Consider the following 51,221-nt stretch of genomic DNA (forward strand, 5'->3'; position numbering starts at 1 on the left):
TACCCGCTGCACGGAAGATAATCAGCCAGAATCAGGCGACTGAGCGTCACAGAGAGGCAGTGTTTAGTTTTGGATGCGATTTTTTCGGAAAGTGAAAGGGGCTGAGCGCCCCTTTTATCCCTTAAAACCGCGCACTCAGCCCGGCGTTGTAGGAGGTTTGTTCGCCGGAATCCAGTCCGGTGGTTTGTGAAATAGCCGCAAATGCTGAAATGCTGTGGGTGATTTGCACGTTTAAGCCTGCGGTCATATCCACCCAGTCGTCGTCCTGTTCGCCGGTGGTGCGGCTGAACCGCGTGCGGGTGGATTTGATCGCGCCGGTGGTGGTGTAGGTTTTATCGCCAAACTGGCGGTCATAGGTGACCTGCGCATACGGATTGACGATGCCGAGTTCGGCATTCACCCGCCAGCCGAGCGCACCGATTTGTGAATGAGAAGTCTGATCGCCAAAACGCATCGAGGTACTGTTGTTGCCCTTCTCGCTGTAACCTTCAACACTGCTGTAATCCCAGCTGTATTGCGCCACCGGCCCGGTTTTCAGCACCGGCAGAACCGGGAAGTCCCAGCCTGCGGTGACGCGTCCGCCGATCTGTTTGCCGTCCGTTTCACCGCGCTCCGTCCGGGTGGTAGGCCCGAGCGTAATGCGGCGTTTGATATCGTCATAATTGAGCGAGCCGTAGTGCACATCGCCGTTGATCCAGCCATTTTCGGCGATTTTAATGCCGGTGAAGGCGGTCGCCATCCAGCCGCGCGTACGGTAGCTGTAATGATCTGTCGGATCGTCTTTATCATCGGAGCCGGAAAGCATAAGCCCCATCATCCAGCGATCGGTCATCTGATAATCCATGCCGATATTCAGCGAGTTAGCCGTCAGGTCGCCATCACCCAGCCCCATCGACGGGCTGAATTTGCTGTCCGCACTTTGCCCGGCATAACCGCCAAACATGCCGAAGGTTCCCGCATCGTTATCCTGCGTACGCAACTGCTGATAACGGCTGTCGAGCAAGCCTTGTGTATTTCGCGCCAGCGCCAGTGAACCCTGACTCAGCGCAGAAGCTTCCAGCGGGCCGTCGAGCACCGACTGCATATATTGCGCAATCAGCGCGTGCGCCTGAGGCGTCGGGTGGAAATGGTCAGAAAACAGGAAAGCTTTGCTGCTGTCGAAACCCGGCAGATTCGAAGTACATTCCGAGGCGGATGTCCCGACCGGACAGGCCGTACCGGCAGTATTGGCAAAACCGTACCGCGCCGGATCGGCAACCACTTCGTTGAACAGCCCGTTGATATCCACGCGTGCAATATTGCCGCCGGTTTTCGCCAGCGCGATATCTTCGGTGGTGTTGTAGGTGTCGGTCAGGCCGCCCGCCACGTCTTTCAGCGCGTCATACGCGGCCGCCAGCCCTTTGGCGATCACGTCCTGTACCAGCGGAATGCCCGAGCCTTTCGCCGCAGCGGCCGCCAGCGCATTGTGAATGGCCTCGGTGCGGGCATCGGCATCCGGCGTATTTTGTGCATTCAAATACTGATACGCCGCTGCCAGCGCCTGTTGCTGCACCGGCAGCAATCCGACCTGGATCACGCCTTCCATCAGCACCGGTGTCAGACCGATATTCGGCACCGTCGGCACCACAACCGTGCCAGCACCGGCTTTCAGTAAATCGTTCACCTGTGAGGCCGCCTGCGTCGCGCTGTTGGTGGCAATTTCGACCGCCGTAACCGGATTCAGGCTCAGCGCCGCAGCGGCCAGATCGTTGCCGCCAATCCAGTGAACATACAGCCCGTTCGGATCGGCTTTGCCGCCGGTCGACGTCAGATAGCTTTTAACCTGATCCTGGGTGGTGTAATCAGAATCCAGCCCCGGCACCGCCACACCGCCACCTTCGGCATAGTTCAGGCCGCCTTTTGAAGAAGGAGCTAAGGTTGTGCCGATGTTGTTCGCCAGGATCTCGTCATAAAGCGGATGCGTGCTGCTGTCGAAGGTCCAGCGACCAATGTTACCGGTGTCGCTCAGGCTGTCGCCGAACACATAAAGCTGGTCAAAAGCCTTCGCGGGAGCCTGTAAACCGAGGCACAGTGCCACGGCAAATGCTCCCTGAGAGAGTCGTAAAATCGACGAATTCTTGCCTGCCATAACGGTGATTTCCCTCAATAATGACGCTCAACGCAAGGATTAAACGTAAGGATTACGTAATGATTGGCTTTAAATATTGTTCAGATCCGACCAGCGTCAAGGTGGGGATTTAGAAATTGCGACGTTGCAGAGTTATCCGAGAAGCCACACACTGACACCACGCATTTAAGCCTCTTATAAGGACGACAGAATGGCGACTACCCGATGCAACTGGGTTTCGAAAGAACCGATTTACCTCGAGTATCACGATAAAGAATGGGGCGTGCCGGTTAAAGATGGCCGCGAATTGTTTGAAATGTTGTGTCTGGAAGGCCAGCAGGCCGGTCTGTCGTGGATCACCGTGCTGAGAAAACGCGAAAACTATCGCCAGAATTTTCATCACTTCGACCCGGTGCGCATTGCGAAAATGACCGATGACGACGTGGAGCGGCTGGTGCTCGACGCCGGGATCATCCGCCATCGTGGCAAAATCAAAGCCATTATCGGCAACGCACAGGCGTATCTGGCGATGCAGGCCGGTGGCGAAGACTTCTCTGAATTCATCTGGAATTTTGTTGGCGGCCAACCGGTCATCAATAATCCGCTTGGCCCGGAAGGGGTTCCGGCGACCACCGCCGTATCCGATGCCATGTCCAAGGCGCTGAAAAAGAAAGGCTTTAAGTTTACCGGCTCGACAATTTGTTATGCCTTTATGCAGGCGGCCGGGCTGGTGAACGATCATCAGTCATATTGCTTCTGCCATCCGGCGAATCAGCCGTCATGATCCGTGCAGCGCGGCCCGCCGACACCGAAGCCATTCTGATGCTCTGGCTGCGCAGTTCTTTGCTTTCACATGCGTTCATCGCCGAATCCTACTGGATTGAAAGCCTGCAAATGGTCAGAGAAGATTTTCTGCCCAAAGCCAGAACCTGGGTCGATTGCGACGAAGATGATCAGGTTTGCGGATTTATCAGCGTGATGAATCAGCAGTTTATCGGTGCGCTGTTTGTAGAAGCCTCACACTACGGCGATGGCACCGCGCAGCGTCTGATGGCGGCGGCAAAGGAGGAATATCCGGTGCTGCTGCTGGAGGTTTACCAACAAAATGATCGCGCCGTCTCGTTCTATCGCAAGGAAAATTTTGAGATAACCGCGAACACCCGCCATCCCGGCACGGATATGCCAACGTACATTCTGCGCTGGCATCATCCCCTTTCTGAATAAGTTCCAAAAATCCGTAAAAATACAAAAACGGATATCCGGAATTCTCCTACTGCTTAACGTGCCGAAATTGCGCATAAAGAGCGCCAGAACGCCGCAGGACTGATGTCCTCCCGTTGCATTTGTTTATGTTTTGACACCTTTTTCTGTGCAACTTCTCAGAAAGCGCGAAGTCATAATGCAGCGGTTAAGTTCTGAATAATAAACATCCTGAAGGAAATAAGATGAGCAAAAGATTAGTTGTGGTTGCGGGCGTACTTTGCGCCACCCTGGGCCTGTCGGCCTGTACCACTAACCCTTACACCGGCGAATCAGAAGCAGGGAAATCCGGCATTGGCGCAGGTCTTGGGGCCGCGCTCGGCGCAGGCGTCGGTATGCTGTCTTCTTCTAAACACGACCGCGGCAAAGGCGCGCTGATCGGTGCCGCAGCCGGTGCTGCACTGGGCGGCGGTGCAGGTTATTACATGGATGTGCAGGAAGCTAAACTGCGCGATAAAATGAAAGGTACCGGCGTCAGCGTGACCCGTCAGGGCGATAACATCGTGCTGAATATGCCGAACAACGTCACCTTCGACACCAACAGCAGCACGCTGAAACCGGCAGGCGCTAACACGCTGACCGGCGTGGCGATGGTACTGAAAGAGTATCCGAAAACTGCCGTTAACGTGATCGGTTACACCGACAGCACCGGCACCCGCGCGCTCAACATGAAACTGTCGCAGCAACGTGCTGACGGCGTGGGCAGTGCGCTGATTACACAAGGTGTTGAAGGCAGCCGCGTACACACCACCGGCGCCGGCCCGGATAATCCGATTGCCAGCAACAGCACCGAAGCCGGGAAAGCGCAAAACCGTCGTGTAGAAATCACGCTAAGTCCGTTGCAGTAAACTCTGAATATCCTTATTCATCACGGGGCCTTATGGCCCCGTTTTGTCTGGCATGTGATATTCTCCCGCAATGTGTCTCCTCAACGGCGTTACGGGTGTCAGTATGTCTCTGAAAGCTATCGCGAAAGATCTCGGTATTTCCGTGACCACCGTCAGCCGCGCGCTGAACGGTTACGATGACGTTTCAGCAGAGACCAAAGCCCGTGTTCAGGCGGCGGCAAATGTGCGCGGTTACCGCCCCAACACCCTCGCCCGCCGGTTGAAAATGGGCAAGATCGACGCCGTTGGCCTCATTTTTCCCTTCACTTCCCACCCTTTAAGTAATTCTGCTTTTATCGAAATGGTCGGTTGTATCACCCGTGAACTGGCCAAACATGAAATCGACCTGTTACTGGTGCCGGATGAACTGGGCACCTTTTCGTGGCGGCGTCTGATTGAAAGCAAACGCGTCGATGCCATGCTGGTGGCGCATACGCTTGATAACGACCCTCGCCTGCTGGATTTGCAGCAACGCAATTTCCCGTTCCTGGCACTGGGCCGCAGCGGTTGCCTGACGCAGGACTACGCCTGGTTTGATTTCGATAACCGCGCCGGTATGCAGATGGCGGTCGATCATCTCGCCGCACTCGGCCATCAGCGCATCGCGTTTCTTGGCGAAAATAATCAGCAATCGTTTATCGGACAGCGTTATCAGGGGTATCTCGACGGGTTGCAGGTCAACGCCCTGCCGGAAAACCCGGACTACATGCATAAAATCAGCCCAAGCCGTCGCGCCGGTTATCAGACCACGCAGGCATTGCTGGCGCTACCGGTACCGCCAACGGCGATTGTCTGCGACTGCAATATGCACGGCGAAGGCGCAGCACTGGCGTTACATGAAGCCGGTTTACTGCTCAGTGGCGGTATATCACTCATCATTTTTGACGGATTACCCCGTGACAGCGTGCCGGATGTGGCGGTGACCGCAGTCCGCCAGGGCACCCGCGAAGCGGTCGGTTTGCAAATCGCCACCATGACAATGTCGCTGATCCGCAACGAGCCACTGAAAGATTTACAGGTTCTCTGGCAGCCTGAACTGCAGGCGGGCGTTACCGCACATCCACCACGCTGATACTTCCCCTTTCGGTTATTTTTCCACCCTATATCACAAATCTGACGATTTACATTTCCCATCCGAAACGTTTCGGATCAATAGTTACTCCACCTGATCGCGTCTTATCAGCGCAAATCTTTGTTTGGAGCAGCGACTATATGGAAAACCAGATTGTTCATTTAACCGGCGGGAATACCAGCCTGATCGTGCGTTGCATGCCTTACGCCGAAATTCTTTACTGGGGAAACCGCCTCAGCCAGTTTTCAGCGAATGACATTATTTCGCTGAGCCGCGCGGTGCCCAATGGCCGGATTGATGTCGAAGCGCCGGTGAATGTCAGTGCCGACTCAGGGCGCGGTTCATTCGGCACACCGGGCATGGAAGGCCATCGCGACGGGCTGGACTGGTCGCCGGTATTCAATACCACGCAGGTAAAGCATGATGAAAACCAGCTCACCATTACCACCGAAGACCCGATCGCCGGACTGCAATTTCGCAGCGAGTTACGCCTCGATGACATCGGCGTTTTACAGGCACGTAACAGCCTGACCAACCTCAAACCCGGCACGTATCAGGTGACGCGACTGGCCGTGACGCTGCCGCTGCCGGAACGTGCCGCCGAAGTGATGGCCTTTCATGGCCGCTGGATCAAAGAATTCCAGCCGCACCGCACACGGCTGGATCACGGCGGCATCATTCAGGAAAACCGTCGCGGCAAAACCTCTTCCGAATATTTTCCGGCGATGATGATCGGTCATCCGGGTTTCAGCGAAGAACAGGGCGAAGTCTGGGGAATGCATCTGGGGTGGAGCGGCAACCACAGGCTGCGCGCCGACATCAAAATCGACGGCCGCCGTCTGATGCAAGCCGAAGCGTTGTATCTCCCCGGTGAGCAACGACTCGGGCAAGGCGAAACTCTGGAAACGCCCTGGCTGTATGCTAGTTATTCCGCCAGCGGCCTGAACCGCATGAGTCAGCAATTCCACCAGTTTGTGCGTGAACAGATTTTGCGCTTCCCGGCTGAGAAACCGCGTCCGGTACATCTCAATACCTGGGAAGGGATTTATTTCGATCACGATCCTGACTACATCATGCAGATGGCGACCGAATCCGCCGCGTTAGGCGTGGAACGCTTCATTATCGACGACGGCTGGTTCCGTGGCCGCGACCATGACCGCGCCGCACTCGGTGACTGGTATCTCGACGAGAAGAAATACCCGAACGGCCTGAAACCGGTGATCGACCATGTAAAAAAACTCGGTATGGAATTTGGCATCTGGGTCGAGCCGGAAATGATTAACCCGGATTCCGATTTATACCGCGCCCACCCTGACTGGCTGCTGGCGTTGCCGGGCTATCAGCAACCGAGCGGACGTCACCAGTTCGTGCTCGATCTGAACAATCCGCAGGTCTTTGATTATCTGCTGGAACGCATGAGCTGGCTGCTTGGCGAGCACGACGTCGATTATGTGAAATGGGACATGAACCGTGAAATTGTCCAGCCCGGCCATGAAGGTCGCGCGGCACTGACGTCACAAACGCAGCAGTTTTACCGCCTGCTCGACGCGCTGGGCGAACGGTTCCCGCAGATTGAGTTTGAATCCTGCGCGTCCGGCGGGGGTCGCATTGACTTCGAGGTGCTCAAACGCAGCCACCGTTTCTGGACATCCGACAATAACGACGCGCTGGAGCGGCAGAAAATTCAGCGCGGCATGAGCTATTTCTTCCCGCCGGAAGTGATGGGGTCGCACATCGGCAACAAGCTGTGCCATGCCACCTCACGCCAGCACAGCATTGAATTTCGCGGCCTGACGGCGCTGTTCGGTCACATGGGGATTGAGCTGGATCCGGTGAAAGAAGGCGATACCGAACGCGCCGGTTTTGCGAAATACACCCGCCTTCATCAACAACTTCGCCCGTTATTACACAGCGGCGACGTTTACCGCGTGGATACACACGACGAGACGGTGCTGATCAATGGCGTGGTCAGTGAAAGCGCCGATCGCGCGGTATTCCTGGTCAGCCAACTGGCGATGCCCACCTGGTCGTTACCCGGTGTGTTGCGGGTGCCGGGGCTAAGATCTGATGCGCGTTATCGCGTGACGGTGCTGGATGAACCGCCATTGCTGGCGGGTGGCGGCAGCGGTCACACCATGCGCGTACAACCGGCGTGGCTGCATGAATCTCCGGTATTGAGCGGCGAATGGCTGGCAAATGCCGGGCTGGCACTGCCGGTGTTGGATCCGGAAAGTGCCCTGCTGCTGGGCTTCGAAGAAATCAGATAACAACAAAAAACGCCGGTACGACAGTGCCGGTTTTCATGGTTTCGGCAAGGAAATCACTATGAACTCTACACAAACCTCCGATCGTTGCTTCTACAAAAACAATACTAATTTCTGGATATTTGGCAGCTATTTCTTCCTGTATTTCTTCATCATGGCGACCTGTTATCCGTTTTTACCGATCTGGCTTTCTGACGTGATCGGCCTGAGTAAGACGGAAACCGGTATCGTGTTCTCCAGCATGTCGTTGTTTGCCATTCTGTTTCAGCCGATTTTCGGCATCATTTCAGACAAGCTCGGCCTGAAGAAGCATCTTCTGTGGGTCATCGCCGTACTGCTGTTCCTGTTTGCGCCGTTCTTCATTTACGTCTTCGCGCCGTTGTTAAAACTGAATATTGTGCTCGGTGCCATTCTCGGCGGCGCCTATATCGGTTTCGTGTTCGCGGGCGGTTCGGGCGCGACTGAGGCGTATATCGAAAGAGTGAGCCGCAACAGTTCGTTTGAATACGGTAAGGCGCGGATGTTCGGCTGTTTCGGCTGGGGGATTTGCGCCTCGACGGCGGGTGTGCTGTTTAATATCAACCCGGATATCGTGTTCTGGATGGGTTCCGGGGCCGCAATCATTTTGATGATTTTGCTGCTGATTGCCCGTCCACAGGAAAACAAAAACGCACAGGTTTTGGATAAACTCGGTGCCAATCAGCCGCAATTCTCGCTGAAAACGGCGGCTTTATTACTGAAAGAGCGCAAACTGTGGATGCTGATTTTGTATGTCATCGGCGTGGCCTGTGTGTATGACGTGTTCGATCAGCAGTTCGCGACGTTCTTCAAAACTTTCTTCGCGTCGCCACAGCAGGGCACGGAAATGTTCGGCTACGTCACCACCGCCGGTGAGTTGTGTAACGCACTGATTATGTTCTGTTCTCCGTGGATCATTAACCGCATCGGCGCGAAAAACACCTTGCTGCTGGCAGGCACGATTATGTCGATCCGCATTGTCGGTTCGTCATTTGCCACCACGGCGGTTGAAGTGATTTTGCTGAAGATGCTGCACGCGCTGGAAGTACCGTTCCTGCTGGTTGGCGTGTTCAAATACATCACGCAGATTTTTGATGTCCGGTTCTCGGCGACCATTTATCTGATCGGGTTTAACTTTGCCAAACAACTGGCGGCGATTTTCCTTTCGGCCTTCGCGGGCAGTTTGTATGACCGTATCGGATTCAGTGATACTTATCTGATCCTCGGCGGTATTGCCTTTGGCGTGACGATCATTTCCGCGTTTACCCTGAGCAGCAGGCCGAAGCCTGAAGCGGTTTCCGGGGTGCAAACGGCAGAAGGTTTGCGCTGACTTGCGGATGCAGTCTTTCAGCACTCTGTGCTAGTCTCCGTGGGATGAGCAAGAAGGGAGAAAGGCTGTGAGCAAAAAACAGGAACCGGGCGCTGCGGTTCGCGCCACGATACGTGACGTCGCCAGTGCCGCCAAAACCGGTAAAACCAGCGTTTCACGTTATCTCAACGGTGAACAACACCTGCTGTCCGATTCGCTGAAAGAGCGCATCGGACGGGCTATCTCCCTGCTCGATTATCAGCCCAGCCAGATGGCACGTAGCCTGAAAAGCGGGCAAACGCGGCTAATCGGGCTGATCCTCGCTGATATCACCAACCCGTATTCTGTCGATGTGATGCGTGGCGTTGAAGCCGCCTGCCGTCAGGAAGGGTTGACGCTGCTGGTGTGTAACACCAATAACGAGCTGGATCAGGAAAAGCATTACCTGCAATTACTCAGCAGTTATCGCGTCGATGGCATTGTGGTGAATGCCGTGGGTATGCGCGAGGCGGCGATTTCTACGCTGCAACAGGCCAATTTACCCATGGTGCTGATTGACCGTAAAGTGGCGAATTTCGCCTGCGACGTGATCGGACTTAACAACGTGGAAGCCACTCAGATGATGACCGGTCATCTTCTGGAGCAGGGGTTCGAAGCCCTGCTTTTCATCAGCGAACCCGCCAATATAAATACCCGCTTTGACCGCTTACACGCCTTTCTGAAATGCATGCAGCAATCTCCGCAGTATATTGCCGAACAGGGTGAAATTGAGCTGAGTAATACCGAAGGGCTGGATAATCTGCTGAAGGACTTTGTGGCACGGCACGCGGATAAACACAAAGCGGTGATGTGTGTGAACGGTGCACTGACGCTACAGGTTGCACGCGCTATGCAGCGGCTGAATCTGCGCTGGGGGCCGGACATCGGTTTATCCGGCTTTGACGAACTGGTGTGGGCAGAACTGGCGGGCGTCGGCATTACGACGCTGAAGCAGCCGACTTACGACATGGGCGTGGCGGCGCTCAGACAACTGGTGACCCGCATTCAGGGCAATACTGAGCCGGTTAAAGACCTGGAGTTTTCCGGCGAACTCATTGCGCGCGGTTCTACAGCAGCGCGCTGATCCCTCTTCTTCCCCCTGAACCTGCCCGTTCTTCGTGAGCGGGATCATATTTTTGCGCTTTTGTCCTGTCGATTGGAACCGGTTCCAATTAGGTTGTATAAAACGAAACAAAACGTTAACAACGGCTCGACCTGTCATTTGTTCCACTAAAATAAGGTTTCGGAAATGATTGCCTGCGCCAGATTACAGGGCGCTTTCACAGGATAAGTATTCATGAAAAGAGAAATCGTCATTGTTACCGCAGCCTACGGCAACAGCGTGGTAAAAGCCCGCGGCGGCCAGGCGGAGCTGCTTTCAGTGATTGCTGATGCTAAGGCCGACGGTGTGGAAATTCGTCGCGAATTGTTCACTGCCGGAGAACTGGATTCGTTGCCAGCGCTGGCAGAAAAAATTAAAAGTCATGGATTGTTTGCGGTGTATTCCGTGCCGTTTCCGCTGTTTTCAGCCGGTGGCAAGCTTAATTCTGATGCATCACAATATTTTGAAGAGGCGCGCATTCTCAATGCCCGCACCATTAAGTTTTCTCTCGGCGAATTTATGCCGGGCCAGGATCTGACCCCGCTGAAGGTTGTGCTGGCGTCAAGCCCGGTGAAGCTGGTGGTTGAGAATGACCAGTCGCCGGATTGCGGCATTCTTTCACGCATTAACGCTTTTATGTTTGCTGCTGAGTCGCTGCATCTGCCGTTAAGCATGACGTTCGACATGGCCAACTGGCTGTGGGTCGGACAGGATCCGGCCGTGGCCGCTGAGCGTCTGGCGCGTCATGTGGGTTATGTGCATGTCAAAGCTGCACAAAAACGTAGCGGAAAATGGCATGCCGTCGCGCTCGATGACAGCGATGGCAGTTGGGAACCTTTATTGAAAAGCCTGCCTCAGGATGTGCCACGCGGTATCGAATTCCCGCTTGAGGGTGATGATCTGACCGCGGTGACGCGCCATTACGTAGAACTGTTACGTCAGTAAGCGCCGTCGGGACCGTGCTGATGCACTATCAGGAGAAACAGTTATGAACCAGTCCAGGATCGCCACCCGCCGCTGGTGGTACATCATGCCGATCGTGTTCATCACTTACAGTCTGGCGTATGTCGACCGCTCGAACTTCAGTTTTGCCTCAGCGGCCGGTATCAACAACGATTTGGGCATTACCAAAGGGATGTCGTCCCTGTTGGGTGCACTGTTTTTTTTGGGCTATTTCTTCTTCCAGATCCCCGGCACGATTTACGCCGAACGCCGCAGTGTTAAGAAACTGATTTTCTGGTGTTTATTGCTTTGGGGGGGATTCGCCTCTTTAACCGGCGTGGTAACCAACATTCCGATGCTGGCAGTGATCCGCTTCGCCCTCGGCGTGGTGGAAGCTGCCGTGATGCCCGCCATGCTGGTGTATATCAGCAACTGGTTCACCAAATCCGAGCGTTCCCGTGCTAACACCTTTCTGATCCTCGGCAATCCGGTGACAGTGTTGTGGATGTCGGTGCTTTCCGGCTATCTGATCAAATCCTTTGGCTGGCGCGAGATGTTTATCTTCGAAGGCATTCCGGCGGTGATCTGGGCGGTTATCTGGTGGTTTACCGTCAAAGATAAACCTGAACAAGTCAGCTGGCTGAGCGACCAGGAGAAACAGGCGCTGGCCGCACAACTGGAAAAAGAGCAGAAAGACATTCAGGCGGTGGGCGGTTACCGGGAAGCCTTCCGCTCGCGCAATGTGGTGCTGCTTTGCCTGCAATATTTCTTCTGGAGCATTGGCGTGTATGGCTTTGTGCTCTGGCTGCCGTCGATTTTGCGCGACGGCAAATCAATGGGCATGGTCGAAGCGGGCTGGTTATCTTCCGCCCCTTATCTGGCCGCCACTATCGCCATGATCCTGGTGTCCTGGGCATCGGACAAAATGCAAAACCGTAAGTTGTTTGTCTGGCCGTTATTGCTGGTGGCCGCGCTGGCGTTCTTTGGTTCATGGGCCGCTGGCACAAACAATTTCTGGCTTTCGTACAGTTTACTGGTGGTTGCGGCTGCGGCAATGTATGCCCCGTACGGGGCGTTCTTCGCCATTATTCCTGAAATGCTGCCCAAAAATGTGTCCGGTGGCGCGATGGCTTTGATTAACAGCCTCGGCGCACTGGGCTCATTCTTTGGCTCCTGGTTTGTCGGCTATCTCAACGGCAATACGGGCAGTCCGGCAGCCTCATTTATTTTCATGGCCGTGTCGTTACTGGTTTCCGCAGGTTTAACCCTGCTGGTGAGACCGCGAAAGGCCAACATTCAGCCGAAAGAAGTTTCCTTAACCCAAGGGAGTAAGTCATGAAGCCGTCTATCGTTTTATATAAAAAATTACCCGCCGACCTGCATCAGCGTCTTGAAGAGCATTTCACCATCACTGAATTTGATGGCATTACGGATAAGAACCGTGCTCAGGTGTTTGATGCGCTGCAAAACGCCGAAGGGTTACTGGGTTCCGGCGGGAAAATTGATAAAGAACTTTTCGACCATGCACCGCGCCTGCGTGCGGTTTCTACCATTTCCGTCGGTTATGATAATTTCGATGTGGCAGAACTGACCCGCCGCGAAATCCCGATGATGCATACTCCGACGGCGCTGACCGATACCGTCGCTGACACGGTGATGGCACTGGTGCTCTCTACCGCCCGCCGCGTGGTAAATGTGGCCGAGCGCGTAAAAGCCGGTGAATGGAATGAAAACATTGGCGAAGACTGGTTCGGCATTGATGTTCACCATAAAACCATGGGCATCGTCGGCATGGGCCGTATCGGTCTGGCGCTGGCGCAACGTGCGCATTTCGGTTTCGACATGCCGATTTTGTACAATGCACGCAGCCAGCATAAAGAAGCGGAAGAGAAGTTTGGCGCGCGTAAATGCGAGCTGGATGAGCTGCTGAAAGAGTCTGATTTCGTCTGTATCTTGCTGCCAATGACCGAACAAACCTTCCATCTGATCGGTAAGGAAGAGCTGGCGAAGATGAAATCCAGCGCGATTTTGATCAGCGCAGGTCGTGGCCCGGTTATCGATGAACCAGCCCTGATCGAAGCGCTGAAAGYCGGTACGATTTATGGTGCTGGTATGGACGTGTTCGAGACTGAGCCGCTGCCAAAAGATTCTCCGCTGCTGAGCCTGCCAAACGTGGTGGCGCTGCCACATATCGGTTCCGCAACGCATGAAACCCGCTACGATATGGCGGCCTGCGCAGTGGATAACCTGATCGCCGCACTCAAGGGTGACGTGAAACAGTTCTGCGTGAACCCGGAAGTTCTGAAGAAGTAAGATAAAGAATGGGCGAGACCGGTCCGGGCGCAATCCTGCGGCCGGTCTCCCGATTATTTTCGAAGGGTCAGAGGTATTTCATTAATATCTCTCTGATTTTCCCGTCAGCTTTTCTTGCATATATTTCCTTGTTAAACGCATGAAGACTGCTTTTCAGCGCCAGCGTCGGGGCATCGTCGGGTGCCAGAAGCTTAAAGGAAAGGCTGCCAGTAAAGGCTTTTCTTCCGGCGACCATCGACTTAAATTTGTTGAGCAATTCTTCGCCCCCCAGTTCACGGGCACGGGTCTTCAATCCTTTAATAAGAGGGTCTTTCCAGGTTTGCTTGTCGTAATAAGGTAACCGCTTTTTCAGTGACAAATAATCGGAAAGGCTTTGATCGCCCGACATCATGCCAGTCTTGCTGATACTGGTCAGATTTTTAAACGTCGTGCCGGGAATGGTTTGGGTAATAACGATATGTACTTTTTTCTTTCCCGTACCGCGGGAGAAGCCGTGGCACTGGAATATATTTTCGTCTTGCATGGTTGAATAGTGACATTCAGAAAACAAATCATTATAAATTGACCCTGATAAGGAACCTTTGAGGTTTTTCAGTAATCGTTCAATACTCCCTTTTTCCCTGCACACCAGGACATAAGCTGAATTATTCAGCAAGCCACTGTCTTCTATCAATGAATTAATAATAAAAATCTGAGCACAGGTTGTCACGGTATCAGAACTTAAATAGGCAAGATATAAGCTACAATTTTCCGGCATCGATAAGTTATAACCGTCCAGTAATTTAATGATTTCCTGTTTTGCTGATTTTTGTATATTGATAACTTCCTGCTCAGGCATGGGTAAATAACCCATCGATTTCTTAGCGAATCCAAGGCTCTGGACAATGATGTTTTCGAAGCACAGACTCAACAGGGCAGCTTTATAATCACGATCAGATGAAGCCGCACCTCGGGTGACATCCATTTCATCAATGAGAATAACGGTGTTGCATGTGATTATGTCCAGCTGATAGAAAAAATCAGCCAGCACTGTCGATAATACATCGGGAGACAGGAGACTGTAGGGCGTCACAATAATTACCGGGTCATCATAATCCAATTTTTTACCCGGACTGAACACTTCCTTTCCCTGCATATTAATATGTCTTGTTTTGGCATTCACCGTAATTAATGCCCCCTCAGCCTGGGTGCTCCGCGCGATGTCTTTTATTTTCTTTCCCAGCGCATGGTCTCCTCCGCCTGCCGTGAAAATATTCAGTATAAGTATGCTTCTTTTCATTTTATCAACCTGATATATATATTCTTAAACATAATTATGCCAAGAAAGAAAAAATATCATAAGCCGTTTTTTATTACTCTGTCATTAAGCATAAAGGGTTCCGTTCAGGGATATTCGAAAAATACATTGAATGATTTTCCGTATTCATCTTTTTTAATACTTCTCCACGCCAAAACCCGCTGGTCCGATTGCACTGCCTTGCTGCAGGCGTTATGGTGGGTATCACATTTCGATAACATACAAAGCTTTCTATGACGTTTTCTGCTTTCGGTGACAAATTTACCCGTTTTTCAGGCATCACACGCCTGATGGGCGACATGAATGACGGTTTACGCACGCCTGGCGCGGTGATGCTCGGCGGCGGTAATCCGGCGCAAATTCCTGAGATGCAGGATTATTTCCAGACGCTGCTGACGGAAATGCTCGCCGCAGGCAAGCTGACCGAAGCGCTGTGCAATTACGACGGGCCGCAGGGCAAAGATGTGTTACGTCATGCGCTGGCAGACATGTTACAGAAAGAACTCGGCTGGCAACTTGACGCGCAAAACATCGCACTGACCAACGGCAGCCAGAGCGCCTTCTTCTATTTGTTCAACCTGTTCGCCGGACGCCGTGCCGACGGTAGTATGTCAAAAGTATTATTCCCGCTGGCACCGGAATATCTCGGTTATGCCGATGCCGGTCTGGACGAAAATCTGTTTGTTTCAGCCAAGCCGAACATCGAATTACTGCCGGAAGGCCAGTTCAAATATCACGTCGATTTCGATCATCTGAATATCACCGATGATATCGGCCTGATCTGCGTGTCACGCCCGACCAACCCGACCGGCAACGTCATTACTGACGAAGAACTGATCCGACTCGATGCGCTGGCACAGCAGAAAGATATTCCGTTATTAATCGATAACGCCTATGGCGTGCCGTTCCCGGGCATCGTATTCACTGACGCCACACCGCTGTGGAATCCGAATATTATCCTGTGCATGAGCTTGTCGAAACTCGGCCTGCCGGGTTCCCGCTGTGGCATCGTGATTGCTGATGAAAAAATCATCAAAGCGATCAGTAATATGAACGGTATTATCAGTCTGTCGCCGGGCAGTGTCGGCCCTGCGATTGCCCATGAAATGATTGTCCGTGGCGATTTGCTGCGCCTTTCCGAAGAAGTGATCAAACCGTTCTATTTCCAGCGCGTGCAGGAAACTATCGCCACGCTGCGCCGTTATCTGCCGGAAGAACGTTGCCTGATCCACAAACCGGAAGGGGCGATTTTCCTGTGGCTGTGGTTCAAGGATTTACCGATCACCACCGAAGTGCTGTATCAGCGCCTGAAACAACGTGGGGTACTTATGGTGCCGGGCGATTACTTCTTCCCGGGTCTCGAGCATCCGTGGCCACATACGCATCAGTGCATGCGGATGAATTACGTGCCTGATGCGGAACAGATCGAGCGCGGCGTGAAAATTCTGGCAGAAGAAGTAGAAAAAGCCCACGCTGAAGGCTGATTTTTCACCATAAAGTGACCAGAAGGAATGATATTCTTTCGGGTCACTTTATCAATCTAAGGACCCTTACTCATGAGTAGAAAACAATCTTATTCTCAATGACATCATAAAGTTATTTATATCTCCCTCAACGCATCCAGATACACATTCATTCAAAAAAATCAATTCATTTTATATATAGATATACATCACTTTATATTTTTTACAGTTAAACAAAAAAAATAACATTATTTATCAAAGAAATAAAAACCCAGTCAAGAGTTTGAGTATTTTACATAATCAATTAAATGGGAATTTTATTATCACTGGCGTATTTTTATGCAATATGTATTTTTTGATTTAAAAAATAGGTGAGAAAATGATTAACAGATTACGTCAATATATTAATAAAACAAACGGTACATACAGTTTTTTTAATCAGGTGACGTACATACAGCAAAACAAATGGGTAGCTAACAACCCCCGAAATCTTGGTGGAGCATGGTTAGGAAGTCATATAGATTCAGAAAGTAAACAAATTCAGTACGGATTACGTGGAGCCTGTTATGGCCTCTCTGCGGCATATTTAATTACTGGTAGAGATTGGAGTAGTTTCAAATGTTTCATCAATACCTCTGCATCGCATCGATTGATATTAGGAATAATGAATATTCAGGAACAGAACTCTGCGTTGGCATATAAACAAGCTAAATTAAAAGCACAAAAAAGTTTATTTGATAATTTTCACCGCAAAGGGCATTCCCCCAACGTAAACTACATGCGTACTCAAGACGCATACCATCTGATAATGAAGAATGAGGGGAGGTTGATCTGCTTAAAAACGTCAACTCTGCCGCAGGCCAGTACTACCGCTGCAAGAATCGAAGGGCTGGTAAAATCGTTAAGGCAAGACAGCTTATATGAAATAGGTATTTATAAGGGTTGCAAGGGAGGCCATTCCATCGCTATCAGAACAGATGGGAACATGATTAAACTCTTTGATGCAAATATAGGTGAAATATCTTACGACTACAACACAAAACAGATCATGCATTTTGTGGAAGCACTTTGTATAGTATTTGATGGGTGTTACAAGAACTACAACCGAATCACAGTAGACGAATATTATCGTTAAGTTACATCACTCTAAATACATGCTTACCTCATCACTAAGAGCTTCAATTACGGAAAACGCTTTGAAAGACTTGAACAAAATAAATACACCTCGTTTTACTTACTGATTAAGATAATATATACCTCATCACATCCTGCTTTATGTTCCCCCGCATCGGGGGAACATAAACAGATCACGTTTATTCGGACTGATTTTCCAGCGCCGGTTTTTCAGTACCAATCGCAATTTTTTGCGGTTGCAATGCTTCCGGTACATCACGAACCAGATTGATATGCAGCAAGCCATGCGTAAATTCAGCCGCCGAGACGTGCATATGCTCTGCCAGCGTGAAGCTCAGGGTGAAAGGCTTAATCACCAGCCCCTGATGCAAATATTCCACTTTAGTTTCCGGCTGAGCCGGTGTGCCGCTAACCGTTAATCGCGGCCCTTCGACTTCAATATTCAGTTCGCTTTGCTGGAAACCGGCCAGCGCCAGTGAAATGCGGTAATGGTTGTCATCAGACTTTTCAATATTGTAAGGAGGAAAAGCCTGATCGGCGCCTTGCATTGAACTGGCTAATTTATCGAAACCAATCCACTGACGCAGTAATGGGGAAATATCATAATTACGCATAATGTAACTCCTTCTTTGAAGCGAGATGATTAATGTCGTCATCCTTTTTGGATGTGACAGTACAGCTCCCTGACGGCGAGCCTAAACTTTTTCATTTCGTGGCGGTCAACAACGATGATGGTCGCTGAATTAACGGATCTCGATACGCCGTGGTTTGGACGACTCAGGAACGACGCGTCCCAGATCGATATACAGCAAACCGTTCGACAAATTGGCCGCTTTTATCTGAATATGTTCAGCCAGCTGGAATTTGCGCTCGAAATTACGTTCCGCGATGCCCTGATATAAATAGGTTCGCTCAGTATCGCCAGGTGCATGCGCGCCTTTGACCAGCAGCATGTTGTCATGCGCAGTGATGTCCAGCTCAGATTCGGCAAAACCTGCGACCGCGATAGCAATCCGGTAATGATTTTCGTCAACCAACTCGACATTATAAGGGGGGTAGCCGCCGCCCTGATTCTGACCCGATTCGATAAGATTAAATAAACGGTCAAAACCAATGGCAGAACGGTAGAGCGGGGATAAATCAAAATTACGCATTGCTACTTCTCCTGATATTCAGCGAGTTTTTTAAATAGCCTTCCAGGCGGACAGACCAGCGTCACAGTGATGACAGAAGAACCCTTCCGGCGTTTCTCCTCCTGCGTCGTACAGTTAAAATGGAGACAAAAGGGCATATTTCAAGCCTGAAAAAACAAAAAATTTGGCTGTTGTTTATATGATGACAGCCAAAATACATGGCGGGACAGGGCTAAAATCCAGGGAGAGCAGGCGAATTCCTGCAAGATTTCAAATAGTAATTACACTTAATGGGATCGCAGCCACAGAGCTACAGCTTGCTTTGTTAATTTTTTGGGCTGAGTGGTATAAGTCACATTGACGTATAAGCTCAGCCTGACAGCATAAGATGAGTTCTAACATGACGAAATTTGCATTAACGCCGCTGATGACAGGATGTGTTTTTTTAGCGACGAGCGGTTGCTCCAGCGTAATGAGCCATACAGGTGGTGACACCGGATATTATTCAGGCGCACGTGCTGATGTGAATATGATAAAAAGCAATGACACCAGTTGGGCGATGACGCCGCTGCTGTTGATTGATTTGCCGTTCAGCGCCGTGCTGGATACGGTATTGCTGCCTTATGATTATTTTCGCAGCGGAAAAGTGACGACGCGCGATCGCGTCAAAGCCAGTGAAGAACACAATATTGCGCTGAGTAACGGTGTGGATATCGATCACATCCCGCCCATGACGACCACGCCGCGTCAGCAAAAATCGTCGACACATAAGAAGTAGTCACAATAAAACCGGCCTGTTCCGACCGGTTTACATCGTTCGCTAATCGCTATCGGCCACGCAAATCTGCGCATAGCCGTTACACTGGCGCATAAACGCCACTTTGCTGCCATCGGGAGAATACACTACGGCATCGGCACAGGGTGCGTTTTCTGATCGTTGCGTTAACCGCTGCATCTTTCCGCTTTCCATGTCCAGCCGCATCACGCTGTTATCGCATACCAGCGCCAGTGATTTTCCGTCCTGGCTCCAGCTGAAGGCTGATTGAATTCCGCTTTCAGAATGGCTGATTTGCGCCGGCGCGCCGCCGTTAGGTGACACCGTCCAGACCTGAACCACTCCGGTTTCATCTTGCATCAGAAACGCAATCTTTGCGCCATCCGGCGATACGCGCAACCAGTGACGCGGTTGCAGGGCAATACCATTTTCAGTAAAAGTAATCCGTCTCTGTTTCACGCCCGCGGGTGACGCAGGCAGCATTTCCGGCGTGCCCTGCAAAGGTTTATCACCCGCCTGACGGTAATCCTCATCATTGCGCGGCAAATCCACCACAAAGATTTCCGGGTGCTTTTCACCACGAGCGGAAAGCGTGTCGCCGATAAAAGCCAACGCCCACCGCTGACGGCTGCCATCCGGTTTCAGATAGCCTTCACGGCCAATCCAGCCTTCTTCGTAAGCCCGGTTGATTTCATCGCTGCCGGGGTGAGGACAGGGCGTGGTTTCGCTGACCAGCATGCTGAAATGGCTTCCATCGTATTCACGGGGATGATGCTTTGGCGGAATAACGGGATATCCTGAAATCGCCACGCCGACGTTGCGCAGATCGAGCGCCGGATCGCGTTCATGAAACACATGGTCGTTATAGGTAAAGCTCAGACGCGAACCATCCGGGCTGAAGACGTGAACATGTGTGCCACCGCGCAGGGCTCCGGCGGTAAAGGGGGCGGTAATGTCCATCGCATCCAGCGTGACGGCCTTTTCGCGCGCGGGCTCAGTGACAATAACTCCGCGACGGTGATGAAAATCATACTGCCAGCTGGCATCAGGATTTTCAGGGCCATGAATAAACGCATAACGGACAGGAAGATCCGGGCTGACGGTCACCACTCCCACATGCGCGCCGTCTTTTGCCTGATAAAGGACTTCCGTCTCACCGGTTTCGACATTCACGCGCTCAATGGTTGAACCGCTAAAAGAACCGCCATGCGGACGGACGTCATACACCAGCCACTGGCTGTCCGGCGTCCAGACATTAATGTTGGTGAGCTGATGCCCGCGGGCATCAGAAGTTAATTGTTTTTCCATGGCTGCAAGGTTCCTTCGGTACAAGCTCAGACGTTCAGAACAAATTTCTCGACCGCAAACGCCACGCCGTCTTCCGTGTTTGTTTTGGTAACGAACTGGCTGACGGCTTTTACGCTGTCCAGCGCATTCCCCATCGCGACACCAATTCCGGCGTATTCCAGCATCGCAATGTCGTTCTCCTGATCACCGAGCGTCATCACGCTCTCCCGCGCGATACCCAGTTTTTCCGCCAGTACTTTCACGCCTTCACCTTTATTCACGCGCTTATCGAGGATCTCGAGGAAATACGGTGAGCTTTTCATTATGGTGTAGCGTTCTTTTGCTTCAGCAGGAAGCTGACTGATGGCGCGATCCAGCAAGTCCGGATCGTCAATCATCATGACTTTCGGGAAGGTCAGTGCCGGATCCATTTCCTCTGCCGGGCAGAACTGCAACGGAATGCCGGTGGTGAAGGATTCATGTACGCTGTATTTGCTGATATGGCGGTTGGCGGTAAACAGGTCGGTTTGGGTCAGTGCATGGAAATGCACACCAAGGTCACGCGCCAGCTGTTCAAAGTAGTGATAATCTTCAATTTTGAGGGCTACTTCGGCAATTACGCTGCCATCTTTCGCATTGTGCACAAGCGCGCCATTGTTGGTGATGCAGTAACAACCGTCCTGCTGTAAATCCAGTTCCATCAGATAACGCTGCACACCGACGAACGGACGGCCGGTCGCCAGAACGATTTGCACACCTTTCGCCCGTGCTTCTGACAACGCTTTTTTAACGGCAGGGGTCACTTCATGCTGCGGATTGAGCAATGTCCCGTCCATATCAATTGCAATTAATTCAATAGCCATAGCATCCTCAGAGTTTAAGAAATCTTGCGCAATGCTAACGCGATTACCCGCTGTAAAGCCAGCCGGAATGCGGGTCGCGTCAGACGAAAAAAAAAGTCCGAAGCGGTTTCCCGTTTCGGACTCTTTATCAGCTCACGCCATTATCAGATATCGATATTGGCCGCTTTCAGGGCATTCTCTTCGATGAAGGCGCGACGCGGTTCAACCGCATCGCCCATCAGCGTAGTGAACAACTGGTCAGCAGCGATGGCATCTTTCACGGTCACACGTAACATGCGACGTTGTTCAGGATCCATGGTGGTTTCCCACAGCTGATCAGGGTTCATTTCGCCCAGACCTTTGTATCGCTGAATCGACAGACCACGACGGGACTCTTTCACCAGCCATTCCAGCGCCTGCTCGAAGCTGGTCACTGGCTGACGGCGTTCGCCACGTTCGATGAAGGCATCTTCTTCGATCAGGCCGCGCAGCTGTTCGCCCAGCGCACAGATTTTGCGGTATTCGCCACCCTGAATGAAGTCTGCATCGAGATCGTAATCCGTATCAACACCGTGTGTACGGATACGCAGAACCGGTTCGAAAAGCTGATGTTCACGGTTTTCACGCACGATCGCGCTGTAAGAACTGCCGTGCTGCTCTTTCTCATTGAGACGCGCAACCAGCGATTCTATCCAGGTCTGAACTTTCGCCTGATCGGTCAGATCTGACCCCGGCAGGGTCGGCTGATAGATCAGGTTATTCAGCAGCGCACGCGGATAACGACGCTCCATGCGGCCAATCATTTTCTGCACGCTGTGATGTTCAGCCACCAGTTTCTCCAGCGGTTCACCCGCCAGGGCTGGTGCATGGGCGTTGGCGTGTAACGTTGCCCCGTCCATCGCAATGGAAATCTGATACTGATCCATCGCTTCATCATCTTTAATGTACTGTTCCTGCTTACCTTTTTTGACTTTGTACAATGGAGGCTGTGCGATAAACACGTGGCCACGCTCGACAATTTCAGGCATCTGACGGTAGAAGAACGTCAGCAACAGGGTACGGATGTGTGAACCATCGACGTCGGCATCGGTCATGATGATGATGCTGTGATAGCGCAGTTTGTCCGGGTTGTACTCGTCACGGCCAATGCCGCAACCGAGCGCAGTAATCAGTGTTGCCACTTCCTGAGAAGAGAGCATTTTGTCGAAGCGCGCTTTTTCTACGTTGAGGATTTTACCTTTCAACGGCAGAATCGCCTGGTTCTTACGGTTACGGCCTTGTTTTGCTGAGCCGCCCGCTGAGTCCCCTTCCACTAAGTACAGTTCGGAATGAGCCGGGTCACGTTCCTGACAGTCCGCCAGTTTGCCTGGCAAGCCAGCCAGGTCCAGCGCACCTTTACGGCGGGTCATTTCACGGGCTTTACGGGCTGCTTCACGGGCGCGCGCAGCGTCGATGATTTTCCCCACAACGATTTTGGCGTCTGACGGATTTTCCATCAGGTAATCCACCAGCTTCTCGTTCATCAGCGTTTCAACGGCCGTTTTCACTTCAGAAGAAACCAGTTTGTCTTTGGTTTGTGAAGAGAACTTAGGATCCGGTACCTTCACAGACACCACAGCAATCAAACCTTCACGGGCATCGTCACCGGTGGCGCTGATTTTGGATTTCTTGCTGTAACCTTCTTTATCCATGTAAGCGTTCAGGGTACGGGTCATCGCCGAACGGAAACCGGCTAAGTGAGTCCCGCCATCGCGCTGTGGAATATTGTTGGTGAAGCAGTAAATGTTTTCCTGGAAACCATCATTCCACTGCAACGCAACCTCAACACCAATATCGTCCTTCATCGTAGAGAAATAGAATACGGTCGGATGGATTGGGGTTTTGTTTTTGTTCAGGTATTCCACGAAGGCTTTGATACCGCCTTCATAATGGAAGTGATCATTCTTACCATCACGTTTATCCAGCAGACGGATTGCCACGCCGGAGTTCAGGAATGACAGTTCACGCAGGCGTTTCGCCAGAATCTCATACTCGAATTCTGTGTGATTGGTGAAGGTGTTGAAGCTCGGCCAGAAACGTACCGTGGTACCGGTTACGTCAGTATCGCCAATCACTTTCAGCGGATCCTGCGGCTCGCCGTGCACGTAAGTCTGAGTGTGCACTTTGCCTTCACGGCGGATAACCAGTTCCAGTTTTTCCGACAAGGCATTTACGACGGAAACACCTACGCCATGCAGACCGCCGGAGACTTTATACGAGTTATCGTCGAATTTACCACCAGCATGAAGAACGGTCATAATGACCTGAGCAGCAGAAACGCCCTCTTCTTCATGAATGCCGGTCGGAATACCACGGCCATCATCCTGTACGGAAACAGAGTTATCCGCATGGATCGTGACCTGAATCTCTTTACAGTGGCCCGCGAGGGCTTCGTCGATAGCGTTGTCCACAACCTCGAATACCATGTGGTGCAGACCAGTGCCGTCATCGGTATCGCCGATATACATGCCGGGGCGCTTACGCACCGCGTCCAGCCCTTTTAATACCTTGATACTTGAGGAGTCATAAGAATTCGACATCAACGTTTCTCGCTCATTTTTAGTCCTGTGATAGAACGGCTATTTTACCTTGTTCCACGCGGAACATCTTGCCCTTTTCACCCATCATATCGGTCACTTGCTCAGCGCTTATTGCACTGACAAAAACCTGTGCCTGGGTGGCTTTCAGGCGATCAGCCAGCAACCGACGTCGGTCGGCGTCCAGCTCAGAGGCAAAATCGTCAAGAAGATACAGGCAACGCCGCCCGCTCTGTCGGGTGAGAAACTCACCCTGCGCCAGTCTCAGCGCACACATCAGTAACTTCAACTGCCCACGGGACAGTAAATCTTCCACCGGCGTGCCGTCGGCACGAATGCGGAAATCCGCTTTATGCGGGCCTGATGCGGTATAGGTTAAGGCTCTGTCGCGTTCAAAATTATGCTCCAGCAACTCGCCGTACTCCGTCTCCTTATCCCATCCACGCTGGAAAGAAAAACTGAGGGCGAATTCGGGCAGGAATTGCGCGCAGGTCGCGCTGATATCAGCCGCGATCGCGTCGCTGTAAGCTGCCCGCCATTCGCTAATGCGCCCGGCTAACGGGATCAGTTCCTGATCCCAGGCACGAATTTGCGCATAACGACTCACCTGTCGCAGCGCGGCGTTGCGCTGCTTGAGTAACCGTCGCAGGTTGCTCCAGGCGATAAAAAAACCGGGGTCGTGATGAAAACAACCCCAGTCAATAAATGCCCGCCGGTACTTCGGCCCGCCGTTGAGCAGGGTGAAGCCTTCGGGTGTGATCAGTTGCATCGGCAGCATCTGTGCCAGTTCAGACACTTTGTGGCCATCACTGCCATCAATGCGTACTTTACTGTCGCCCTGACGGCTTTTGCTCAGACCAATCGACAATTCACGATCACCGCCGTCATCCACACGCGCATGGAGAACAAACTCCGGCTGATCGTGACGAATCACGCGTCCGGCCTGCAAACTGCGAAAAGCGCGGCCATGCCCCAGCGTATAGACCGCTTCGAGCACACTGGTTTTACCGCTACCATTGGGACCGACCAGAAAGTTAAAACCGGGCGACGGATCTAAATCTGCCGCCTCGATGTTGCGGAAATCTTTTATCAGTAAGCGCGTTAAGGCCATCTACTATCCATTCCAGGGCATCATCGTCGCAGTCAGTTTGCGTGCAGCTACAGTAAGCGGAGCATACTCAGGTGCGTGGGCATTGCGAACACTGCCCGATCGCAAAATGACAAGTCAGATAGCCCGATTACAGCCGCATTGGCATAACGACATACGCTGCCGACTGACTGGCTGCGTCTTCAATCTGCACGCTGGAAACAGAGTCCGTCAGCAACAGATTAACGTCTTCGCACTTGAGTGCATTGAGCACATCCAGTACGTAACTGACGTTGAAACCGATTTCCATTTCAGTGCCTTCGTAACCGACATCCAGAATTTCTTCTGCCTCTTCCTGTTCCGGGTTATTCGCGGTGATTTTCAGCTGGTTATGGCTGACATACAAACGTACGCCACGGAATTTTTCGTTGGACAGGATCGCGGCACGGGCAAACGCCTGCTTGAGCAAATCGCAGCCTGCCTGCAGCGTTTTGTCCGGATTTTTCGGCAATACGCGGCGATAGTCAGGGAAACGACCGTCAACCAGTTTAGAGGTAAAGATGAAGTCGCCGACGTGAGCACGGATATTGTTGCTGCCGATTTGCAGCTGCAATGTGGTGTCACCGCCATCAAGCAGACGCACCAGTTCCATCACGCCTTTACGCGGCACGATCACCGAATGCGACGGCAGAGACTGGCCGATTGGCATAGAACATACGGCCAGACGGTGACCGTCGGTCGCGACAGTACGCAGTTCTTCACCTTCGGTTTCGAACAGCATACCGTTTAAATAATAACGAACGTCCTGATGGGCCATAGAAAACTGCGTGGCTTCGATCAGACGTTTCAACGTGGCCTGCGGCAGGGTGAATTCTACTTCGCTTTGCCAGTCGTCGAGATTAGGGAAATCTGTCGCCGGTAAGGTCGACAGCGAGAAACGGCTGCGGCCTGATTTTACCAGCATGCGGTCGCCGTCGAGCGCGACGGAAATTTCCGCGCCTTCCGGCAATCCACGGCAGATATCAAAGAATTTACGCGCCGGCACCGTGGTGGCACCCGCTTCATGTGGCTGAGACAGCGCGACTTTCGCCACCATCTCCATTTCCAAATCCGTCCCGGTCAGCGACAGCGCGCCATCCGTCACCTGTAATAACAGGTTACCCAGAATAGGCAACGTTGGTCGTCCACCCAGCGGACTACTGACCTGTTGCAGTGGTTTCAGCAAATGCTCACGTTCAACAATAAATTTCATAGCGCTAGGAAGATAATGTTCTGATTAAGTTGGAGAAATCTTCTTTGATGTCGTGACTTTCTTCACGCAACTGCTCGATTTTACGGCAGGCGTGCAACACCGTGGTATGGTCCCGACCACCGAACGCATCGCCGATTTCTGGCAGGCTGTGGTTGGTCAGCTCTTTCGCCAGCGCCATCGCCATCTGGCGTGGGCGGGCTACCGAACGGGAGCGCCGTTTGGAAAGCAGGTCAGCGACCTTGATTTTATAATATTCGGCCACTGTTTTCTGAATATTATCAATAGTGACCAGCTTCTCCTGAAGCGCTAACAAATCGCGCAACGCTTCACGAACGAAGTCGATGGTGATCGCACGGCCGGTAAAGTTGGCATTGGCGATCACGCGGTTCAGTGCGCCTTCAAGCTCACGCACATTGGAACGCAGACGTTTAGCAATAAAGAAGGCCACTTCGCCGGGCAGACGGATATCGTTCTCGTCGGCCTTTTTCATCAGGATCGCTACGCGGGTTTCTAATTCAGGCGGCTCGATCGCCACCGTTAAACCCCAGCCGAAACGCGATTTCAGACGATCTTCAACACCGTTGATCTCTTTTGGATAACGATCCGAGGTCAGGATGATCTGCTGATTGCCTTCCAGCAGGGCATTAAAGGTGTGGAAGAACTCTTCCTGCGAACGTTCTTTATTGGCAAAGAACTGGATGTCATCGATGAGCAACGCATCGACAGAACGGTAATAGCGTTTGAACTCTTCAATGGCGTTGTTTTGCAGGGCTTTGACCATGTCCTGAACAAAACGCTCGGAGTGCATGTACACCACTTTGGCATTGGCTTTACGCGCCATGATGCCGTTACCGACGGCGTGCAATAAGTGGGTTTTACCCAGACCGGTGCCACCATAAAGGAAAAGCGGGTTGTACGCGCCACCCGGATTATCCGCCACCTGACGCGCCGCCGCGCGAGCCAGTTGGTTAGATTTACCTTCTACGAAGTTATCAAAGGTATGTTTCGGGTTGACGTTAGAGCGATAAGACAGCTCAGGCTGAGCCGGTGAGCTGTCCCAGCTTGGACGGGAAGGCGCCAGACGCGGAATGGCAGGCGCAGCCTGTGAACTGACGCTGGCCGCAACAGGCTGGCTGACGCGTTGGATCACCGGCTTGCTGCCGACTTCAAAACGCAGCAACGGTGCATCCGTGCCACAGAAATCGTTAAGCAAGCCGTTAATATTATTTAGGTATTTGTCACGAACCCAATCCAGAACAAAACGATTCGGGGCATACAGCGCCAGCGTATTGTCGTTGAGTTCCGCCTGCAGGGGGCGTATCCACATACTGAATTCTGTGGCAGGTAGTTCATCCTGCAAACGGGCAAGACATTGCTGCCAAAGCGAAAGTGACACGGCGGACTCCACTCGAACAAGTATCAAAAAAGAAAAGGATCAGGATATTTTTTAAATCATGATTTTTGGCACACGTTCCGCCCGCTAATGGGGGAAAATTTCTCTCACCACCCTGTCAGTGGCGTAAAGTCACGTGCGAACCGCTTTTTGCGGTTTTTGTCGATAGCATCCCAGCCGGGATCGCGATCGGAATGGCGGATCATAACGCAATCCGGCCCAGAGATCCTCCCCTTCCTGACAGATTAGATCCTTTTTATCCACAGGCAGCAATCGGCAAGTGGGTAAGCTTAGCCGATCCTTTTAAAATTAGGCGATGTAATCATCACTCTGGTGAAAAAATAGGAGTCCGCTGAGTTAAATTTCATCATACTGCGAGAAAGATCGCACGCCTGTGGATAAGGATCAGGCGAGGATCCTTGCGATTTGCGGCAGAGTCCGTATAATCTTCAGCCCTACGTGTGAAGCCTGTGTTCCTGATGGTCATAACCAGATGGATATTGCGGTGTGACCACGGGCAATTCTGGTAAACACTTGAACCATTTCTGGCAATGTAAATTGACTCAGGACTGTACAGTTATTACAATCCCGCTTCTTTATATGTTGCGACAAAGGCACCGGTCGTTTTTTCGCCGAAATGTCTTCGCGTTTACTGATCAGTAATAATTTAAGTTTAGGTAGAAATCGCCATGAAACGCACTTTCCAACCGTCCGTATTGAAGCGCAACCGTAGCCACGGCTTCCGTGCTCGTATGGCCACCAAAAATGGTCGTCAGGTTCTGGCTCGCCGTCGTGCGAAAGGCCGTACCCGTCTGTCAGCTTCTAAGTAATAAAAGCTAACCTATTTAGTGGTTAAGCTCGCTTTTCCCAGGGAGTTACGTTTGTTAACTCCCCGTCATTTCACTTTCGTCTTCCAGCAGCCACAACGGGCTGGCACGCCGCAAATCACTATACTCGGCCGCCTGAACGAGCTGGGGCATCCCCGCATCGGTCTCACCGTCGCAAAAAAACACGTCAAACGCGCACATGAACGCAATCGGATCAAACGCCTTACCCGCGAAAGTTTCCGGTTGAATCAGCATACGCTGCCGTCGATGGATTTTGTGGTAGTAGCCAAAAAGGGTGTCGCCGATTTAGATAATCGCGCGCTGACGGAAGCGTTGGAGAAATTATGGCGTCGACATTGCCGACAGGCTCCCGCATCCTGATAAAGCTGATACGTGGTTATCAGCTATTCATCAGTCCGTTGCTCGGGCCGCATTGCCGCTTTCGACCAACCTGCTCTCAATACAGTATTGAAGCAATTGGTCGTTTTGGCATGTTAAAAGGCAGTTGGTTGACTTTGAAACGCGTATTAAAATGCCATCCTTTGAACCCAGGTGGTGATGACCCCGTACCGCCGAAAACCGACAATAACAGAGAACACTAACGATGGATTCGCAACGCAATCTTTTCCTCATCGCTCTGCTGTTCGTGTCTTTCATGATCTGGCAGGCATGGCAAACGGACCACGCTCCGCAACCGGCCAACCAGACCACGCAACAGACTGCGAACACTGCAAACGGTGATGCTACTAATCAGGCTGTTCCTGATAGCGGACAGGGCAAATTAATTACAGTTAACAGTGATGTGCTGTCATTAACGATCAACACCCGTGGTGGCGACATTGAGCAGGCTCTGCTGAAGGCTTACCCAACGACTTTGGGCTCTGACCAGCCTTTCCAGTTACTGGAAACTACTCCTAATTTCCTCTATCAGGCACAAAGTGGTCTGACAGGTAAAAACGGTCCAGACAATCCGGCTAACGGTGAACGCCCTCTGTTCAAGGCGAGCTCCGATACCTTCACAATGGCTGAAGGCCAGTCTGAACTGCGCATTCCGATGACTTACACGGCGGCGAACGGTGCGATTTACACCAAAACCTTCGTGATCAAACGTGGTTCTTACGCGGTAAACGTTGAATACAACATCAACAACACCACGGCTGCCCCGCTTGAACTGACCATGTTCGGTCAGCTGAAACAAACCACCGAATTACCTAAGCACCGTGATACCGGCAGCAATAACTTTGCTCTGCACACGTTCCGCGGCGCGGCATATTCCTCAAGTGATGACAAATATCAGAAGTATGCGTTCGATAAGAGCGAAGCACTGAATGTCACGACTCAGGGTGGTTGGGTTGCGATGTTGCAGCAGTACTTTGCAACGGCGTGGATCCCATCAGCGAAAGACACCAATACCTTCTTCACCACCACCAATAACGGTATTTCAACGATTGGCTTTAAAGGCACACCGTTTACCGTTGCACCAGGTGCACAGCAACAAGTTGCTTCTATCCTGTGGGTTGGTCCGGAAATTCAGGACAAGATGGCCGCTATCGCGCCACACCTTGACCTGACGGTTGACTACGGTTGGTTATGGTTCATCTCTCAGCCACTGTTCAAACTGTTGAAATTCATTCAAGGGTTTGTCGGTAACTGGGGCTTCTCGATCATCGTTATCACCTTTATTGTTCGCGGTATCATGTATCCACTGACCCGCGCACAGTACACGTCGATGGCGAAAATGCGTATGTTGCAGCCGAAACTGGCCGCCATGCGTGAACGTATCGGTGATGACAAACAGCGCATGAGTCAGGAAATGATGGCGCTGTATAAGTCTGAGAAAGTGAACCCGCTGGGTGGCTGTCTGCCGCTGGTTATTCAGATGCCAATCTTCCTGGCACTGTATTACATGCTGTCTGGTTCCATTGAACTGCGCCACGCGCCATTCATCCTGTGGATCCATGACTTGTCAGCACAAGACCCGTACTACATTCTGCCGGTTCTGATGGGTATCACGATGTTCTTCATCCAGAAGATGTCGCCGACCACCGTCACTGACCCGATGCAGCAGAAGATCATGACCTTCATGCCGGTCATCTTCACCGTGTTCTTCCTGTGGTTCCCGTCTGGCCTGGTGGTGTACTACATCGTCAGTAACCTGGTCACCATTCTCCAGCAGCAGCTGATTTATCGCGGGCTGGAAAAACGTGGCCTGCACAGCCGCGACAAGAAAAAGTCATAAGTGAATGTCAGGACGGCTTTCGTCCTGACCGCTAAACTTGATGATAAAAAAGAAAGGCGATCATTTGATCGCCTTTTGCATATCCGTAAAAAGACCAACAGAGATCATTGCTATGAGCACCTCAGATACCATTATTGCCCAGGCAACCCCACCCGGCCGCGGTGGTGTGGGCATTTTGCGCATTTCCGGCCGTGCGGCGCGTGATGTGGCACAGGCTGTCTTAGGTAAACTGCCCAAGCCGCGTTATGCCGATTATCTGCCGTTTCAGGATGCTGATGGCAGCACGCTGGATCAGGGCATCGCGTTGTGGTTCCCCGGCCCGAACTCCTTTACCGGCGAAGACGTGCTTGAGCTGCAAGGCCACGGCGGGCCGGTGATCCTGGATTTGCTGCTTAAACGCATTATCGCGCTGGAAAACGTGCGAATTGCGCGTCCTGGCGAATTCTCTGAACGGGCTTTCCTCAACGATAAACTCGACCTGGCGCAGGCTGAAGCGATTGCTGATCTTATCGACGCCAGCTCCGAGCAGGCCGCACGTTCAGCGGTTAACTCCTTACAGGGCGCTTTCTCGAACCGTATTCATCATCTGGTGGAAGCACTCACTCACCTGCGGATCTTTGTCGAAGCGGCTATCGACTTCCCCGATGAGGAAATCGACTTCCTGTCCGACGGTAAAATCGAAGCCAAACTCAATACGGTGATGGGTGATCTCGATGCCGTGCGGGCCGAAGCACGTCAGGGCAGCCTGCTGCGTGAAGGGATGAAAGTGGTGATTGCCGGGCGTCCGAACGCCGGTAAATCCAGCCTGCTGAACGCGCTGGCTGGTCGTGAAGCGGCGATCGTTACCGATATCGCGGGCACTACGCGTGACGTTTTACGCGAACATATCCACCTTGATGGCATGCCGTTGCACATCATTGACACCGCCGGGTTACGTGAAGCCAGCGATGAAGTTGAGCGAATTGGTATCGAACGTGCATGGAATGAGATCGAACAGGCTGACTTAGTGCTGTTTATGGTCGACGGTACAACAACGGCAGCAACCGAGCCTGCGGACATCTGGCCCGAATTTATGGCCCGCCTGCCCGCGAGTTTACCTATTGTCGTTGTACGCAACAAAGCGGATATCACCGGCGAAGCGCTGGGACAAACGGAAGTGAATGGTCACTCACTTATTCGCCTTTCTGCCCGCACCGGCGATGGCGTTGATCTGCTGCGCGATCATCTGAAACAGGTGATGGGCTTCAATCACAATATGGAAGGCGGATTCCTTGCGCGTCGCCGTCACCTGCAGGCGCTGGAACAGGCCGCACAGCATCTGGTTCAGGGTAAAGATCAACTGCTTGGCGCATGGGCGGGTGAACTGCTGGCGGAAGAACTGCGTCTGGCCCAGCAATCGCTGAGCGAAATCACCGGTGAATTTACCTCGGATGATTTACTGGGGCGTATCTTCTCGAGTTTCTGTATCGGTAAATAAGCCGCTCTTCGCAGCAAACAAAACCCACATTGGAAAATGTGGGTTTTTTATTTTATTCAAAGAATTACGCCTTACCAGACTTTATAAATGCGTCCGGTCTGCGCCCCTTCCACGCTGCGACGATACGCTTTCGCCACGCGCGCTGCCGGTGCAGCCTCAAAGCCCGGGAAGAACGGGCCGTAAGCTTTCAGCGACTCTTCTACTACGGTCGGGCTGACCACATTGATGCGAATACCCCGTGACAGTTCAATCGCCGCGCCCCGGACAAAGCCTTCGACGGCGGCATTTACCGTGGTGGCGTTTGCCCCCTGACGAATAGGTTCATCAGCAATGATCCCGCTGGTCAGCGTGATGGAACCGCCATCGTTAAGGAATGACTGACCGATCAGCGCAAGGCGCACCTGGCCAAGCAGTTTATTCTGCAAACCAATATTGAACTGTGCTGCGGTCATCTCCACCAGCGGGCCAAAGTGCAGGCTGCCGGTAGTAGCAATAATCGCATCAACTTTTCCCGTACTCTGGAAAAGCGCTTTTACGCTGTTTTCATCGGTAATATCGACCTGAAAATCGCCGCGGGTTTTGCCTGCGGTGACAATTTCATGGTCTGCGCTAAGCTCCTGAATCACGGCTTTACCCAATGTACCTGTCCCGCCAATCACTAAAATTTTCATCAGATATTCCTCAACGTTGTTTGCAGGACCATCTTTCACCAAACTACGGGTTAGATATAGAATCGTATTATTCATTCTGTTCTAACTCAGGGTTTGTAATGTGGATAAGTTGCGGAATATCGAGGTCTTTATCAGCGTGGTAGAAACCGGGAATTTCAGTACAGCAGCGGAAAAGCTGGGGATTTCAGCAGTGATGGTCGGCAAGCATATTCAGCAGCTGGAAAAGTATTTGAATGCCCGCCTGTTGCAACGCACCACACGCAAGCAAAGCCTGACGGATGCCGGTGAAGTGTTTTACGAGAACGGAAAACGGGTGCTGGAGCAGATGAAATTCACCGAAAGCGCGATGGAAAGCCTGCAAAGCGTGCCGACCGGACTGCTGCGGATCAGCGCACCCGTATCACTCGGCTCCAGCGTGGTGGCGCCGATGCTGGCCCGTTATCTGCAAAAACACCCGAAAGTAAACGTGGAACTGATACTGAGCAACGCCAGGGTAGATTTGATCGGCGAAGGATTTGACGCGGCGATCCGTATTGGCGAAATTGGCGATGACCGGCTGGTCGCCAAGCCGCTGAACCCTTATGAAATGGTGATCTGCGCTTCTGCAGATTATTTACAGCGTTTCGGCACGCCCGCGACGCCGGAAGATCTGAAAACGCACCCGTGCCTGGTGCATACCGTCTGGAATCAGAGTGAAGGCTGGCATCTGGCGAATGCAGAGCGCACCACGTCAGCGTGGCCGGTTAACAGCCGCTATGTATCCAACGACGGTCATGCGCTGCGCGCTGCCGCACTGGAAGGCGCCGGTTTGTTGCTGCAACCCAAAGTGTTACTGGCCGAAGATATCGCCAGCGGAAAACTGATCCCGGTACTTGAGTCTTTTATCCCGAAACCCCGGGCAGTGCATCTGGTTTATCTGCCCGATTTCAGGCCGCGCGCCAAACTGACCAGCCTGATTAACTTCATGACTGAACACGCCTTTTACTGAGCCTTACGCAAAATACAAAACGGTAAGTGATCGCTCACTTACCGCTCAGTTTTGAACACTTTTAATCAGACGAAATCAGAGCTTAAAGCCTGCTACCACGGTTTCCAGCTGAACGGTCTGATCCTGCATCGCCTGCGCAGCGGCAGAAACCTGTTCCACCAGCGCGGCGTTCTGCTGCGTGGCGTTATCCAGCTGCGTGATAGCCACATTTACCTGCTCGATGCCCAGACTTTGCTCCTGACTGGAAGACATGATTTCGTTCATCAGCGTCGCCACGTTGTTCACGCCACCCATGACTTCATCCATCGTCGTTCCGGCGGTCGCCACCAGTTCGCTGCCGGTGGCGATATCCGCCACAGAATCCTCGATCAGCTTTTTGATTTCACGCGCGGAAGTGGCTGAGCGCTGTGCCAGACTGCGCACTTCGGATGCCACAACGGCGAAACCGCGTCCCTGTTCACCGGCACGCGCCGCTTCAACCGCCGCATTCAGCGCCAGAATGTTGGTCTGGAAAGCGATGCCGTCGATCACGCTGATGATATCGACGATTTTATGTGAAGAGCGGGTGATCGAGCCCATGGTCTCAACCACCTGTTTCACCACGTCCGAGCCCCTCCCGGCAACAGCCGAGGCATCACGGGCCAACTGGTTAGCCCCTTCCGCATTGGCAGCGTTCTGTTTTACGGTGCTGGTCAGCTGTTCCATTGAGGCTGCCGTTTCGACAATCGAGCTGGCCTGTTCTTCGGTTCGTGCTGACAGGTCCAGGTTACCGCTGGCAATCTGGCGCGAAGCCGAGGTGATAGCCAGACTGCTGTCGCCAACCTGACGCAGAATGGATTGCAGGAAAGACAGGAAACCGTTGAAGTTCTGGTTGATCTGATTGAACTCAGGGCTGCGGCTTTCCGGTAAGCGCCGGGTTAAGTCGGCACCGCCCGCAGAAAGCTGGGCGATATTTTTATTCAGTGCCGCCAGCTGGCGCATGAAAATTTTAATCGCGGCGATCAGAACGATCAGCAACAGCAAGACCATCGGGATTTGAACCAGTCCGAGACTCGTCAGAATGCTGTGGCTGCGCGCCAGTAACTGACTGGTCGGCATGTCGGTGGCGATAAACCACGGCCCCTGAATGTTGCTCATAAACATGGTATGCGACGTGCCGTCATTATCGTAGTCAGCCACCAGACTCGCCTGCCCGTTGATCTGATCCAGACTTTTGCGGATCTGCATCGCCAGCGGAGAAGTTTCGCCCAGTGAGGCCAGTTTCGGCAGTTTTTCATCCGTGGAATGACTGGTACCGACGATGGTGCCGTCTTTTTCCACGATATAAATCCTGGCGTGAACCTTTTTCTCCATCTCTGTCACCAGCTGGTTAAAGAACCCCAGTGTGACGTCAATGGTGGCGACGCCCCATTGCTTATCATCTTTGTAAATCGGCATCGCACAGTTAGTCCGCGGCTGGGTGCTGGCGTCATCGAAATAAGCAGGCGCCCAGACACACTGACCCTTTTCACCTTTTGATGCCGCCAGATACCACGACTGATCGAAATAGTTTGGGGATTCGGCGCTGTTCCAGAAAGTATTGACCGTCAGTTGATTATTATTATTACGGGCAAAGAAGGTGCTGAATTTGATTTTGGCCGGATCGCGTTGGTTCGGCAGAGGCCAGATCCCGCCACCAAACACGGCAGAGTCACCGTACTGATCAACCAGTGCCGGAAGTAAACGATCGATACTGTCGCTGTCCATTTGTGCAACAGTCTGGGTAATGGTGCGAACCTGTGACTCAACTTTATTCAGGCGGTCATTAATTGCCACCGCGACATCATCCACCTGATTAGCAACCAGATTACTTTCTGTCTGTTTCAGCTGGGGAGCGATATACACCTGGATCACGATAAGCGTAACGATGATCAGCACAATAAAAAACAAGCTGATCAATGCGATAAAGCGGGATTGCGTCGTTTTTAACATTTTTGGGTACTCGCAGGCAAAGCAGCGAGATCGCTGCTTAATTAGTAACGGCATTTTCTGGCGTTTCTTTATGTGGCTGTAGTAGATATATCTGGTGTAAGAATCTTATGAGTAAAAATCCAGAACATCATTCCAGTGAGATTCTTTCCCAATAAGAGATTAAGACTGTGATTACTTTCACTTTATGTTTATGAAAAACTGTATGAAAAGGGAAGAATGTGTGTGGCACTGCGGGGTTTAAGCGGTTTTTAATGATTTCTCTTAATGTTATTCTTTAGAACAATTGAGAAACTGCGGTCGAACCATTAATCATGGAGTGAACAATGGCGTGCCATTTTGCAAGATGGGCAATGACGGATGCAGAACCGGATACACACCGGTTGCCGCAAGAGATCGTATTATTTGCAAAACACCTTTCCGAAAAACAGCGCAAGCGTTTCTTAAACGGCCGCGTTCTGCTGGCAGAAATGATTTTCTATCTCTATGGAATCGCGGAACTTCCCAGCGTCATCACGTTACCCAGCGGTCGTCCGAGTTTTGAATCCCCTGATTTGCCTGATTTCAGTCTGGCGTATGCAGGAAGTACCGTCGGTGTTTTAATCAGCAGCGAAGGGAAAGTCGGCCTCGATCTCGAAATCATTCATGCCCGCAGTGCGCTGGTGAATCAGCAACAGCAATTACAGCTTTCTGCGGTGGAGAAAACCTGGATTGCTATGCAATCCGATCCGGTGGAATCCTCTCTGCAACTGTGGTGTATCCGCCAGAGCATGCTGAAAATGTCCGGCCTGAACGATCAGAGTCCGCTTACGCTCAGCCTGAATCCCGCTTCTGGTCGTTTACGGTCTACCGTAACGCCCGAGGCGCAGGTGATGAGCGACATTGAAGGTTCCATTATCTGGTCATGTGCGCAGTCACCCTCGATTATCCGTTTGCAGTGCTGGCGTTACGAACCTGAAAACGGCTTCACCCGCACACAAACCCTGGCCACAGACCAGCAATCTGAATCACCACACTTCATGAAATTCATCAGCCTGCCACCCGCTAAATAAAACTTCACTTTTGTTTACGCCCGTCGTGCCGTTTTTCGTTTATGGTTACAGGCAGTTCCTTTCGCAAAGTCATCCATAACAGGAGTTACCCATGTCAGCTCAACCACTGAAGTTTGTCACACTGTTAGGCAGTCTTCGTAAAGCGTCTTACAACGGAATGGTCGCCCGCACATTGCCAAAAGTGGCACCAGAGGGCATCAGCATTGAGGCGTTGCCTTCCATCGGTACACTGCCGCTCTATGATGCAGATATTCAGCAGGAAGAAGGCTTTCCGGCGGATGTTGAAGCGATTGCGGAACAAATCCGTCAGGCGGATGGCGTCATTATCGTCACGCCGGAGTATAACTACTCCGTTCCGGGCGGCCTGAAAAATGCGATCGACTGGATTTCCCGCCTGCCGAATCAGCCACTGGCCGGTAAGCCCGTGCTGATCCAGACCAGTTCAATGGGTCCGGTCGGCGGGGCACGTTGTCAGTATCATCTGCGTCAGATTCTGGTGTTCCTGGATGCGATGGTGATGAATAAACCCGAATTTATGGGTGGTGTGATCCAGAATAAAGTGGATGAGCAAATCGGCGAAGTCATCGACCAGGGGACGCTCGATTTCCTGCGCGGCCAGCTGACGGCATTTGCCGACTATACGCGCCGCGTCAGCCAATAATTCCGGTCATCAGAAATGCAAACAGCCCGCAATGCGGGCTGTTTTTTTACAGGCGTTAAGCAGATGTCAGCGGATTAATGCCCGTCGACAAACGCGATTTTCAGCACAAACAGCAGGGCTACGACCACCACACACGGGCTGATTTCTTTCCAGCGGCCAGTGCCCAGTTTCATCACCACGTAAGAGATGAAGCCCAGCGCGATACCTTCGGTGATCGAGAAGCTGAACGGCATCATTACCGCGGTCACGAACGCCGGAACCGCTTCGGTCAGGTCATCCCAGGAAACACGCGCCAGACTGGAGGTCATCAGCACGCCGACATAAATCAGCGCACCGGCCGCCGCGTATTCCGGCACCATCCCCGCCAGTGGGGAAATGAAGATCACCAGCAGGAACAGTAAACCGGTCACCACCGCCGTCAGGCCGGTACGACCGCCCACGGAAACGCCGGAGGTGCTTTCAATGTACGCGCCCACCGATGAAGTACCGATAAATGCCCCCGCCACGGAAGACACGCTGTCAACGTACAGCGCCTGTTTCATCTGCGGGAACTTGCCCTGCGCATCAGCCAGACCGGCTTTGTCGGTCACACCAATCAGCGTGCCGGAGGAGTCAAACAGGTTCACCAGCATGAAGGAGAAAATGACGCCCGCCAGACCGATATTCAGCGCGCCTTTCAAATCCACCTGACCGACAACCGTGGTGATGCTCGGCGGCATCGACCAGAAACCGGTGTAATGCACATCGCCAATCATCAGGCCAATGACTGTCGTGACAATAATCGACACCAGCACCGAGGCGTGGAAATTGCGCGACGCCAGCACGGCAATAATGAAGAACCCCAGCACACCGAGCAGCACGTTGTGCGAGGTCAGATTACCGATGGTCACGATGGTGTCAGGGTTCGGGACAATAATGCCGGCGTTTTTCAGCCCCATCATGCCGATAAACAGCCCGATACCGGCGGTAATGCCCACACGCAGGCTGACCGGAATATTGGCAATCATCCAGTAACGGATGCGGAAAATAGTCAGCAGCAGCAAACCCACAGCACCCCAGAATATCGCGCCCATCCCGATCTGCCATGAAACCCCCATCGCGCCCACGACCACAAACGCAAAGAACGCATTCAGACCCATCGCCGGTGCCAGAGCGACCGGCAGGTTGGCGATCACGCCCATCAGGATGCTGCCGAACGCGGCAATCAGGCAGGTGGTCACGAACACGGCCTGTTTATCCATCCCCGCAACACCCAGGATCTGCGGGTTCACGAAAACGATATAGACCATGGTCAGGAAGGTAGTTAAACCGGCGATAGTTTCGGTGCGTACGGTGGTGCCGTGCTGCGTCAGTTTAAACAGACGTTCAGCCAGACCTTTACCCGCAGTCGCATTGCTCTGTGGTGTGCTCATTGGTGAGTTCCAAAATGGGGGAAAAACAATCGGGGGGTATCCTAAGGATTTTAGCCCGAAAGCGCCAGCACTGGATGTATGGGATTAAATCTATCGTTCGGGTACAGTGCCATAATGCACGCCAATAGATGAAACGCTCACAGGGAGAAAGTATGTCACAGGTTGAATGTGTCTTTTTTGATTGCGACGGTACGCTGGTGGACAGTGAATTGTTGTGCTGCGAAGCCTATGTCGAAATGTTCGCGCATTTTGGTGTGACGGTTTCATTCGACGAAATGTATAAGAAATACAAAGGCGTCAAACTTTACGAAATCGTCGCGATCGTCAATAAAGAGCACGGTATCGACGTGCCGAAAGAAGAAATGGAAGTCGTGTTTCGCCAGCATGTTGCCCGTCTTTTCGACAGCAAACTTGAACCTATTGACGGCGCACGCGAGTTACTGGAACAAATCACCGTGCCGATGTGTGTCGTCTCAAACGGCCCGGTCACCAAAATGCAGCACTCTCTCGGCCTGACCGGATTGCTGCCTTTTATGGGGGATAAGTTATTCAGCGGCTATGATTTACAGCGCTGGAAACCCGATCCTGCCGTCTTGTACAAAGCAGCCGACGTCATGAACGTGCCGGTGGAAAACTGCATTCTGGTTGAAGATTCCGTGGCAGGCGCACAGGCCGGGATCACCGCAGGCATCCCGGTGTTTTACTACTGCGCCGATCCGCATAACCCTGCGCTCGATCACCCGCTGGTGACCACTTTCCACGACATGCGCGAACTGCCGGGGATCTGGCGGGAGATGGGGTATCAGGTCACTCGCTGAGTGATTTTTCGTAAGCCTGCATGCGCTTTTCCAGCTCCGTCAGAGATCGCAGGCCATCAGCCAGCGGCAGGGTTTTATCATTGAAGATTTCCAGTGACCAGGGGCCGGTGAAACCTTTACGGTTCAGCGTGCTGACAAAATCCACCAGCGGTAAATCGCCCTGCCCCGGATAACAGCGGTAACTACGGCTCCACTGCTGCACGTTCATGTCTTTGAACGGTACATCGGCCAGTTGCAGGAAACTGATTTTTTCCAGCGGCACTTCATCCAGACGGTCAAGATTGTCGCCCACGGCGAGAATATGAAAGCTGTCGAGCACAATGCCCAGCGCCGGACTGTTCACCTCGCGTACGCGATCCCACGCCTGGCGGTAACGGTTGACGTGTTTACCCCATGCCAGCGCTTCATAGCCGATACGGATGTCATACAGCTCCGCCATTTCCGCCAGCGCAGCGAGATCGGCAATCTGCACCTCCCGCTCCGGTGAACTTTCCGGATCGGTGTTGCTGCACACCAGTAAATGATCGCAGCCCAGCTCGCTCATCAGGTCGAACTGGCGGCGTGCGCTGGCGAGTTTTTCAACCCGCTTCTCTGCCGGAACCCCTTCGAAATCACGGAAAGGTTGCAGCAGGAAAATGCGCAGGCCGAGAGAATCGGCGAGGTTACGGATAGCCGCCGGTTTGACAGGACTTTTAAGCAAATCGTCTTCGAATATTTCCACACCATCAAATCCTGCAGCCGCAATGGCGGTAAGTTTTTCAGGCAAGGTTCCTGGTACTGAAACTGTCGCAATAGAATGTAACCGGGTGGTTGCAGGCAAAATAGTGTCCTTTTAGTCAGGCTTCGATACTTACAGTAGTGGACCCTCACGCCACATTCGTCAAGTGCGGCGAAGTTGTATGAACGCACAGATTGTAACTGGGCTAAGCAATGGTTAATCTCTGTGGCGAGAATGTGGTTAATGAAGAGGATAAGACGCTGAGCAGCCAAAGTTCCCCGGCGCCGGGACGTAAAAATGATCCGATAGGACTCAGGCAGCGCATTTTCGACAGCGCTCTGGCTGAATTCGCTGAATCCGGTCTGATGGGCGCGCGCATGGAAAATATCGCCTCCAATGCCAGCACCACGAAACGTATGGTGGTCTACCACTATAAGACCAAAGAAGCCCTGTACATGTTGGTTCTGGAACACGTTTATCGCGGTATTCGCCAGCACGAGCTGGAGCTGGACTTATCTTCGTTGCCACCTGCGGAAGCGATCGTCAAACTGGTAGAAGCCAGCTTCGATTTCCATGTCTCACACCCGGAATTTATCCGTATTGTATCGACAGAAAACATGCTGCGCGGCCGCTTTATCCGCCAGTCCACCAGCATCCGTGAGATCAACAAAACGGCATTAACGCTGCTGGAAGATATCCTTGAACGCGGCAAACAAAGCCATCTGTTTAAGGAAGATGCGCAGGCGCGCGACGTTCACCGCCTCATCAGCAGCCTGTGTGTGCACCAGGTCGCCAACCAATATACGTTCGGCGCTTTGTTTGAAAATCCGGATGAGGTGGATTTACAGACCGCCCATTACCGGCAGTTGGCAGTACAGGTCGCGCTGCGCTATGTGATGAAATAATTGCGCTGACCGGACGCGGGTATAGATCGGAAAGCAAAAAGGCCTCGTCAGAGGCCTTTTTTGTGGAGCGATGTCAGTAAACCCTTATTCTTTCGGCACATCTTTACCGTCTGTCAGCAATTTATCCAGCGCATCGCCGCCCACATGACGGAAATCCTGACCTTTCACAAAGTAGAAAATGAATTCGCAAATGTTCTGGCAACGGTCACCGATACGTTCGATAGAACGGGCGCAGAACAGTGCGGTCAGCACGCTTGGAATCGTGCGTGGATCTTCCATCATGTAGGTCATCAGCTGGCGCACAATGCCTTCATATTCCTGATCCACTTTTTTATCTTCACGGTAAATACGCACCGCTTCGTCAAGATCCATACGCGCAAACGCATCCAGCACATCATGCAGCATCTCTACGGTATGGCGGCCCAGCGATTCCAGGCTGACCAGCAACGGCTGATGCAAATGTGAGAATTTTTCCAGCGCCGTGCGGCAGATTTTATCTGCCACGTCACCGATACGCTCGAGTTCAGAAATGGTTTTGATAATCGCCATCACCAAACGTAAATCGCTGGCGGTTGGCTGGCGCTTGGCAATGATGCGCACACAAGCTTCGTCGATCGCCACTTCCATCAGGTTAACTTTGTCATCACCTTTGATGACGCGTTGCGCCAGTTCGGCATCCTGATTGTGCATCGCCGTGATGGCGTCAGTCAGTTGTTGCTCAACCAGGCCGCCCATCGCCAGAACCTGCGTACGGATATGTTCAAGCTCAGCATTGAACTGGCCAGAAATGTGTTTGTTTAAGTTCAGGTTGTCCATTCTTTGTACCTCAACCGTAGCGGCCAGTAATGTAATCTTCAGTCTGTTTGCGCGCTGGTGAAGTGAACAGCGAGTCAGTGTCGCTGTATTCGATCAGTTCGCCCAGATACATAAACGCAGTGCGATCTGAACAACGCGCAGCCTGCTGCATGTTGTGGGTCACGATCACCACGGTGTAATCAGATTTTAACTCGGTGATCAGCTCTTCGATACGGCCGGTAGAAATCGGATCGAGCGCCGAGCAAGGTTCATCGAGCAGCAGAACGTCAGGACGGATCGCAATACCACGTGCAATACACAAACGCTGTTGCTGGCCGCCGGACAGGCTGTAACCACTCTGGTGCAACTTGTCTTTAGATTCATTCCACAATGCAGCTTTGGTCAGCGCCCATTGCACACGCTCGTCCATATCCGTGCGGGACAGCTTTTCAAACAGACGGACACCAAACGCGATGTTGTCGTAAATCGACATCGGGAATGGCGTCGGTTTCTGGAAGACCATGCCGACTTTGGCGCGCAGCAGCGCGATGTCCTGCTTATCAACCAGAATGTTTTCGCCATCAAGCAGGATTTCACCCTCAGCGTGCTGTTCCGGATACAGCTGGTACATTTTGTTAAACGTACGCAGCAGCGTGGATTTACCACAGCCTGACGGGCCGATGAATGCCGTGACTTCGTTCTTAGCAATATCCAGGGAAATATTTTTCAGCGCGTGGAATTTGCCGTAATAAAAGTTCAGATCGCGAACCTGAATTTTGCTGTTGGATGCGTCAGTCATTCTCAGACATCTCTCTTATTCGCGCGCCGCATGGCGACGCCGGGTAAACAGTGATGGCAGCCGCTATCACCTGCCATCGATAATAAATTCGCTTATTGCTTTTTCGGGGCGAAAATCACACGCGCCAGAATGTTCAGCAGCAGCACACACACGGTAATCAGCAGAACACCCGCCCACGCCAGTTGTTGCCACTCGCCAAACGGGCTCATCGCAAACTTAAAGATGGTGACCGGCAGGTTAGCAATCGGCTGCATCATGTCGGTGCTCCAGAACTGGTTGGAGAGCGACGTAAACAACAGCGGCGCGGTTTCACCGGCAATACGGGCAATCGCCAGCAGGATCCCGGTGATAATGCCGGAAACTGAGGCTTTCAGTGTGATGGCCGAAATCATTTTCCACTTCGGCGTACCCAGTGCGTAAGCCGCTTCACGCAGGCTGTCCGGCACCAGTTTCAGCATGTTTTCCGTGGTACGGATAACAATCGGGATCTGTAACAATGCCAGTGCAAGCACGCCCGCCCAGCCGGAGAAGTGTCCCATTTTTGCCACCATAATGGTGTACACAAACAAGCCCACAACGATGGATGGTGCGGAAAGCAGAATGTCGTTAATGAAACGAATGAATTCAGCCAGCCAGGATTTACGTCCATATTCGGCCAGATAAATCCCCGCCATCACGCCCAGTGGCGTACCGATGACCGTTGCCCACAGAATCAATAATCCGCTGCCTGCAATGGCGTTAGCCAGACCGCCGCCTGCCGTATTCGGAGGCGGGGTATTTTCTGTGAACAGCGCCAGCGACATCCCGTCAACACCTTTAACGATAGTGGTGAACAAGATCCACACCAGCCAGAACAGACCAAACGCCATGGTCAGCATGGAGACCATCAGCGCCAGACGGTTCTTCTGACGGCGCCACGCCTGACGTTTGCGACGCGATTCCAGTAATGCAGTATTACTTTGCATTTCGAGTGTCGTCATCTTAACGGCCCTCTTTCTTAGCCAGACGCAGGATCATCATTTTCGACAGCGCCAAAACAATAAAGGTGATGACAAACAGGATCAGACCCAGTTCCATCAGTGCAGACGTATGCAGCCCGGCTTCCGCTTCGGCGAATTCGTTCGCCAGTGCAGAGGTAATGCTGTTGCCCGGCGCGTACAGCGATGCGCTATCGAGCTGGTAGGTGTTACCGATAATGAAGGTCACCGCCATGGTTTCGCCAAGTGCGCGCCCCAGACCTAACATCACGCCGCCGATCACACCATTTTTGGTGAACGGCAGCACGATACGCCAGATCACTTCCCATGTAGTGCAACCAATGCCGTAAGCAGATTCTTTCATCATCACCGGCGTTTGCTCGAACACGTCACGCATGACGGAAGCTATGTACGGGATGATCATAATGGCGAGGATGACGCCTGCAGCCAGAATACCGATACCAAAACCCGGACCGGCGAACAGGGCACCAACAATCGGGATACCGGAAAGTACATCGCCCAACGGCGTCTGAAAATACTGCGCAAACAGCGGGGCGAAAACGAACAGCCCCCACATGCCATAAACAATACTGGGGATCGCCGCCAGCAGTTCAATAGCAATCCCCAGCGGGCGTTTCATCCAGTTCGGCGCCAGCTCGGTAAGGAATAATGCGATACCAAAGCTGACGGGAACAGCAATCAGCAGGGCAATAATGGAGGTCACGACCGTGCCGTAAATCGGCACCAGTGCGCCAAATTGCTGGTTCGGTGCATCCCAGGTTTTCGTCCACAGGAAGGACAATCCGAACTTTTCAATGCTCGGCAGGGAAGCAATAAACAGCGAGACGATAATGCCGCCCAACATAAATAGCACAATCAGCGCTGCCAGTTTAACCAGCGCGCCGAAGATGATGTCACCGTTTTTGCTGGGTGCCTTGATAGCCGGCTTGTATTCAGCCATACCACTCTCTTTTAATTCAGATTTAATTCCCTCCCCGGCCGGAGAGGGAATGAAGCAGAAGACTTGTACTCTATATCAGACCCGAGGTCAGATCCTAGTAAAGTGCTTTACCGCTGCTGTCTTTGATGTTGGTTTTCCAGGCTGCGCGGATCTGTTCTACAACAGAAGCTGGCAGTGCGGCGTAATCCAAATCAGTCGTCAGTTTGTTACCGTTTTTGTAAGCCCAGTCGAAGAACTTCAGCACTTCGGTGCCCTTCGCTGCATCTTGCTGGTCTTTGTAAATCAGGATGAAGGTGGTGGAGCTGATTGGCCACGCATTATCACCTTTCTGATTGGTCAGGTCCTGAGCGAAGGTTTTGCTCCAGTCTGCGCCTTTAGCGGCTGCACTGAAGGATTCTTCTGTCGGGCTGATGGCTTTGCCGTCTGCATCTACCAGCTTGGTGTAAGCCAGGTTGTTTTGCTTGGCGTAAGCATATTCTACGTAACCGATTGAACCTGGCAGACGCTGTACGAATGCGGCCACGCCGTCGTTGCCCTTGCCGCCGAGACCCGTTGGCCAGTTAACAGTAGAACCTGCACCGATTTTGTCTTTCCACTCGCTGTTCACTTTCGCCAGGTAGCTGGTGAATACGAAGGAAGTACCGGAACCGTCAGCACGGCGAACCACCGCGATGTTAGTGTCTGGCAGTTTCACGCCCGGGTTCAGCTTGGTGATCGCCGTATCGTTCCACTTTTTGATTTTACCGAGGTAAATATCACCCAGCGTTGCGCCATCCAGAGTCAACTGACCGGATTTGATGCCCGGGATGTTAACAGCCAGTACCACGCCGCCGATTACAGTAGGAAACTGGAACAGACCGTTTTTATTCAGATCTTCTTCTTTCATCGGTGCATCAGATGCCCCGAAATCAACGGTTTTAGCGATGATTTGTTTCACGCCGCCGGAAGAACCGATGCCCTGATAGTTAACCTGAGTACCGGTTGCTTTCTGGTATGCATCAGCCCACTTAGCATAGACAGGGGCTGGGAAGGTACCGCCAGCGCCAGTCAGGTTAGCGGCAGCGAAAGCAGACATTGCTGTGAGGGAGAAAGTCGCTGCTACAAGACCGGCGACGGTGTTACGCATCAATTTCATGTTCCACTCCTGGTGGTTTTAAACTTCCCGACTGATGTCGACGTTAATTAAAGTGTTTGGCACAGGAGGAAAATAGGACAGTTTAGTGACAGTAAAATGTACGTTATATGACAGTTTTATGACACAGGTCACAATTCGAACCATACGGGCAAAATGTGGGAGTTTTAAGCAGAAAAAGCCGGTTATTACACCGGCGGATAATGAAAAGCAGGTGAATTAACGCCCCTTCTTCTTACGGCCAGGCTGGGCAAAACGCTTGCGGGATGCGGAATTCGCTTCAGGTTTTTCGCTGTTTTTCGTTTTAGTGACAGCCGGTTTTTTAGCCTGAGCAGGTTTTGATGGCACTTTTTTCGCCGGTTTGTCTTCAGACGAAGAGTTTTCAATCAGCTTAAACAATTCGATCAGTTCATCATCGGTCAGATCACGCCATTCGCCCAGCGGTAATCCTTTCAGATTGATGTTCATAATACGCACACGTTCAAGCTTAGTGACGTCGAAACCAAAATGCTTAGTCATGCGGCGGATCTGTCGGTTAAGTCCCTGCACCAGCGTAATGCGAAACACCATCGGTGCTTCTTTCTTCACTTTGCATTTCTTGGTCACGGTACCGAGCATCGGCACACCCGCGCCCATACCGGCAATAAACTCGTCCGTGATCGGTTTATTGACGGTCACGATATATTCTTTTTCGTGGTCGTTACCGGCACGCAGGATTTTATTGACCAGATCGCCGTGATTGGTCAGTAAAATCAGGCCCTGCGAATCTTTGTCCAGACGGCCAATCGGGAAGACGCGTTTGCTGTGGTTAACGAAATCGCGGATGTTGTCCCGCTCCCCCTCTTCCATCGTGGTGATAATGCCTACGGGCTTGTTCAGCGCAATAAGCACCAGATCTTCTTCATCACGCGGCTCAATAATCTGACCATTCACTTTCACCACATCGCCGGCAAACACCTGAGCACCCACCGCAGCACGCCTGCCGTTGATAAAAACATTTCCCTGTTCGATGTAACGATCAGCATCGCGGCGCGAGCAGATGCCGCTCTCGCTAATGTATTTGTTGAGACGAATGGAGGAGTTGGTCAGCATTCAGCGGGGTACCTTCAGAAAAACGCGAACTATACCTTATCCGGGGCGGGTTACGAAGCCTGAGAGAAGAGAATCGTGACCGGCTGCTGACAAAGGGAGAGCCGGAGAACAACATTCTGGAAAGARAAAAGCGCCCCGGGAGGCGCTTAGAGATAACATGGCTGAAACCGGACAGTCTTATTCGACAGTCACAGACTTCGCCAGATTACGTGGCTGGTCAACATCGGTGCCTTTAATCAGCGCAACGTAGTAGGACAGCAACTGGAGCGGTACGGTGTAGAAAATCGGAGCGACGATTTCTTCAACGTGAGGCAGCTGAATAATCTTCATACCGTCACTGTCGACAAAACCCGCGTCCTGATCGGCGAAGACATACAGTAAACCGCCACGTGCACGCACTTCTTCGATATTCGACTTCAGTTTTTCCAGCAATTCGTTATTGGGCGCAACCACAATCACCGGCATATCCGCATCAATCAGCGCCAGCGGGCCATGTTTCAGCTCGCCTGCCGCATAGGCTTCAGCGTGGATATACGAAATCTCTTTCAGCTTCAGCGCACCTTCCATCGCGATCGGATATTGATCGCCACGGCCAAGGAACAGGGCGTGATGTTTATCAGAGAAACCTTCAGCCAGCGTTTCGATAGTCTTATCCAGCGACAGCATTTGTTCGATGCGCGCAGGCAACGCCTGAAGCGCGTGAACAATGTCGTGCTCAACTTGCGGACTCATCCCTTTCAGGCGGCCCATACGCGCCACCAGCATCAGCAGAACGGTCAGCTGCGTGGTGAAAGCTTTGGTTGAGGCCACACCGATTTCGGTGCCCGCTTTGGTCATCAGCGCCAGATCGGATTCACGCACCAGAGAAGAACCAGCCACGTTGCATACTGCCAGCGAACCAAGATAACCCAGCTCTTTCGACAGACGCAGCGCTGCCAGCGTATCAGCCGTTTCACCCGACTGAGACAGCGTGATGATCAGGCTGCCCGGACGAACAGCAGATTTGCGATAGCGGAATTCCGAAGCGATCTCGACATCACAAGGCATGCCAGCCAGTGACTCAAACCAGTAACGCGCCACCATCCCGGAGTTATATGACGTACCGCAGGCGATAATCTGCACGTGCTGAACACGGGACAGAATTTCGTCCGCTTTTTCGCCCAGCTCGCTCAGATTCACTTCGCCGTGGCTGAAACGGCCTTCCAGGGTGTTTTTAATGGCCAGCGGCTGTTCGTAGATTTCTTTTTGCATGTAGTGGCGGTAAACGCCTTTATCACCGGCGTCGTACTGCACTTTGGATTCGATTTCTTCACGCTCAACGGCATGACCATTTTTGTCATATACGCTGACGGAACGGCGCTTAACTTCAGCAACATCGCCTTCTTCCAGGAACAGGAAGCGGCGGGTCACAGGTAACAGCGCCAGCTGATCGGAGGCAATGAAGTTTTCACCCACACCACGACCAATCACCAGCGGGCTGCCGGAACGGGCAGCGACCAGAACAGACGGATCGCGGCGATCCATCACCACCGTGCCGTAGGCACCCCGCAGTTGCGGGATAACGCGCTGGACCACTTCGAGCAGCGTACCGCCCTGGAGTTGTTCCCAATGCACCAGATGCGCGATCACTTCGGTATCTGTTTCAGAATCAAAACGGTAGCCGCGTTCAATCAACAATTCACGCAGAGGTTCGTGGTTTTCGATAATGCCGTTATGCACCACAGCAATGTAATCAGACACATGCGGGTGAGCATTCGCTTCAGAAGGTTCGCCATGGGTTGCCCATCGTGTGTGAGCAATACCGGTGCCACCATGCAAAGGATGTTCATCGAGTGCATCAGCCAGCATCTGGACTTTACCCAGACGACGCAAGCGCCCCATTTTCCCGTCAGCATCAATGACAGCCAGACCGGCTGAGTCATAACCGCGGTATTCGAGACGGCGTAAACCTTCCAACAGAATTTCAGCAATATCGCGTTGCGCTACTGCGCCTACAATTCCACACATCAGTTTTATTCCTATTGAAGGTCTTTTCGGGACCTTTTTTGATGCCTGACCTGATTTATCCGCAAGCCCCGTTTTCCRGTGTACTTGCGGTTCCCCGAGCCTTGTAGAGAGTTGGGGATTATTATGAACAGCTTATTTTTTCTTCACCGGTTTCTGCCAGTCAGGTTTATGCACCTGCGGCACCCGGCTTAACAGTAAACCATTGTCCGGCACGTCGCGCGTGACCGTTGTACCGGCGGCGATCGTCACGTTATTACCCACAGTGACTGGCGCTACCAGCTGAGAATCTGACCCCACAAAGACATCGTTACCGATGATGGTCTTATGCTTGTTTACGCCGTCGTAGTTGCAGGTGATGGTACCCGCGCCGATGTTAACGTTATCCCCAATATCAGCATCACCAAGGTAGGAGAGATGACCAGCTTTAGAGCCTTTGCCGAGACGCGCTTTTTTGATTTCGACGAAATTGCCGACATGCGCGCCTTCAGCCAGTTCAGCGCCGGGGCGCAGACGGGCGAAAGGCCCGACCGTACAACCGCTTTCCAGCACCGCATCTTCGAACACGCTGTAAGGACTGACTTCACAGTCATCGCCAATCACGCAATTTTTCAGCACGCAGCCCGCACCGATTTTGACGCGATCACCCAGTTTCACGTGACCTTCGATAATGACATTGGTGTCGATCAGTACATCGATGCCGTGAGACAGTTCACCGCGCAGATCAAACCGCGCTGGGTCCATCAGCATCACGCCTTCGAGCAACAGACGCTCTGCCTGTTCACTCTGATATACGCGCTCAAGACGGGAAAGTTGCAGGCGGTTATTCACACCATCCACTTCGCTGTTTCGCGCCGGATGAACGGTGGCGATCAGATGTCCTTCCGCATGCGCCATCGCAATAATATCGGTGATGTAGTATTCACCCTGCGCGTTGTTGTTATTCAGTTGACCGAGCCAGCGTTTGAATGACGCGCCGTTAGCGACCAGGATACCGGTGTTAATTTCCTGAATTTTCAGCTGTTCTTCGCTGGCATCTTTCTGCTCAATAATGCCGGTAACAATGCCATTCTCACGAACGATACGGCCATAACCGGTCGGGTCATCCAGCACGACGGTCAGTAAACCAATGCCGCCATCGGGCTTGGCTTTGAGTAATTCGTTCAGGGTGTCGACGGAAATCAGCGGAACATCGCCGTACAGCATCAGCACATCTTCATCATCGGCAAAGAACGGCGCCGCCTGCTGCATCGCATGACCGGTCCCCAGTTGCTCTGCCTGCAATACCCAGTTCAGATCACTGCCTGCCAGATTTTTCTTCAGTAAATCGCCACCGTGGCCATAGACCAGATGCACGTTCCGGGCACCCACTTGCGTGGCCGCATCAATGACGTGCTGAACCATTGGCTTGCCAGCCAATGGGTGAAGAACTTTCGGAAGGTTGGAGTACATGCGTGTCCCCTTGCCCGCGGCAAGGATCACCACACTCAGTGCGCTGTTCGACATAGGTAACCTGACAAATCCAATTTGAGTGACAAAAGTAACCCGTTCAGTGCGCGGATTACTACATATTTCGCTTCAAAAACCGCCCGCAGGCCGCAGCCTGCAAGGGTTGTATGCTGTATAGACTACACCAAAAAAACTGAGGGTAAAGTGTCGGTTAATCACCCAAGTATTCCATTAAAAGCGAAAATTAGCCTTGGGAAAAACACTGAAAATGCACTTTATTAAAAGCAAAAAAAAAAGCGACCCGAAGGTCGCTTTTCTAACTGATGTTGTTACATCGCTTTTCTGGTCAGTTCGATAACGCGAAGTTTCGCGATCGCCTTAGCCAGTTCCGCTGACGCCTGAGCGTAATCAACGTCGCCGTGAGAACCACTAATGTGTTCTTCCGCTTTGCGCTTAGCTTCAAGCGCGCGCGCTTCGTCGAGGTCTTGCCCACGGATTGCAGTATCAGCCAACACGGTCGTTGCATTCGGTTGCACCTCAAGGATGCCACCGGAAAGATAGATATACTCTTCTTCACCGTGTTCTTTAACAATGCGCACCATGCCAGGCTTGATGGCGGTGAGCAGCGGAGCATGCCCCGGGAAAATACCCAGTTCGCCTTCGCTACCCGTCACCTGGATCTTTTGTACCATGCCGGTAAACATACGTTTTTCCGCACTAACAA

At 52.2% G+C, this 51,221-nt stretch carries 45 protein-coding genes and 1 pseudogene; 23 read left to right on the forward strand and 23 right to left on the reverse strand.

Annotation, left to right across the window (positions count from 1 at the left end):
* Window positions 1-121: 121 nt before the first annotated feature.
* Window positions 122-2,128, reverse strand: coding sequence for an autotransporter outer membrane beta-barrel domain-containing protein (locus AC1DUO_RS05415; protein ID WP_119261062.1), 2,007 nt, complete (start codon window positions 2,126-2,128; stop codon window positions 122-124).
* Window positions 2,129-2,318: 190 nt separating this feature from the next.
* Between AC1DUO_RS05415 and AC1DUO_RS05420 the strand changes: the two genes are divergently transcribed.
* From AC1DUO_RS05420 to ghrB, 10 genes are all read left to right on the forward strand, one after another.
* Window positions 2,319-2,891 carry a DNA-3-methyladenine glycosylase I gene (locus AC1DUO_RS05420; RefSeq protein ID WP_037033862.1) on the forward strand — a complete coding sequence of 191 codons (573 nt, stop codon included), beginning with the start codon at window positions 2,319-2,321 and terminating at the stop codon, window positions 2,889-2,891.
* Window positions 2,888-3,331, forward strand: a complete 444-nt coding sequence (locus AC1DUO_RS05425; protein ID WP_013573373.1) for an N-acetyltransferase — start codon at window positions 2,888-2,890, stop codon at window positions 3,329-3,331. Before AC1DUO_RS05420 ends, AC1DUO_RS05425 begins: the two co-directional genes overlap by 4 nt.
* 221 nt (window positions 3,332-3,552) lie before the next feature.
* On the forward strand, window positions 3,553-4,215 hold the full coding sequence (locus AC1DUO_RS05430) for an OmpA family lipoprotein (RefSeq protein WP_037033864.1): 663 nt from the start codon (window positions 3,553-3,555) through the stop codon (window positions 4,213-4,215).
* A 103-nt stretch (window positions 4,216-4,318) separates the two neighbouring features.
* Window positions 4,319-5,326 (forward strand): LacI family DNA-binding transcriptional regulator, encoded by a 1,008-nt coding sequence (locus AC1DUO_RS05435; protein ID WP_014411432.1) that lies wholly within the window; start codon window positions 4,319-4,321, stop codon window positions 5,324-5,326.
* A 140-nt stretch (window positions 5,327-5,466) separates the two neighbouring features.
* Window positions 5,467-7,593 carry an alpha-galactosidase gene (locus tag AC1DUO_RS05440; RefSeq protein WP_119261060.1) on the forward strand — a complete coding sequence of 709 codons (2,127 nt, stop codon included), beginning with the start codon at window positions 5,467-5,469 and terminating at the stop codon, window positions 7,591-7,593.
* 58 nt (window positions 7,594-7,651) lie between these two features.
* Entirely contained in the window at window positions 7,652-8,938 is a 1,287-nt protein-coding gene (locus AC1DUO_RS05445) for an MFS transporter (protein ID WP_013573369.1), read from the forward strand.
* A gap of 67 nt (window positions 8,939-9,005) precedes the next feature.
* Window positions 9,006-10,040, forward strand: coding sequence for a LacI family DNA-binding transcriptional regulator (locus tag AC1DUO_RS05450; protein WP_037033868.1), 1,035 nt, complete (start codon window positions 9,006-9,008; stop codon window positions 10,038-10,040).
* A 213-nt stretch (window positions 10,041-10,253) separates the two neighbouring features.
* Complete coding sequence (locus tag AC1DUO_RS05455) at window positions 10,254-11,003, forward strand: sugar phosphate isomerase/epimerase family protein (protein WP_037033869.1); 750 nt, start codon at window positions 10,254-10,256, stop codon at window positions 11,001-11,003.
* Between the two features lie 43 nt (window positions 11,004-11,046).
* Entirely contained in the window at window positions 11,047-12,339 is a 1,293-nt protein-coding gene (locus AC1DUO_RS05460; protein WP_119261059.1) for an MFS transporter, read from the forward strand.
* Window positions 12,336-13,313: a glyoxylate/hydroxypyruvate reductase GhrB gene (gene ghrB, locus AC1DUO_RS05465; protein WP_477986710.1), complete on the forward strand. Its 978-nt coding sequence runs from the start codon at window positions 12,336-12,338 to the stop codon at window positions 13,311-13,313. Before AC1DUO_RS05460 ends, ghrB begins: the two co-directional genes overlap by 4 nt.
* Window positions 13,314-13,380: 67 nt before the next feature.
* Here ghrB and AC1DUO_RS05470 read toward each other — a convergent pair whose 3' ends face one another.
* Window positions 13,381-14,592: a hypothetical protein gene (locus AC1DUO_RS05470; RefSeq protein WP_119261058.1), complete on the reverse strand. Its 1,212-nt coding sequence runs from the start codon at window positions 14,590-14,592 to the stop codon at window positions 13,381-13,383.
* A gap of 251 nt (window positions 14,593-14,843) precedes the next feature.
* Here AC1DUO_RS05470 and AC1DUO_RS05475 point away from each other — a divergent pair, with 251 nt between their 5' ends.
* Both AC1DUO_RS05475 and AC1DUO_RS05480 read left to right on the forward strand, forming a co-directional pair.
* The gene (locus tag AC1DUO_RS05475) at window positions 14,844-16,094 is read left to right on the forward strand and encodes a valine--pyruvate transaminase (RefSeq protein ID WP_119261057.1); all 1,251 of its coding nucleotides are present in this window, start codon (window positions 14,844-14,846) and stop codon (window positions 16,092-16,094) included.
* A gap of 358 nt (window positions 16,095-16,452) precedes the next feature.
* Window positions 16,453-17,208, forward strand: coding sequence for a YopT-type cysteine protease domain-containing protein (locus AC1DUO_RS05480; protein ID WP_119261056.1), 756 nt, complete (start codon window positions 16,453-16,455; stop codon window positions 17,206-17,208).
* A 178-nt stretch (window positions 17,209-17,386) separates the two neighbouring features.
* Here the strand turns inward: AC1DUO_RS05480 and ibpB are convergent, their stop codons facing one another.
* Both ibpB and ibpA read right to left on the reverse strand, forming a co-directional pair.
* The gene (gene ibpB / locus AC1DUO_RS05485) at window positions 17,387-17,821 is read right to left on the reverse strand and encodes a small heat shock chaperone IbpB (RefSeq protein WP_112152005.1); all 435 of its coding nucleotides are present in this window, start codon (window positions 17,819-17,821) and stop codon (window positions 17,387-17,389) included.
* Window positions 17,822-17,950: 129 nt separating this feature from the next.
* A complete protein-coding gene (gene ibpA, locus AC1DUO_RS05490) occupies window positions 17,951-18,361 on the reverse strand; it encodes a small heat shock chaperone IbpA (protein WP_477986713.1) in 411 nt (136 codons plus the stop codon).
* Window positions 18,362-18,740: 379 nt separating this feature from the next.
* On the opposite strand from ibpA, the gene AC1DUO_RS05495 reads away from it, so the two are divergent.
* The gene (locus tag AC1DUO_RS05495) at window positions 18,741-19,118 is read left to right on the forward strand and encodes a YceK/YidQ family lipoprotein (protein ID WP_119261055.1); all 378 of its coding nucleotides are present in this window, start codon (window positions 18,741-18,743) and stop codon (window positions 19,116-19,118) included.
* A gap of 42 nt (window positions 19,119-19,160) precedes the next feature.
* On the opposite strand, the gene AC1DUO_RS05500 is transcribed toward AC1DUO_RS05495, so the two are convergent.
* The 6 genes from AC1DUO_RS05500 to dnaA all read right to left on the reverse strand — a co-directional run bounded on the left by AC1DUO_RS05500 (window position 19,161) and on the right by dnaA (window position 27,555).
* Window positions 19,161-20,423 (reverse strand): YidR family protein, encoded by a 1,263-nt coding sequence (locus tag AC1DUO_RS05500; RefSeq protein ID WP_119261054.1) that lies wholly within the window; start codon window positions 20,421-20,423, stop codon window positions 19,161-19,163.
* Between the two features lie 26 nt (window positions 20,424-20,449).
* The gene (gene yidA / locus AC1DUO_RS05505; RefSeq protein WP_119261053.1) at window positions 20,450-21,265 is read right to left on the reverse strand and encodes a sugar-phosphatase; all 816 of its coding nucleotides are present in this window, start codon (window positions 21,263-21,265) and stop codon (window positions 20,450-20,452) included.
* A gap of 143 nt (window positions 21,266-21,408) precedes the next feature.
* The gene (gyrB, locus tag AC1DUO_RS05510) at window positions 21,409-23,823 is read right to left on the reverse strand and encodes a DNA topoisomerase (ATP-hydrolyzing) subunit B (RefSeq protein ID WP_013573355.1); all 2,415 of its coding nucleotides are present in this window, start codon (window positions 23,821-23,823) and stop codon (window positions 21,409-21,411) included.
* A 19-nt stretch (window positions 23,824-23,842) separates the two neighbouring features.
* The gene (recF, locus tag AC1DUO_RS05515) at window positions 23,843-24,931 is read right to left on the reverse strand and encodes a DNA replication/repair protein RecF (protein ID WP_119261051.1); all 1,089 of its coding nucleotides are present in this window, start codon (window positions 24,929-24,931) and stop codon (window positions 23,843-23,845) included.
* A 127-nt stretch (window positions 24,932-25,058) separates the two neighbouring features.
* Window positions 25,059-26,159 (reverse strand): DNA polymerase III subunit beta, encoded by a 1,101-nt coding sequence (dnaN, locus tag AC1DUO_RS05520; RefSeq protein ID WP_013573353.1) that lies wholly within the window; start codon window positions 26,157-26,159, stop codon window positions 25,059-25,061.
* A 4-nt stretch (window positions 26,160-26,163) separates the two neighbouring features.
* Window positions 26,164-27,555: a chromosomal replication initiator protein DnaA gene (gene dnaA / locus AC1DUO_RS05525; RefSeq protein ID WP_014333276.1), complete on the reverse strand. Its 1,392-nt coding sequence runs from the start codon at window positions 27,553-27,555 to the stop codon at window positions 26,164-26,166.
* A gap of 686 nt (window positions 27,556-28,241) precedes the next feature.
* Here dnaA and rpmH point away from each other — a divergent pair.
* From rpmH to mnmE, 5 genes are all read left to right on the forward strand, one after another.
* Window positions 28,242-28,382 carry a 50S ribosomal protein L34 gene (rpmH, locus tag AC1DUO_RS05530; protein ID WP_009637487.1) on the forward strand — a complete coding sequence of 47 codons (141 nt, stop codon included), beginning with the start codon at window positions 28,242-28,244 and terminating at the stop codon, window positions 28,380-28,382.
* An 18-nt stretch (window positions 28,383-28,400) separates the two neighbouring features.
* Complete coding sequence (rnpA, locus tag AC1DUO_RS05535) at window positions 28,401-28,760, forward strand: ribonuclease P protein component (RefSeq protein ID WP_071823635.1); 360 nt, start codon at window positions 28,401-28,403, stop codon at window positions 28,758-28,760.
* Complete coding sequence (yidD, locus tag AC1DUO_RS05540) at window positions 28,724-28,981, forward strand: membrane protein insertion efficiency factor YidD (RefSeq protein WP_013577705.1); 258 nt, start codon at window positions 28,724-28,726, stop codon at window positions 28,979-28,981. The genes rnpA and yidD overlap by 37 nt, the downstream gene beginning before the upstream one ends.
* A 2-nt stretch (window positions 28,982-28,983) precedes the next feature.
* Entirely contained in the window at window positions 28,984-30,618 is a 1,635-nt protein-coding gene (yidC, locus tag AC1DUO_RS05545) for a membrane protein insertase YidC (RefSeq protein ID WP_013577704.1), read from the forward strand.
* Window positions 30,619-30,730: 112 nt separating this feature from the next.
* Window positions 30,731-32,095 carry a tRNA uridine-5-carboxymethylaminomethyl(34) synthesis GTPase MnmE gene (gene mnmE / locus AC1DUO_RS05550; protein WP_119262213.1) on the forward strand — a complete coding sequence of 455 codons (1,365 nt, stop codon included), beginning with the start codon at window positions 30,731-30,733 and terminating at the stop codon, window positions 32,093-32,095.
* A gap of 71 nt (window positions 32,096-32,166) precedes the next feature.
* Here the strand turns inward: mnmE and AC1DUO_RS05555 are convergent, their stop codons facing one another.
* The gene (locus tag AC1DUO_RS05555) at window positions 32,167-32,766 is read right to left on the reverse strand and encodes a short chain dehydrogenase (protein ID WP_015690617.1); all 600 of its coding nucleotides are present in this window, start codon (window positions 32,764-32,766) and stop codon (window positions 32,167-32,169) included.
* 100 nt (window positions 32,767-32,866) lie between these two features.
* Between AC1DUO_RS05555 and AC1DUO_RS05560 the strand changes: the two genes are divergently transcribed.
* On the forward strand, window positions 32,867-33,754 hold the full coding sequence (locus AC1DUO_RS05560) for a LysR substrate-binding domain-containing protein (protein WP_119262212.1): 888 nt from the start codon (window positions 32,867-32,869) through the stop codon (window positions 33,752-33,754).
* 75 nt (window positions 33,755-33,829) lie between these two features.
* Here the strand turns inward: AC1DUO_RS05560 and AC1DUO_RS05565 are convergent, their stop codons facing one another.
* A complete protein-coding gene (locus AC1DUO_RS05565) occupies window positions 33,830-35,725 on the reverse strand; it encodes a methyl-accepting chemotaxis protein (protein WP_013577700.1) in 1,896 nt (631 codons plus the stop codon).
* Window positions 35,726-36,048: 323 nt separating this feature from the next.
* On the opposite strand from AC1DUO_RS05565, the gene AC1DUO_RS05570 reads away from it, so the two are divergent.
* Complete coding sequence (locus AC1DUO_RS05570) at window positions 36,049-36,774, forward strand: 4'-phosphopantetheinyl transferase family protein (protein ID WP_013577699.1); 726 nt, start codon at window positions 36,049-36,051, stop codon at window positions 36,772-36,774.
* Between the two features lie 91 nt (window positions 36,775-36,865).
* On the forward strand, window positions 36,866-37,435 hold the full coding sequence (locus AC1DUO_RS05575; protein ID WP_013577698.1) for an NADPH-dependent FMN reductase: 570 nt from the start codon (window positions 36,866-36,868) through the stop codon (window positions 37,433-37,435).
* A gap of 74 nt (window positions 37,436-37,509) precedes the next feature.
* Here the strand turns inward: AC1DUO_RS05575 and AC1DUO_RS05580 are convergent, their stop codons facing one another.
* Window positions 37,510-38,847 carry an NCS2 family permease gene (locus AC1DUO_RS05580; RefSeq protein WP_095924037.1) on the reverse strand — a complete coding sequence of 446 codons (1,338 nt, stop codon included), beginning with the start codon at window positions 38,845-38,847 and terminating at the stop codon, window positions 37,510-37,512.
* Window positions 38,848-38,999: 152 nt separating this feature from the next.
* Here AC1DUO_RS05580 and yieH point away from each other — a divergent pair, with 152 nt between their 5' ends.
* A complete protein-coding gene (gene yieH, locus AC1DUO_RS05585; protein ID WP_119262211.1) occupies window positions 39,000-39,665 on the forward strand; it encodes a 6-phosphogluconate phosphatase in 666 nt (221 codons plus the stop codon).
* A gap of 16 nt (window positions 39,666-39,681) precedes the next feature.
* Here the strand turns inward: yieH and AC1DUO_RS05590 are convergent.
* Window positions 39,682-40,485, reverse strand: a pseudogene (locus AC1DUO_RS05590) (sugar phosphate isomerase/epimerase family protein); the annotation flags it as partial.
* A 110-nt stretch (window positions 40,486-40,595) separates the two neighbouring features.
* Between AC1DUO_RS05590 and AC1DUO_RS05595 the strand changes: the two are divergent.
* On the forward strand, window positions 40,596-41,288 hold the full coding sequence (locus tag AC1DUO_RS05595) for a TetR/AcrR family transcriptional regulator (protein ID WP_013577694.1): 693 nt from the start codon (window positions 40,596-40,598) through the stop codon (window positions 41,286-41,288).
* An 84-nt stretch (window positions 41,289-41,372) separates the two neighbouring features.
* On the opposite strand, the gene phoU is transcribed toward AC1DUO_RS05595, so the two are convergent.
* The 9 genes from phoU to AC1DUO_RS05640 form a co-directional block, all read right to left on the reverse strand.
* Complete coding sequence (phoU, locus tag AC1DUO_RS05600; RefSeq protein ID WP_013577693.1) at window positions 41,373-42,104, reverse strand: phosphate signaling complex protein PhoU; 732 nt, start codon at window positions 42,102-42,104, stop codon at window positions 41,373-41,375.
* A gap of 10 nt (window positions 42,105-42,114) precedes the next feature.
* Entirely contained in the window at window positions 42,115-42,882 is a 768-nt protein-coding gene (pstB, locus tag AC1DUO_RS05605; RefSeq protein ID WP_013577692.1) for a phosphate ABC transporter ATP-binding protein PstB, read from the reverse strand.
* A gap of 92 nt (window positions 42,883-42,974) precedes the next feature.
* Window positions 42,975-43,862, reverse strand: a complete 888-nt coding sequence (pstA, locus tag AC1DUO_RS05610; protein WP_013577691.1) for a phosphate ABC transporter permease PstA — start codon at window positions 43,860-43,862, stop codon at window positions 42,975-42,977.
* A 1-nt stretch (window position 43,863) separates the two neighbouring features.
* Window positions 43,864-44,820: a phosphate ABC transporter permease PstC gene (gene pstC, locus AC1DUO_RS05615; protein ID WP_013577690.1), complete on the reverse strand. Its 957-nt coding sequence runs from the start codon at window positions 44,818-44,820 to the stop codon at window positions 43,864-43,866.
* Between the two features lie 94 nt (window positions 44,821-44,914).
* Window positions 44,915-45,955 (reverse strand): phosphate ABC transporter substrate-binding protein PstS, encoded by a 1,041-nt coding sequence (gene pstS, locus AC1DUO_RS05620; protein WP_013577689.1) that lies wholly within the window; start codon window positions 45,953-45,955, stop codon window positions 44,915-44,917.
* Window positions 45,956-46,171: 216 nt separating this feature from the next.
* Window positions 46,172-47,044: a 23S rRNA pseudouridine(2604) synthase RluF gene (rluF, locus tag AC1DUO_RS05625; RefSeq protein WP_037033884.1), complete on the reverse strand. Its 873-nt coding sequence runs from the start codon at window positions 47,042-47,044 to the stop codon at window positions 46,172-46,174.
* A 177-nt stretch (window positions 47,045-47,221) separates the two neighbouring features.
* Window positions 47,222-49,051 carry a glutamine--fructose-6-phosphate transaminase (isomerizing) gene (glmS, locus tag AC1DUO_RS05630; protein ID WP_112197580.1) on the reverse strand — a complete coding sequence of 610 codons (1,830 nt, stop codon included), beginning with the start codon at window positions 49,049-49,051 and terminating at the stop codon, window positions 47,222-47,224.
* A gap of 132 nt (window positions 49,052-49,183) precedes the next feature.
* Window positions 49,184-50,554: a bifunctional UDP-N-acetylglucosamine diphosphorylase/glucosamine-1-phosphate N-acetyltransferase GlmU gene (gene glmU, locus AC1DUO_RS05635; protein WP_013577686.1), complete on the reverse strand. Its 1,371-nt coding sequence runs from the start codon at window positions 50,552-50,554 to the stop codon at window positions 49,184-49,186.
* Between the two features lie 272 nt (window positions 50,555-50,826).
* Window positions 50,827-51,221, reverse strand: a 395-nt coding sequence (locus AC1DUO_RS05640; protein ID WP_477986728.1) for a F0F1 ATP synthase subunit epsilon, incomplete at its 5' end; no start/stop codon positions are given.

Source organism: Rahnella sp. P4_A8 (assembly GCF_056402435.1).

What these genes read in the sequence shown, in the direction of transcription:
- AC1DUO_RS05415 (WP_119261062.1), bottom strand. Translation starts at nt 2,128, where the DNA reads ATGGCAGGCAAGAATTCGTCGATTTTACGACTCTCTCAGGGAGCATTT.
- AC1DUO_RS05420 (WP_037033862.1), top strand. Translation starts at nt 2,319, where the DNA reads ATGGCGACTACCCGATGCAACTGGGTTTCGAAAGAACCGATTTACCTC.
- AC1DUO_RS05425 (WP_013573373.1), top strand. Translation starts at nt 2,888, where the DNA reads ATGATCCGTGCAGCGCGGCCCGCCGACACCGAAGCCATTCTGATGCTC.
- AC1DUO_RS05430 (WP_037033864.1), top strand. Translation starts at nt 3,553, where the DNA reads ATGAGCAAAAGATTAGTTGTGGTTGCGGGCGTACTTTGCGCCACCCTG.
- AC1DUO_RS05435 (WP_014411432.1), top strand. Translation starts at nt 4,319, where the DNA reads ATGTCTCTGAAAGCTATCGCGAAAGATCTCGGTATTTCCGTGACCACC.
- AC1DUO_RS05440 (WP_119261060.1), top strand. Translation starts at nt 5,467, where the DNA reads ATGGAAAACCAGATTGTTCATTTAACCGGCGGGAATACCAGCCTGATC.
- AC1DUO_RS05445 (WP_013573369.1), top strand. Translation starts at nt 7,652, where the DNA reads ATGAACTCTACACAAACCTCCGATCGTTGCTTCTACAAAAACAATACT.
- AC1DUO_RS05455 (WP_037033869.1), top strand. Translation starts at nt 10,254, where the DNA reads ATGAAAAGAGAAATCGTCATTGTTACCGCAGCCTACGGCAACAGCGTG.
- AC1DUO_RS05460 (WP_119261059.1), top strand. Translation starts at nt 11,047, where the DNA reads ATGAACCAGTCCAGGATCGCCACCCGCCGCTGGTGGTACATCATGCCG.
- AC1DUO_RS05470 (WP_119261058.1), bottom strand. Translation starts at nt 14,592, where the DNA reads ATGAAAAGAAGCATACTTATACTGAATATTTTCACGGCAGGCGGAGGA.
- AC1DUO_RS05475 (WP_119261057.1), top strand. Translation starts at nt 14,844, where the DNA reads ATGACGTTTTCTGCTTTCGGTGACAAATTTACCCGTTTTTCAGGCATC.
- AC1DUO_RS05480 (WP_119261056.1), top strand. Translation starts at nt 16,453, where the DNA reads ATGATTAACAGATTACGTCAATATATTAATAAAACAAACGGTACATAC.
- ibpB (WP_112152005.1), bottom strand. Translation starts at nt 17,821, where the DNA reads ATGCGTAATTATGATATTTCCCCATTACTGCGTCAGTGGATTGGTTTC.
- ibpA (WP_477986713.1), bottom strand. Translation starts at nt 18,361, where the DNA reads ATGCGTAATTTTGATTTATCCCCGCTCTACCGTTCTGCCATTGGTTTT.
- AC1DUO_RS05495 (WP_119261055.1), top strand. Translation starts at nt 18,741, where the DNA reads ATGACGAAATTTGCATTAACGCCGCTGATGACAGGATGTGTTTTTTTA.
- AC1DUO_RS05500 (WP_119261054.1), bottom strand. Translation starts at nt 20,423, where the DNA reads ATGGAAAAACAATTAACTTCTGATGCCCGCGGGCATCAGCTCACCAAC.
- yidA (WP_119261053.1), bottom strand. Translation starts at nt 21,265, where the DNA reads ATGGCTATTGAATTAATTGCAATTGATATGGACGGGACATTGCTCAAT.
- gyrB (WP_013573355.1), bottom strand. Translation starts at nt 23,823, where the DNA reads ATGTCGAATTCTTATGACTCCTCAAGTATCAAGGTATTAAAAGGGCTG.
- recF (WP_119261051.1), bottom strand. Translation starts at nt 24,931, where the DNA reads ATGGCCTTAACGCGCTTACTGATAAAAGATTTCCGCAACATCGAGGCG.
- dnaN (WP_013573353.1), bottom strand. Translation starts at nt 26,159, where the DNA reads ATGAAATTTATTGTTGAACGTGAGCATTTGCTGAAACCACTGCAACAG.
- rpmH (WP_009637487.1), top strand. Translation starts at nt 28,242, where the DNA reads ATGAAACGCACTTTCCAACCGTCCGTATTGAAGCGCAACCGTAGCCAC.
- yidD (WP_013577705.1), top strand. Translation starts at nt 28,724, where the DNA reads ATGGCGTCGACATTGCCGACAGGCTCCCGCATCCTGATAAAGCTGATA.
- yidC (WP_013577704.1), top strand. Translation starts at nt 28,984, where the DNA reads ATGGATTCGCAACGCAATCTTTTCCTCATCGCTCTGCTGTTCGTGTCT.
- mnmE (WP_119262213.1), top strand. Translation starts at nt 30,731, where the DNA reads ATGAGCACCTCAGATACCATTATTGCCCAGGCAACCCCACCCGGCCGC.
- AC1DUO_RS05555 (WP_015690617.1), bottom strand. Translation starts at nt 32,766, where the DNA reads ATGAAAATTTTAGTGATTGGCGGGACAGGTACATTGGGTAAAGCCGTG.
- AC1DUO_RS05565 (WP_013577700.1), bottom strand. Translation starts at nt 35,725, where the DNA reads ATGTTAAAAACGACGCAATCCCGCTTTATCGCATTGATCAGCTTGTTT.
- AC1DUO_RS05570 (WP_013577699.1), top strand. Translation starts at nt 36,049, where the DNA reads ATGGCGTGCCATTTTGCAAGATGGGCAATGACGGATGCAGAACCGGAT.
- AC1DUO_RS05575 (WP_013577698.1), top strand. Translation starts at nt 36,866, where the DNA reads ATGTCAGCTCAACCACTGAAGTTTGTCACACTGTTAGGCAGTCTTCGT.
- AC1DUO_RS05580 (WP_095924037.1), bottom strand. Translation starts at nt 38,847, where the DNA reads ATGAGCACACCACAGAGCAATGCGACTGCGGGTAAAGGTCTGGCTGAA.
- yieH (WP_119262211.1), top strand. Translation starts at nt 39,000, where the DNA reads ATGTCACAGGTTGAATGTGTCTTTTTTGATTGCGACGGTACGCTGGTG.
- AC1DUO_RS05595 (WP_013577694.1), top strand. Translation starts at nt 40,596, where the DNA reads ATGGTTAATCTCTGTGGCGAGAATGTGGTTAATGAAGAGGATAAGACG.
- phoU (WP_013577693.1), bottom strand. Translation starts at nt 42,104, where the DNA reads ATGGACAACCTGAACTTAAACAAACACATTTCTGGCCAGTTCAATGCT.
- pstB (WP_013577692.1), bottom strand. Translation starts at nt 42,882, where the DNA reads ATGACTGACGCATCCAACAGCAAAATTCAGGTTCGCGATCTGAACTTT.
- pstA (WP_013577691.1), bottom strand. Translation starts at nt 43,862, where the DNA reads ATGACGACACTCGAAATGCAAAGTAATACTGCATTACTGGAATCGCGT.
- pstC (WP_013577690.1), bottom strand. Translation starts at nt 44,820, where the DNA reads ATGGCTGAATACAAGCCGGCTATCAAGGCACCCAGCAAAAACGGTGAC.
- pstS (WP_013577689.1), bottom strand. Translation starts at nt 45,955, where the DNA reads ATGAAATTGATGCGTAACACCGTCGCCGGTCTTGTAGCAGCGACTTTC.
- rluF (WP_037033884.1), bottom strand. Translation starts at nt 47,044, where the DNA reads ATGCTGACCAACTCCTCCATTCGTCTCAACAAATACATTAGCGAGAGC.
- glmS (WP_112197580.1), bottom strand. Translation starts at nt 49,051, where the DNA reads ATGTGTGGAATTGTAGGCGCAGTAGCGCAACGCGATATTGCTGAAATT.
- glmU (WP_013577686.1), bottom strand. Translation starts at nt 50,554, where the DNA reads ATGTCGAACAGCGCACTGAGTGTGGTGATCCTTGCCGCGGGCAAGGGG.